Source organism: Methanosphaera sp. WGK6, from assembly GCF_001729965.1.
In the GTDB taxonomy this organism is placed as follows: domain Archaea; phylum Methanobacteriota; class Methanobacteria; order Methanobacteriales; family Methanobacteriaceae; genus Methanosphaera.
In genome coordinates this window covers 1-57671 of sequence record NZ_JRWK01000006.1, presented here as the reverse complement: position 1 = coordinate 57671, position 57671 = coordinate 1, and the positions used below count along the sequence as shown (strand labels likewise).

Below are 57671 nucleotides of genomic sequence, written 5' to 3'. Positions count from 1 at the left end.
GAACTCCTGTATGGGCATCTAAACCTGCACCTGCAATTACTGAATTTATCAAAGTAAATGATTTTAATGGTGTGAATGTTATACTATTTGCCACTATGGGTAGTCAAGGTGGAAATCAAACTATTGAAACTATGGGTAAACTCATTGAAGAAAAAGGTGGAAATGTTATTAGATCTTTTGCAATTGCTGTGAAAAATAATGATCTTAAAAAATTAACTATGGATGCTTTAAATGATTAATTAATCATTTTTTTTACTATTTTTTTATTATTATTCATATGAATTATATTATATGTAATGTAATATTACAATCCCTTTTATTTTAGGCCATCCTAAAAACATATATATATAAATTTAGGCATAACTAAAGATAGAAGAAAAAAATAAAATAAAATATTTTTAATTTTGAAAATAACTTGAAATTTAATTTAAAAATTTTAAATAATATTATTTAAATTGGATAAAACAAATAATAATACTAGATAACTAACAACATTGAAAAAGGAGTTGAAAAAACAGTTAAAATAAAAATTATTAGAAAACATAAAATACATTTTTTAATAGTTTGTTAATACACGAAACAATATGAAAATTAATTCAAAAAAAAAGTAGTGAAATAAAAAATAAAAAATATAATACATTAAACGGGGAGGAGTGATGATGAGAAGTTTAATTATATTTTATTCAAGAACAGGAAAAACCCTAACTGTTGCAAACACAATAAAAGAAGCATTAGGTTCACATGTAAAAGAAATAACTGATTTTACCACAAATCGAAGTGTACTTGACTATATGTTTACTAGTGTAATCGATTCAGCTAGTATAAATCCTAGAAAAGTAGATATTGATTATTATGAAACAATTTTTATAGGAACACCTGTATGGATTGGTGCAATGACTCCTGCTATAAAGAAAATTATAGATAATATAGATTTCAAAAATAAAAATGTAATCTTATTTAATACCTATAAAAAAATAGGTGAAGATATTGCTATGAAACGAATGGCAAAACTAGTAAAAAAACATAATGGTAATGTCATAGGTGGCTTTTCTGTCCCAACAATAGGTACTAATGAAGATATCATTGATTATACTACTTTAGCATTAGAAGAATTTAATCTAGTATAAACTAATAAATGGAGTTAATTAAACATGGCTGTTTTAGTTACATATTCAACAAATAATAAAACCAAAATTGTTTCAGAATTTCTAGCTAATCGTGTGAATGCAGATTGTATTGAAATAAAAGATTTAAATATAAAAAAAGGATTTTTTAATAATATACGAAATAATTATAATGCATTACGATCTAAAAAAACAGACATTAATCCAGAAGTAATAGATTTAGAAAAATATAATCTCATATTAATAGGAACTCCAACAATACTAGGTAATCCTTCCCCTGCAATATTAACCCTTATTGAAAATTGTAATTTTAAAAATAAAGATGTTATCATATTTACTACAACACATACCACTCAGGGTCATAGTGTGTTAAATGAAATGAAAAAAAGTATTGAACTTAAAGGTGGAAGAATAATTAATGCATTTATTATAAGAGTTAATGATAAATCTAAAGAGGATATAATAAAATCTACATTACGGGTAATCTATGAATTAGATTTAGATTTATATCTATGATTAATTATTAAAAAAAATATAAAAAATAGAATTAGAAAAATTTAGTATTTTTCTTTTAACCTATTCTTAATTTGATTCCATACAACTTGTTCTTCACCACAACCAGTGACAATTATATATTTATATTCTGATTTTTCAATTAAATCCATAATTCCTGTAATTCTTTTTTCAAAATTATAGTCTATCGCACTGAATTCTACATTTGTATTTAGTAATTTAATTTGATTAAAATAATTTTCTGCTGCTTTTACTGATACTCTTCCAGGAACTACTGTGATTTTTGATGGATTTAATTGTTTTAATGTATTTAAATGGTCTTCAAAGATTTCTTCTTCATGTTCATCAGGAGTACAATATATAAATTCAAAATTATTTTCTGAAATTATATCTTTCATAAATGTTGAATTTACTTTCAAAGCATCACCATTATCTCCTTGACCAATACCTATTATTTTACCAGGAATTTCAAATATTTCAAAACGTCCTGGAGGTAATATTGTAAAATCCAATGAATTAAAATAATTTTCAACATTTACTTCTATATTTTCAGGTAGTGGTGTAAAACAGGAATATGCCGTTATTGATGCTAATACATTATATACATTATACACACCAAATAAAGGTAATTTAAAACTTACATTAAATGATACATCTTTTTTGACTGTGTAATTGTATACATTACCTTCAACACTTAGATTCATATTATTTTCATCTATTTTAAAGTTAGTTAAACATACATCAGGTTTATTTCGACTAAATCCACAATCACAGAAATATATTCCTCTTTGATTTACATAGTTATGAGTATATTTTAATGTTTTACCACAACTTGGACATTGAATTGTTTCTGGAACAAAAATATCTTTCACATGTTCTGTACAAATACCATAATATATTACATGAAGATCATTTTCTTTATTTTGACCAATATAACAAGTATTTGGATCATCTGCATTTACTACTGCAAGACCATCTTTCATTTCTTGTGATAATAATGTTTTTGCTTTTATATAGTCATTGAATGAATTTTTAACTCCTAATACTTGTGTATGTTCTCTAGAAATATTAGTATAGATTACTCCATTAGGTTTAAGATATTTTTGAACTTTATCTGGTTGTCCATGTTTAATATCTCGTATACCATATTCAAATACACCAATATTTGATTTTTTTGAAAGTAATGATGTTGTTAATGCATAAACTGTGTTATTATCTACGCTTTTTGAAATATTTGTATCATTAGATAGAAGATCAATAATCATTGTTGTGGTTGTTGTTTTACCATTAGTTCCAGTTATTAATATAGAACCGTTTTGTAATTGATCATCTGCTAAATCACTTAAATGATTAATACCAGCATATTTTAGAAAGACATATCCAGGATATGATTTACCACCAGTAGGTAATATTTTAAATAAATTATAAGTAAATTTACCCATTAACTTAGATAATCTATATTTAACAGTTTTACTAATTTCTACCCACCCCTTTTTTATATTATTAAATTAATTTATTAGAGTCATAGTCAAAAGTCCATATGTAATACTATTTCATAATTTTTGAAGATAACTCACAATTAGTTCCACTAGTTTTTTTAATAGTATTTTGTATATTTATTATAATATAAAATATTATAAACTAATATAATTTATTCTAAATATTTATATATTGTTTAATTACGAACTTCATTTTAAGAATTATGAGTCATTTTACATGTTAAATTTTATTTTAAATGTGAACTAACTGAAATAAAGGAGATGCAATGATTTAAATAGAATCAGTATTACTCTTAAAATTCAAAAAGTAGTTTTGACTGACATTCATTATAAGTTTTATAATAAAAAATATATATACTTTAATTTAATCAGTTGAATTTCTACAACAAGATAGATAATAATTAAATAATAACCCTAAAATAAACTATATAACTCCAACAAATAAAATAAGCAGTTAAATATATCTAAAAATGAATTCTATGAATTCAATAGAGTTAACACATTTTATCTAATTTAAAAAAAAACTTAATTAAATAATTCTTTAAAAAAACTATATTTAATTTTATATATCTTTAAAAATATAATTAAAATTATAATAAATTATCCAAAAAACAATAATTTTGGAAACATACAAAATTAAAATCATTAAATGGAGATAAATAATGGTAAATATAGTTAATTATATTACACGCCAATCTCATAAACCACTGATTTTAATTCCAATAATTTTAATGATACTTTCCCTTTTATATCTAGGTGTCTTTGGATTAAATGAAGGCATAGATTTAAAAGGAGGTACCTTAGTCACAGTGGAACTAAAACAACCTATGACTGAAACTGAAATTACAAATACAGTCCAAAATGGATTAGGTGTAACTGATGTTGAAACATCACTTTCAGATAATACTGCAATTATCACAATATCTGGTGATGTTGACCAAGTTAATTTTGAAGAACTATTTAGTACTCAATTTAACATTCTAAGTTTCAGAAGTGTAGGTGCTTTACTTAGTAATGCTGCAATGACTCAAATTATTTATGCATTATTATTTGCATTTATATTTATGGCTGGAACTGTATTCTATGTATTTAGAGATTTAGTTCCATCAGTAGCTATTATATTATCTGCAGTATGTAACTTATCTGTAGCAGTTGGTAGTATGTCATTATTTGGAATACCTTTATCAATTGCAAGTGTAGGTGCATTATTAATGCTTATAGGGTATGGAGTAGATACAGATATTCTTCTAACTACACGTTTACTAAAACGAAGAGAAGGTAGTTTAGAAGATCGTGCAGAAGATGCGTTAAAAACAGGTGTTACATTAACATTTGCAGCTCTAGCTGCAATGATTGTATTATTTGTTGTAGTTAAATTATTTATTCCAACAGCCCAAGTACTTGAAGATATATCTGCAGTACTTATCATGGGATTAATATCAGATTTATTATCCACATGGTTTATGAACCTAGGTATACTTAAATGGCACATGGAACGAGGTGGTCACAATTAAAGAAGCTACTAGACAATTCTTAAAAAGACCACGAACAATAATTTTAATAGTACTTCTTATTGCTAGTGTAGCTGCAGTAGCAGGATTTGGTCTTCAAGAAGGACTAGATCTTGCAGGAGGTTCTATGATACAACTTCACCTAGAAGAACCTGTTGATCAAGATACTATGACCACAGTAACTGCAGTACTTGATAAAAGATTAAATGCATTTGGTATTAGTGATGTTAAAGTAAGACAAAGTGGAGACCAAGATGTTATTGTTGAAATAGCAGGTATTCAACCAGAAGAAGTTAAAAATATTATTAGTACTCCTGGTAAATTTGAAGCAAAAATAAATGGTGAAACAGCCCTTAGTGGTTCAGATATTACTAGTGTATCTGCAGCAGAAGTAACAGGTACACAATGGAAAGTACCATTTACAGTATCTACAGAAGCAGCAAATAAATTCGCAGAAGTAGCTAAAGGACAAGCAGGAGCTTCAGTAGAAATGTACCTTGATGATGAACTTATCTCATCACCACAACTAGATGCTGGATTAGCTAATGGTGTAGGTTCAACAGAAATAGAAGTATCTGGTGGAGAACAATCAAAAGAAGAAGCTCAAGAAAAAGCAACAGATATCCACACTGTTCTTGAATCAGGTGCATTACCAGTGAAACTTTCAATTAGTGGAGTTAATAGTGTATCAGCAGAACTTGGTTCTCAATTTGAAACAGGTGCATTAATTGCAGGTGTACTAGCATTAATTGCTATTGTAATAGTTGTAACTATTAAATATAAATCACCATCCCTTATTGTACCAATCATAGTAACTAGTTTATCAGAATTAGTTATTATTTTAGGATTTGCAGCTGTAACACACTGGAATTTAGATTTAGCAGCAATTGCAGGTATAATTGCATCGATTGGTACTGGTGTAGATGACCAGATTGTTATGACTGATGAAGTACTTGCAAGACAAGATAGAAGTAATAGAAAAAATATTGTTAAAACAAGAATTAAAGATGCATTCTTCATAGTATATGCTTCAGCAGGTACTTTAATTGCTGCAATGTTACCTTTAGCTTATATTGGATTTTCAAGAGGTGCTACAGGTATTGGTATGCTTACTGGTTTTGCAGTAACAACTGTTGTAGGTGTTATTGTAGGTATATTTATAACAAGACCAGTATTTGCAGATTACATGGAAACATTCCTTGTTAAAAGTCCTAAAAAACAAATGATGTCTGGAAAAACAAAGACCAATAAACCTAAGAAAAATAAGAAAAAAGGTAGAAAAACTATTGCAAGAGAAGAAGCTGAAAAAAATAAAAAAAATAGACGATAGCTTCTAATCTACCTTTTCTTTTTTTAAAGAATATACAGAATTTTAAATTAAACTACTTATTTTATAGTTAACTGATTTTATAATACTAACTTCTAAATATTAAGAAAAACTAATTTTATATATATGTTAAATAAAGATCATCCAAGATATCAATCATTAGTATATAGGGATAAAATAGTAAAAGCACACAAACAAGGAATTCTAGCAGATTCAGGTATGATTGCTCATGGTAGAGGTGAAACCTTTGATTATTTAATTGGTGAAAAAACCACCCCTAATTCACAAAATACAATTGATATAGCAGCATGTTATTTTTTAACAAGTAAAAACCCTGTTTTATCAGTGAATGGTAATACTACTGCACTAGTATCTAAAGAAGTAGCAGAATTATCTAAATTATTAGATATTCCTGTTGAAATCAACTTATATTACAGAACACCTGAAAGAATTAGAAATATTGAAAAAGTATACAATAATTTAGGTGTTAAAGAATTACTTGGTACTGACGATGATGATTTTATAGATACACCTAACCTGAATGGTCCAAGATCACCTGTGAGTATAGAAGGAATTAGAAAAGCTGATTTAGTATTCATACCCCTTGAAGATGGTGATAGAGCAGAGAAACTAAGTGCTCTTAATAAGAATATTATTAATATTGATTTAAACCCATTATCTAGAACTGCACAGACCTCTACAGTAACAATAGTAGATAATATTGTACGCGCAATGCCTGCTATAATTACATCAATAAATAAATACATAGATTATGATAAGAAGAATCTTCAAGAAAAAATAGATAACTTTGATAATAAAATAAACTTAAATAATGCAATTCAAGATATAATAAAAAGATTTGAATAAAATATCACGGAGTTAATTAACTTGAAAGTCTATGGAGTAACAGGCCTTCCTGGTTCAGGTAAAAGTATAATATCACGTATTGCTAAAAAAGAAGGCATACATACAATAAGTATGGGTGATGTTATACGCGAAGAAGCGGAGAAAAATAACTGTACAACAGGTGCTGCAGCAATTAATTTAAGAAAAAAATATGGAAACAATGTTGTAGCAGATAGATGTGTTAAAAAAATATTAAATCACTCCAAAAATAGAAATAATAAGAAAACAACTGTTAAAAAAATATATAAAACACATAACAATCATAATAAAAATAAGCCTGTTCCTACAAAATTCAGGAAAATAGAACAAGACATATATATAATTGAAGGAATTAGAAGTTCTTATGAAGTCAAATATTTTAAAAGATATTTTAAGAATTTCAAAATAATTGCAATACATTCTAATCAAGAATCACGATTTAATAGACTCAAACGAAGAAAAAGAAGTGATGATTCTGATGATTATAAAACATTTCTTGAAAGAGATAGACGTGAACTAAAATTTGGTATAGGTAATGTTATCTCACTAGCAGATTATATGCTCATAAATGAAGGACCAATACAAATATTTAAAAATAGTGTGAGAGCTCTGATTATAAATGAAATCAAACCAAAAAATAATTTCAGAAAATCAAACAAAAGTAAGAATAAAAGCAAAGGTAAATCCAACAGAAGACCTAAACAAAGTAAAAAGCAGTATAAAAAATATAACAACCGCAAAAAAAGCAATAGATCTAATAATAACAGACAAAATAAACGATGAATATCTTAGCATTAGTGGTGATATTTATTTACTTAATACAATTAGTTCATTAATTAAATCTAATGAAATCACAGAAGTTGCTAGTAATATACTTAATAAAAACAAGACAGAAAACTCCCTAAAATTCTATGTAAATAAACAAGCAGCATATCATAATAAATTTCATATGAGTGATGAAGATATATCTACTCTTGGAGATATTGAAGTTACAATAAAAACTATGAATCCAGATGATGTAATACATTGGATTATAAACTAATTTTTTCTAAAATAATGAATAAAAAAAAGGTATAGACTTTATTCTATACTATAATCATATTTTTCTTCAAGATGGGCTTCTTTTATAATATATGTTCCACTATCAACATGCCAATCAATTTCTACATCATCAATAACTATCCTTCTATCATACATTGGTGCATCTAAAACTAATGTTTCAGCTTCCCCACCTTCAAAAGCTGGATGAATACCATATTTTTTATTAAGAGTTATTAATTCATCAATAGCCTCTTTTGTTATTTTACGCCCTAACCAATTCTTATCTAACCCATAAGCAGACACGCCAGTTAAAATCACTTCGAAACCTAAATCAACTATTTCATTCATATAATCTATTGGATTTTGATGCCACATTGGTGATATTGATTTTAAAGATAATTTTTCACATATTTTATCAATACGTGACCTTTGATATTCAGATTCAAGAGCTCCAGTATATACTACTTCTATTCCCTTATCTTTTAATCTAGTCAACATATTTTCTAAATCATTTAATTCTTCTTCTTTTATTCCATCAGTTAATACATCAATAACAGGAATTTCCATTGCTGCAGAACAATAATCCACCATATGTATAGCAGGCACATGAAACATGTAAGATTCAGCATTACGAGAAACCATTGTTAATAGTGCATAGATTTCATCACCATTTCTTTGAGCATGGTATACCGCCATTGTACTATCTTTACCTCCTGAAAATAAAACAACTGCTTTAATATAATCACCTTAATATTTTTTCTAATACAAAGATTTGTATTTTTTAAATAATATATATTGGTTAAATATATGAAAAACAGTATTGAAAATAAATATAATTGCATGGATTATCATATATTCTTATATAATAAAATAATAGAATTAAAAATAGTTTTAAAAATTAGATATTTAAAAAAAATTATAAGAAAGTGGATAATAAATCTTAATCTTTTCTTCGTGGACGAACTTTAGGAACTTCTCGTCTATTTTCTGAAGATTTTACATTATCCCTAGTTTTCTTATTTTCTTGTTTTTGTTTAGGTTTTTTAGTTTTATTTGAAGAACGACTTAATAATCGTCCAAATCTACTTTTAGATTTCTTTTCAGATTTTTCTGGTTTTATTTTAGATTTAGGTTCTTCAACCTCATTCATTGGTTTGAATTGTTTATTAGAACCAATAGTCTGTTTTTTACTACCTTCAAATGACTCATCGAAAATATCTATAGAATCTCTTCTTGGCACATTTTTATTAGATCTTTTTCGTTTATCTGTTCCAGGAACTGTTTTTCTTTTAATTCTATCCCTAGATGATTCTTTTCTTGAATTTCGTTTTCTATCTTTTGTAAATGTAAATATTGTATCAATGAAAAATCCTGCAAGTCCCACAATTACTCCAATAACTCCTGCAAATAAAACCACATTTGTTTTATCAGGGATAAATTTATTAATTGAATTAATTTTATCCTCAGTTGGACCAGTTACATTTAAAACTACTGCTCCATTATTTGATATTGTAGACATTATTTTTGTAACATTATTTGCAGCTACTGTTGCATTAGCCTGCATTGAAGTATATCTTAAATGAGTATAAGTATGAGTACTAAATACTGAATAAATACTATTAAGAACTGATTGAGGATCACCACCAGGTGCTATTTTCACAAAGAAAGTATTATTTTCTTTTTCTTCGATACCTGTTATATTTGTATTACTACTAGTTAAAGCATTTACCAATGTAGTTTTTTCAGTATCTGAATCAAATTCTTCATCAATTTTAATATTTATACCATCATAACTTACATTTTGTACACCAGTTATGGATGATATATTTTCAATAATTTGTGTTATATTCCCATTAGTTGATAAATCCATTTCTATAATATCCGATCCATCAGTACTTTCTTCAACAATAGTACGTGTAAAATCTGGTATATCATCTACAATTGGTGAAAGTAAAAATGCTCCACCAACAAGTCCCACAATCAATCCAAGTAGAACTACTGACACTAGATTTCGTTTACCTATATATGGTGTTAAAAGTGCTGTTGAGAATACAAATATCATTGCTATAATAAATAATATCAACATTATGACAATTGTTAATGCATCCATTTTATCCACTCTCTTAAAAAAGAATAATTTTTTATTCTTTCCCAAATTTAAAATATAATCATAAATATTTTTATTAATAATCTTATTAGTATTTTATTATTAATTTTTATAAAAATAATATAATTTAATAATTAAAAGTAATTATATTATTATATATACAAGATAAATTATACAACAAATTAATTAAACATATAAAAATTATAATTTAAGAAAGTGAGGTTAAAAAATGAAAGATTTATTAAAAAAATTATCTGAAGCTTGTGGAATTTCAGGATTTGAAGGAAATATCCGTGAAATATTAAAAGACGAATTAAAAGACCATGTTGATGAAATGGAAACTGATACAATGGGTAATCTTATCACAACCCATAAAGGTAAAGAAGGAAAACCTAGTGTAATGTTAGCTTCACATATGGATGAAATTGGTCTTATGGTAAGTTATATTGATGATAATGGATTTATAAAATTTGTTAAAATTGGTGGAATAAACGACCAAATGTTATTAAATCAAAAAGTTTTCATCCAAACAGAAGATGGAGAAGTTCCTGGAGTAATTGGTTCTAAACCACCACACATTACAAGTGCATCAGAAGCTAAAAAAATCGTACCATATACAGATATGTTCATAGATATTGGAGCAAAAGACAAAGAACAAGCAGAAGAATTAGTTTCCATTGGTGATGCTATTGTATTCCACACAGAATTTGAAGAATACTTAAATGATTTAGTAATGGGTAAAGCTCTTGATAACCGTGTAGGTTGTACTGTAATGGCAGAAGTAATGAAACAAACTGATTGTGATGCAACAGTATATGGTGTAGGAACAGTACAAGAAGAAGTAGGATTAAAAGGAGCAAAAACATCTGCATTTAAATTAAACCCTGATTTAGCAATTGCATTAGACACTACTATTGCTGGAGATCACCCTGGAGTTAAACCAGAAAATGCACCGGCAAAAGCAGGAGAAGGACCTGTAATTGTATTTGCTGATGCTAGTGGTAGAGGATTATTAAGTCATCCAATGATGAAAAAATTATTAATTGAAGCAGCAGAAGCAGCAGAAATTGATTACCAAGTAGAAGTAGGTGATGGTGGAACAACTGATGCTACAGCTATCCATCTTACCCGTGAAGGTATTCCAACAACAACATTATCTGTTGCAACAAGATATATTCACACACCAGTAAGTGTTGTAAGTGTAAAAGATATTGAAGACACTGTAAAACTTATCCTTGAATTCTTAAAAAGATTATAAAGAAGATTTTTTTATCTTCATATATTCTTTTAAATAAACTCCCAATGGAAAAAAAGATTATTTTTAATTAATTTAAAATAAATCTATAAAAAGAAGTTAGTTTTAAAATAAAAATTTAAAAAAATAAATTAATAGGTGTTTATTCTATGTTTAATCCACCTATCTGAATTTTACTAGTAATAGTTATTTTATTTTGAGAATTATCAAAATCAACACCTTTATATTCCATATCAGATATTGTTTGATAACCATCTAAATTACTACCACCTAAATCAGTAGTGGTAAACACATGACCTACTTGACCAATTTTTGCATTAAATCCACCAATAACTATGTTTGAATTAATATTAGTTTCACCAGAAGGTGTTCCTTCAATATTTACTCCACCAGTATTAATTTGATTATTAAAAGTAGTTAAAGAACCACCATTAAACTCAACATTAACACCACCCATAGTAATATTTGTATTAAGTGTATTTATTCTTGCCTTATTATTAACATTAATACTAAATCCACCATAAGTTGATGTTTCATTTATATTATAAACATACTTATTACTTAGTACAATAGTATTTTCATCTTCATCACTATTAATATCAATATTTAATACATCACCATTTTCACTATATGTTACATTAGTTGTTGTATTAAACTGACCATTTGTTGTAATTTTATACACATCATCTGTATCAGCAAATTCTATTTCTGTAGCTCCAGTTTTTTGATGTATATTTAAATTAATAGTTTTTATTGCAGAAGAGGTTGTTTCATTATCAGTAATTTGACTTAATTGACTATCTTCTAGGATAGTTTCTGAAGTATCTCCACTATGTTTATATACATTAATAGTTGCATTATAACCAATTATACCAATAGATAATATTAATACTACAATTATTAGTATACCTACAATTTTTGAGTTTTCCATTATAATAACCCCACAATTATAGTAAATATTAATAAAATAATTCCATATGCTGATAAAAATGATTTACCATATCCTATATCATATTCACTATTAACGGCAGTTATAACAATCACCATTTTCCATAATAATACTAATAAAAGTAATGGAATAATAATTAGTTTACCTAATGTTAAACATGCTATTCCAAGTATTATGAATATGTCAAGAACACTTGAGTAAGAGATTAAATTAAATGTACCTATAAATTCTCCATGCCCACCTAGTAATCTTGCAAATAAATATATAAGTACTGCTTGGATAAGCTTAAAAATTAATGAAAATACTAATAAAACAAAGACCAGTATTCCAGTAACTGTTAAATTACCTATAGCTAAACCTATTATTAATGCTAAGAATATAGAGAAAAATATAAGAGACCATATACCATTATGATCACCATATTGTCTTTTTACATAAAACAAATCCTCAGGAGATGTTATAACTTCACCACAATCAGTGAAAAAATTTGTAATTCTAGACATCATGATTAATAATTTATAATAATACATATAAAATAATTACTTTTATACAAAATAAAACATTCCTAAAAATATATTAAAAAGTTATAACTTCAAGTCTAATTAAATTGAAAAAAAAGAATAGTAACTATTAAAAAAATAATAATATATCTTAAAACAAGATATTTATAGGTGATTATATGAAAGCTATAACAGTAATAGCAAGTCCACATAAAAAAGGAAATTGTAGAACAATAGTAGATGCGATAACTGAAGGAATAAAAGAAAATAATGGAGAAAATACAATATACTATGTAGATGATATGAATATAAAACCATGTCAAGCATGTATGGGTTGTAGAAATCCAGATAAACCTAGTAAATGTGTTATAGAAGATGATTTTAGAAAAATAATGGATGATTTAGAAAAAAAAGATGCACTTATATTTGCAGCACCCAACTATTTTGGAGAAATCAATGCACAAGGCCATATATTTATGGATAGATTCTATTCCATGACTAAAAGCACGCCCAATCAATTTAAAAAAGATAAAAAAGCAGTAGTTATATTTACCTATGGTGCACGTGATGGATATTATGATGAATATATTAATCGTAGAGCACAACTTTTTGAATCAATAGGCTTAACTGTTGATAGTATCATATCAGCAGGTAGTGGAAAACCCAACTCTGGAAATAGTGAAGACATACTTCAAAAAGCTAAAAATATAGGCAATAATTTATAAACAGGATTAAAAAACTTGAAAAATGTACAAAAGATTATTTAATATAATATCAATAATAATAAGTATACTTAAAAATGTATTGAGGTGAAACATTTTGACAAAAGCAGAAGAAGTACTTCAACGTGTTATTGACACTGTAACTCCTCTTAGAGGAATTTTACATGTGGGTGTTGTTAATGATGAAATACGAAAAAATGTAATACGTATTGAAATGGATAAAAGTGGAGAACTAATTCCTGTAATTAATGCAGGAGTTCATGAGTGTTTAAAAAGAGACTTAGCTATTGTAATAATTAAAAATGCATCATTTAGACCACCTCCAACTGCAACTGTACAATTAGTAGACAATAAAGGAAATATTCTTGGAGAAGAAATTGTAAGTAATGAACAAAAAGAAAAATATAGTAAAGATGAAAATGCTAACTATATTAATCCTGATTTTGTTCTTCTAAAAAACCAAAAAGATATAGAAGCAGATTTGAAATCTGAACGTTTAGAAAAAAATCCTACAAAACAAGTATTCCTCCTACCACCAGTTCAATTTATTGAAGTTGAAGAAGTAGAAGGAACAGATGATGTTGTATCCAGTAGCCCTGACCCATTAGCTGATTTATATCTTAAAGAATATTTTGGATTTGAGGATGATCCTAAATTAGCATCATTAATTGTTGGATTTAATGTAGAAGAATAGAAAAAAATAATTACATTAATAAGGAATGCTATCGAGGGTGACATTCTATGAGTGAAGAATATGAAATCGAAGTTATGATGAAAAATGAACCAGGTGTAATTAAAATAGATATTTTATCTGATGAAATTAAAAAAAACATCTTACTTTATGAAATGAAACGTTTAGATGAATTAGTACCCTTTATTAATAAAGGTATGGAAGATGCTTTCGAAGAACAAGAAGCATTATTGATTATTAAAGATAATGATAAAGCAAAACAAAGAGATGTTGAACATAGTGATGAATCAACATTTACTCTTAGAACAGAAAATGGTGACATCATTGGTGAATTAATTTATGATGAAGAAGAACTAGCTGAATTAAGAGAAGATCCTACTGTTCAATTCCTATCAGATAATTTTGTAGCATACAACAATGCAATACCTGGTCAAAAACAATTCTTTGTCATGGAAGGTGAAAAAAGTCAATTCATAACCAACCAAGATATTGATAGTACTGTGAAAAAACTCATAGTAGCTATTCCTTCTACTGAAACAGACCATTATATTAAAGAAATTTATAATATACCCCCAGAAAAACATGTTGGAACGGTAATAATTGGATTTACTCCATTTGATTAAATTCAAATTAGTGATTAATATGCAAATAATGGAATATATTGAATCTTTAACAGATGTATGTGGAATTGCAGATTTAAATAAAGATAACAAAAAATTAATTAAAACTTATGGTAAAGACATTTGCAAGTATCCTTATGCTATTGTTATAGGTCATAAAATGAATGAAGATATCATTGAAACTATACCATTAACATATAATGATGATAAACTAGCAAAGAAATATAATGATGAATATTATAATTCACACAAACGAGCTTCTAATATAGCTAAAAAAATAAATAACTATATTCAAAATGAAGGCTATGATGGAATTATATTAGATGTTTCAGGAAAAAGTGATGAAATTAATCTTAAACAATCATTTAGTAATAAAGCAAGTGCTCATATTGCTGGTGTAGGTTGGCTTGGTAAAAATAATCTTCTGACAACAAAGGAGTTTGGTCCAAGATTAACATGGGTTACTATTCTTACTAATGCACCACTAGGTGAATATACAGGAGTTGAGATGGAATCATTGTGTGATGAGTGTACATTATGTGTTAATGCTTGTCCTGGAAATGCCATTGTTGACTTACCAGATCCTTCTAAATCATATAGTCCTGAAAAGTGTGGAAAGTATATTATGAGTAGAAGAGATGAAGGCCATCCTATGGCTTGTGGTATGTGTCTTTATATTTGCCCATATGGAAATAATAAAAGTAGAAAAATACTTGAAAAATAGAGGAAAATAATATAAGTATTAACTTAACTATTTTCTTTTTTATCTTTTTGTACAACATCATATATTGTTTTAGCTAATTTTTTAGATATTCCTTCAACTTCTTCTATATCACTTAAATTTGCATTATATATTGCATCTAGATTTTCAAAGTGTTTTAATAATAGTTGTTTTCTTTTTTTACCAACACCTGGTATTTCATCCAGTACTGATTTTGTAAAGGCTCTTGCTCTAACATTTCTATGGAATGTTATTGCAAAACGATGTGATTCATCTCGAACATATTGTAATAATTGTAGTGCTGTTGATTTTCTAGGTAGTATTATAGGATCCATTCTGCCTGGAACATATAATTCCTCAAATTTCTTTGCAAGACCTACTAAGGGCACATCAGTTATGTTTAATTCTTTGAATACTTCCACAGCCATCCCTAGTTGTCCTTTACCACCATCTATTAATACTAAATCAGGACGTATGTATATTGAATCATTAGGATTTTTAACATCATCTTGAAAATTTGGAGATATATGTGAGTATCTTCGTGTAATTACTTCTTTCATCATTGCAAAATCATTTGGTCCTGGTGTATTCATCTTAAATTTACGATACATCTTCTTTGCAGGTTTTGCATCTTCAAATACAACCATTGATGCTACTGCATGTATCCCTGATATATTTGATATATCAAAACCTTCAATATGATAAGGTAATTTTGGAAGATTTAGATATTGTTTTAATGTTAATAAGGGATTTTCTTGTTCTTTAGTATTTTCTGTTAAACTAATATGTGCATTTTTCTTAGCTATATTAATAAGTGTAATGTAATGCCCATCCTCTGCTACTTTTAGTTTTACTTTATGATTACATTTATCAGTTAACCATTCACTAATTATTTTTTCATCATCAATTTCATCTTCAAGGATTATATGTTCAGGTATTGGTGCTGTTGAATAGTATTGTTTAATAAATTCAGTTAATATTTCTTTATCTGTAAATCCATCAATACCTTTTAGTATAATATCATCTTTCTTGTTTGTTTTACCATTTCTTACTGATATTATTACTACTGCTGCTTCTGTTTCATTATGGTCAATTCCTATAATATCTTGATCTACATCTTGTGTTGGTTGTATATTTTGTTTTTCTAGGGTTACAGTTATTGTTTCTATTTGGTCTCTTAACATTGCTGCTTTTTCAAATTCCATGTTTTGTGAGTATTTATTCATGTCTCTTTTTAGATTTTTAAGTATTGTTTTATATTTTCCTTGTAGTAGTAATTTTACACGTCTTATGTTTCTATTATAATCTTTTTGTGATATCTTATTTGCACATGGTGCACTACACTGTTTTATTTGATAATTTAGACATGGCCCATCCATATGTTTACATGTTCTTATTTGGAAGTTTTTGTTTAGAAAGTCAATAAATCCCCTTGCATTTGTCACATCAGTATATGGTCCATAGTATGCTGCTCCATCATTACTTAATTTTCTTGTTATGTATATTCTTGGAAATTCTTCATTAGTTATTTTAATGTAAGGATATTGTTTTCCATCTTTTAAACTAATATTATAACGAGGCATGTGTTTTTTTATAAGATTTGCTTCAAGAATTAATGCTTCTTTTTCAGTGTTTGTTATTATGTATTCAAGATAAGAAAAGTGTCTCATTAGTACTTGTGTTTTTGGTCTATCTAATTTATCTTCATCACGAAAATAGCTTTGCACCCTGTTTTTAAGTTTCTTTGCTTTCCCCACATATATTACTTCATCATTTTTATCATGCATAATATATACGCCAGGTTTTTGTGGTAATTCACTTGGATTTGTTATTTTCATAGACATAATTCCATACCAATAGTTTTTCTAATTAATAAAAAAAATTTTTCTTAATATAACATTTATTAAATAGTATAATAATAAATATTGTAATACAGTTAATTATATTTTATAAATATATTAAAACGAGTTTTAAGAGAAATATTATTATGTCAAAATTCAATTTATATTCTGATTATAAACCCTTTGGTGATCAACCAAAAGCTATTAATTCCCTTGTAGAACACTTCAAAAGTGGAGATAAAGAGCAGACACTAGAAGGAGTTACAGGTTCTGGAAAAACATTTACTATGGCAAATGTTATTGAACAATTAGATAAGCCAACACTTGTAATGTCACATAATAAAACATTAGCTTCACAGTTATATGAAGAATTTAAAGAATTTTTCCCAGATAATGCAGTTGAATACTTTGTAAGTTACTATGATTATTATCAACCAGAAGCATATGTGGCTCAAACAGATACATTTATAGATAAAGAATCATCTGTGAATGAGGAAATTGACAGATTACGTCACTCTGCAACACAATCATTATTAACAAGAGATGATGTTATTGTTGTATCTAGTGTTTCTTGCATATATGGTATTGGTTCACCTGAGGACTATGCTGAATTTACATTAACATTAGAAGTAGAACAACAAATAACAAGAGAAGAAATACTTAAATCATTAATAGAAATGCAGTATAGTAGAAATGATGTTGCATTTGAAAGAGGTCAATTTAGAGTTCATGGCGATGTTATTGAAATTTTTCCAATAAATGCTAATTATGCATTACGTGTAGAAATGTGGGGTGATGAAATAGATGTTGTCTATAAAACCAACCCATTAAAAGGAGATATAATTGAAGAACTTCGCAAAGTAATCATATTTCCTGCAAAACACTTCGTTATTGCCCGTGAAAAACAAGATAGAGCAATAGCAAATATTAAAAAAGAAATGAGAGAATGTGTTGAAACATTTAAAGCTACTGGAAAATATGTTGAAGCACAACGTATAGAACAACGAACTAACTTTGACATGGAAATGTTACAAGAAATAGGTTATTGTTCAGGTATAGAAAATTATTCTATGCATATGAATGGACGTACATGGGGAGAAACACCATATTCATTATTAGGTTATTTTCCTGATGATTACTTAACCATTATAGATGAATCACATGTAACTGTTCCACAAATAAGAGGAATGTATGAAGGAGATAGAGCAAGAAAAGAAAATCTTGTACAATATGGTTTTAGATTACCTAGTGCAAAGGAAAATAGACCTTTGAAATTTGATGAATTCCTAAGAGCACAAAATCAGGTATTATATGTTTCAGCTACTCCTGCTGCATTTGAATTAAGTAGAAGTAAAAATAAAGTAGAACAAATTATCAGACCTACAGGACTAGTTGATCCTAAACCTATTATAAGACCAATTAAAAATCAAGTAGATGATTTACTTGGTGAAATAAGAAAAAGAGCCTCAAAAAATCAAAGAGTACTCGTCACATCCCTTACTAAGAAAATGGCAGAAGATTTAACAGATTACTATATAAAAATGGATGTTAAAGCAAGATATCTTCACTCAGAAATTACAACATTAGAAAGAACAGAAATAATTGATGACCTACGAAGAGGAGAATTTGACTGTCTTATAGGAGTAAATCTATTAAGAGAAGGACTTGATTTACCAGAAGTATCATTAGTAGCTATACTCGATGCTGATAAAGAAGGATTTCTACGTTCAAAAACATCACTCATACAAACAATTGGTAGAGCTGCACGTAATGTAGATGGTGAAGTAATATTATATGCTGATAATATGACTGATTCATTGATAAATGCTGTAAACATAACAGAACGTAGAAGAAAAATACAAATGGCATATAATAAAGACCATGATATTATACCTAGAAGTGTTGTACGTAAAATCAAAGAAAAGAAAATAGAAAATACTGTTGAAGATATACAAGAAATTGATAATATCACTGTAGATGAAATAGATGAAATTATAAAAGAACTTGAAAAAGAAATGAAAGAAGCTGCAAAAAATCTTGACTTTGAAAAAGCTGCCAAACTAAGAGATCGAATAACAGAACTAAAAGAGGAATAAAATGGAAATAAAAGATGAAATAAGACAAAAAGCTATTCAAGATAGGAAAATTATAGTTAAAGGAGCTCGTGAACATAATCTTCAAAATATTGATATAACCATTCCTCGTGATGAATTTGTAGTAATTACAGGATTAAGTGGATCTGGAAAATCATCACTTGCATTTGACACAATATATGCTGAAGGACAGAGAAGATATGTAGAATCATTATCAGCATATGCTAGACAATTTCTAGGACAAATGGAAAAACCAGAAGTAGATTATATTGAAGGATTATCTCCAGCAATATCTATCGACCAAAAAACAACACGAGTTAATCCTCGTTCCACTGTAGGTACTGTTACGGAAATCTATGATTATCTTAGATTATTATATGCAAGAATTGGTATAGCTCATTGTTATAATTGTGGAAAAGAAATATCACAGCAAACCCCTGGACAAATAGCTGAAGAAATCATTGAACGAAATAATCAAGAAAAAATATATGTCTTAGCACCTGTTGTAAAAGATAGAAAAGGAATGCATAAGAAAATATTTGAATCATATAAACAAAAAGGATTTGTAAGAGTACGAGTTGATGGTAAAATACGTTCACTTGATGAGGAAATAAATTTAAATAAAAACAATAAGCACGTGATAGAAATTGTTATAGACCGTCTTAAAGTATCAAATAATGAAAACTTCAGAAAAAGACTTGTTGAATCAGTAGAAACAGGACTTAAAATAAGCGAAGGTCTAATAACTATAGCTCATAATGATGAAACTATTCCAGACCAATTCTATAGTGAAGCTCTAGCCTGCCCTGATTGTGGAATAAACTTTATGGAAATAAGTCCACGAATGTTTTCATTCAACAATCCCCAAGCTGCATGTCCAGATTGTAATGGTATAGGAAGTACACTTGAAATAGATCCGGAACTAGTAGTACCTGATAAAACATTAAGCATACATGAAGGAGCTATTAAACCATGGAGTAATTCTCAAAGAACTGAGAACTATTATAATAAAATACTTGCTGGTCTTGCAAACCATTATGGTTTCAAACTAGATGCACCATATCATACACTACCAAAAAAAGTACAAAATGCAATATTATATGGAAGTAAAGGAGAAAAAATTAACTTCACATTTACTCGTGGAGGAAAAATTAGAACCGTGACCAAAGCATTTGAAGGTGTTATTCCTTACATGAAAAATGTTTATCTTGACATGAGTGCTGGTAAATATCGTAGAAAATCATTAAAAGCATACATGACATTACACGACTGTCCAACATGTAATGGAGATAGATTAAAACCTGAAATGTTAGCAGTTACTGTTGGAGACACTAATATAGCTGACTTAACTAAATTATCTCTTGTTGATACAAAAGAATTCTTTGATAACTTGAAACTTACACCACGCCAAGAATTTATAGGTAAAGAAATATTAAAAGAAATAAGAGAACGAATAGAATTTCTTAATGATGTAGGACTTAACTATCTCACACTAGCACGTTCCTCAGGTACATTATCTGGTGGAGAAGCACAACGTATCCGCCTAGCAACACAAATTGGAAGTAGACTTGTAGGAGTATTATATGTACTTGATGAACCAAGTATAGGTCTTCATCAAAGAGATAATATGAAATTAATCACAACACTCAAACATCTAAGAGATATTGGAAATACATTAATTGTAGTAGAACATGATGAAGAAACAATACTAGAAGCAGACCATGTGATAGATATTGGTCCTGGTGCTGGAGAAAATGGGGGAATACTTACAGCACAGGGAACACCAGAAGACATTAAAAATAATCCTAATTCACTGACAGGTCAATATATCTCTGGAAAAAAAGAAATAACCGTACCCCAAAAACGTCACAAGGGTAATGGGAAAATGCTAAAAATAATAGGAGCACAGGAAAATAATCTTAAAAATATTAATGTTAACTTCCCATTAGGTAAATTTATATGTGTAACAGGAGTTTCTGGTTCAGGAAAAAGTACACTTGTAAATGAAATACTATATCATGGAGTTGAAGAAGAACTTACCCATAAACATAAACATAAAATTGGTAAACATAAAGAAATAAGAGGAATAGAGCATATTGATAAAATTATTGTAATTAATCAATCACCTATAGGACGTACTCCTCGATCAAATCCTGCAACTTATATTGGTTTATTCACTGATATTAGAGATTTATTTGCTCAAACACCTGAAGCAAAACAGCATGGCTATAAACCAGGACGTTTTAGTTTCAATGTTAAAGGTGGACGATGTGAAGCATGTAGTGGAGATGGAATTGTTCAAATTGAAATGCACTTCTTAGCTGACGTTTATGTACCATGTGAAGTATGTGATGGAAAACGTTACAATACTGAAACATTAAATGTTAGATACAAAGGTAAAAATATAAATGATGTACTTGAAATGACAAGTGAAGAAGCATTAGAATTCTTTGAAAATATTCCTAAAATAAAAAGAAAATTACAAACATTAGTTGATGTAGGACTAGGATATGTAAAATTAGGTCAACCTGCTACAACACTATCAGGTGGAGAAGCACAACGTGTGAAACTAGCAAAAGAATTAAGTAGACAAAATACATCAAATACACTCTATATATTAGATGAACCTACAACAGGACTCCATTTTGAAGATATTAATAAATTACTCAAAGTATTACTTAAACTAAGAAATCAGGGAAATACTTTAGTTGTTATAGAGCATAATTTAGATGTTATTAAGACAGCAGACCATATTATAGACCTTGGTCCTGAAGGTGGAAAAAATGGTGGTGAATTAATAGCAGAAGGAACTCCCGAAGAAATTGCTGAAATGGATACTTATACTGGAATTTATCTTAAGCCAATGCTTGAAAGAAGTTATAATGATAAGTAAATTAATCTTTGCTTTAAACAGAAATACACTTCCCATCATTTAAAATATATACCCCGTTAAATAACAGATAGATAAATTTATATATAATTTAAAAGTAATTATTAAATAGATATATTATTTCGTTGAAATAATCATAATATAAAACAAAATAGGAGATACATATGAAACTACAATTCCTAGGAACTGGTGGTGGTCGTTTTGCTACTATCAGCCAGAAAAGAATGACTGGTGGTTTCAGAATTGATGGAATTGATGATAAAAACATACATGTGGACCCTGGGCCTGGAGCTTTAGTGCGAAGTCACCAATATGGGCTTAATCCTAGGAAAATTAACCTCATTTTAGTAAGTCATAGCCATACTGACCATTATAATGATGCTGAAGTATTAATTGAAGCTATGACTCAAGGAATGACAAAAAGAACAGGACATGTTGTTGGTAGTGAAAGTGTAATTAATGGAACTGATGAATTAGGTCCAAGTATTTCAAAATATCATCAAACAAAACCCAAGATATCAGTTTTGAATCATGGTGATGAAGTTAAAGAGGATAATCTTATAATAAGAGGTACTAAAACAAATCATGGTGATCCTACATGTGTAGGGTTTAATATAAAATACAATGATTTTTGTATTAGTTATACTGCAGATACAGAATATTTCCCAGAATTAGCAGATGAACATAAAGGTGCTGATATATTAATAGGAAATGTTATTAAAGAAGGTGAACGAAAAATCAAAGGTCATTTAAGAACTGATGATTTCAAACAACTAATAGAAGAAGTACAACCTAAAATAGCTATAATGACTCATTTAGGTGTAAATCTCATAATGAATAATCCATTCCAAAATACAAGAGTTATTACTCAGGAAACGGGTATTAGAACAATTGCAGCTACTGATGGATTAACCATGAATTTAGACCAATATCTTTAAAAAAAAATAATTATCTTTATTTTTTATTTTTTTAAAATGCCCTGATGGCTCAGCCCGGAACAGTACCTGACTCGTAATCAGGGGATCGGGGGTTCAAATCCCCCTCGGGGCTTATTTAAATATATATTTTATTCTAATTTATCAGGATGAATAAATCCTGCTCTTATCATATGATCTGCTATTACCATACTACATGCAGATTCTGCTACTGTTGTTATTCTTGGACATATACATGGATCATGACGTCCTTCAATTTCAATAGTAGTTTCTTTTTTTTCTAGTAAATTAATAGTATTTTGAATGCCATTTACTGATGGTGTTGGTTTAACTGCTATTCTTAGTATTATAGGCATACCATTAGTCATTCCACCTAGTATACCTCCAGCATTATTTGTTTTTGATTGTATTTTATGTTCATCTAAATAGTATTCATCATTCATTTCTTTTCCTGTTAATAATGAACTTTCAAATCCAAGACCTACTTCAACTCCTTTAACTGCACCTAGATTCATTAATGCTTTTGCTAAGTCACCATCTATTTTATCAAATACAGGTTGTCCTAAGCCTAATGGAACATTATCTATAATTATTTCAACAATTCCTCCAACACTATTTCCTTCTTCCTTAAGTTTTAGTATTTCTTCTTCCATTTCTTGTGCTTTATCTAAATCTGCACAGCGTACATTATTTTTTGTAATATTTTCTTTTATTTCATTTAATGATAGTTTTTTTGTTATTTTGATGTTATGTATGGCTGTTACATGTGCTGTGACTGTTATGTTGTTTTGTTCTAATAATTTCTTACTTACTGCGCCTCCTATCACATGCCCAATTGTTACTCTTCCACTACCTCTTCCTCCTCCACGGTAGTCATAGTTTCCAAATTTTTCTTGCCAGCATAAATCTCCATGTCCTGGTCTTGGCTTATTTTTTAAATTATCATAGTTTTTACTTCTTTGATCTTTATTCCTGATTATTGCAGTTATTGGTGTTCCATCTGTTTTTCCATTAAATACTCCTGATAATATTTCTACTTGGTCTTTTTCATCTCGAGCTGTTGTTATTTTACTTGTTCCAGGTCTTCTTTTATTTAATTCTATTTGTATATCTTCTTCAGTTAGAGGTAACCCTGCTGGACATCCATCTATTGTTGCACCTAATGCTATTCCATGACTTAATCCAAAAGTAGTTACTTTTAATATTTCACCTGTTGTGTTTGCTGCCATTTTTTTAATCTCCATTTATTTTTTTTTAATCTATCCTATTTTCATCAAGATATGTTACAGATTGTTTTATTGATTCATTTACATTGGGTATGTGTTTTTCTAGGAAGTTTAATATTCCCTGTACATTTTCATCTGGTTTATAATTGGATGGAGTGTATTTGAGTTTTGTTGATTTTATCCAGTCATTTATCCAATCATAATGTACATGCATTAAGGGATATATTGTATTTTTTTCATAAGTATCAGTTATTTTTCTTCCAGATATCATTAAATTAATATATTCTGATGCAAATTCATCAAGAAACTTGGGATTTGCTATTATTTTACTAGAATCATATGTATCTGTTAGAGTTATTCCATATTTTCTTTGATAAGGTTCTAAGAGTATATGTAATAATATATTTTCAGGAGTTGAATCATTACTAATATATATTTCATCACGTGGATGAATTTGATTTTTTATAGTACGTGAAACTTTAATACATATTTTCTGGAATAACTTTAATCGTATGACTTGTATTTCAGGGTATTCTTCATGAAATTCTTCTTCTCTTTTTCTGGAGAATTTAGAAAATTTTAAATTATTAATATAAATTGTATTCTGATATAAACTAATATATCTTGTATCTACTCCTAGTTTATTTAAAGTCTTAATTACACATCGTTCTTCATTATTCATAGTATCAATTTTTTAATTGTTTTATTATATTTGCTGTTGTTTTAACATCTAATTGTCCTGGAGCAGATTCAACATCAATTGCAGCATATGTTACTGGTGCACCAATTATTGGACCCAATACTCTTGTATAAGAACCTATTTTATCCATAGATATTCCAATCATGTTTTTATTTTCCATCATTAATTTTACTAGAATAAATGTATCTTCAAGTGTTAATGGTTTTACAGCTATTTTTGGTATGTCTCCTATTTTATATGCTTTTGTTATAATGTCTTGTAAATAATTCTGTGATGGTGTAATTTCAAAGTTATGATAGGATATTATTGTTTTATTGGCTGTATCTATCACACTTTGTCTTAATGTTTCATTAGTACTTAGTTCTATATCAGTTATTTCTACTAGTGGTGCATTTTCTTTAAGAATATTAATTCTCTCTTCTTCACTACCCTTAAAAAATCCACCCTCTATTTTTGTTCTATTAGTTAAAATAATAGGCGTATTTGTTATTTCTCTGATTTTATTGATTATATCAGTTGCTTTTTTTGATGTTATATTTTCTATTACATCTAATCGTAGTTCTATATAATCAACATCCTGTTTTATTGCTTTATGAACTAGTTCTATAATACTTTCTTCATCTTTTCCTATTATTGACCCACATACTCCAGTTATAATTTCATATACGCTCCTTTAGATTTGATTTAATACTACATATATTTCTATTTCTTTTAGCATAAAATTTTTAAGATAATACTTTATGATTATTGAAAGATATATTTTAATATAATATAGAATTAACTTGGAGTTTTGAATAAAAATGAAAATGGTTTCTTTTGGTGTAGATATATCAGATAATGATATTTCATGTAGTGATGAATTAATTAACAATGTTGAATGTTGTTTAAGTAAAATTGAAGATTCTGGTGCAATATTTTCTAGACTTAGTAATATAACAGGTGATGATATAGTTATCACTGCAGTTTTAGAAGATGACAACCTTGAAAAAGTAAATAAAGCAATTTTTGAAGTACTTAAAGAAAATGCTCTTGGTTTTGATGATTTAAATGGTGTTGGCTCTACCCCTAAAGATGCGGGTGAAGGTATTTCTTATGCAGTTATTGATTTAAATCCTAATTTTTATCCTGATGCTGTGATAATTGGTTTTGACACATATTGTGGTGAATCTTTCGTTGATAAAGTTGCTAAATCTGCAATGGATGCTGCAAAAGGAATGGATTTTGTAGGAGATGTATGTTGTAGTAGTGTTGCTTCAACAAAACATATACCTGGTGTAGGTTATGTTTCAAGTCAAACAGATGATCCTATAATAATAGCTTCTGTACAAAATGTGGAACAAGTAGGTGTTGTTGCAGGTGCAATGATGGGAGCCATTCTTGGAAATAAAAATACATATCTTGTTAGAAGACACACACCTGCAAATGTTATACCTGGAAGTGTCATATTTAGTATTACAGCTATTATGAATAGTAATCTTATTGACTTATCAGAACCCTTAAGTTATCGTATGAGAATATTAGAAAAGTAGTGAAAAAACAAGATTAGTACCAGAACTTTTATAAAAATTCTCAATTACTTTATATAAACATCATAAAAAATTAATAAGAATATAATAGCTTATAATTTTAAAAAATAAGAGTAACAAACAAACTAAGAAACATTTAATATTAAACAATGACATATAATATAATGATTAAATTAAAGAAAAAATAACTACCTAATATAATATAATTATAGTTATTCATATATAAGATAATAAAAGGCGTTAAAATATGATATTATTAGATGAAAATACACATGCAATTGTTCAAGGAATTACTGGAAAACAAGGAAGATTTCATACAAAAGATATGTTAGCATATGGTACAAACATAGTAGCAGGAACAAGTCCTGGAAAAGCTGGACAAACAGTAGAAGGAGTTCCAGTATATAACTCTATAGAAGAAATCAAAAAACATCACCCTGAAGTTAATGCAAGTATCATCTTCATACCAGCCCCTTATGTTAAAGATGCAGCTTTTGAAGCAATATCTGAATTAGATTTAGTTATTATTATAACAGAACATATTCCAATAAGAGACACTATGGAAATTGTAGAATATGCAAAAGAAAATAATACAATACTAATTGGACCTAATACTCCTGGAATTATAACCCCAGAAATTGGTAAACTAGGAATTATGCCAACCCATATATTCCAAAAAGGAAAAGTAGGATTAGTATCTAGAAGTGGAACATTAACATACGAAGTAGCTAGTCAAATTAGTAATTCCGGAATTGGAATAAGCACTGCAGTAGGTATTGGTGGAGATCCAGTAAATGGACAAAACTTCACAGATATTCTTAAAAAATTCGAAGAAGATTCTGAAACTGAAAAAATAGTAATGCTTGGTGAAATTGGAGGAATTGCAGAAGTTAAAGCAGCAAAATATGCTGAAGAACATTTGACAAAACCAATAGTATCATTTATTGCAGGTGTATCTGCACCACTAGGTAAACGTATGGGACATGCAGGTGCAATTATTGAAGGAACTGATGGAACAGCACAAAACAAAAAAGATTTACTAGCAGGACATGGAGTTCATGTAGCAGATAGACCTGCAGATATTGTAAATATAATAAAAAACTTATAATAACAATACAATAATATTCATTACCAACGCTCAAACAGGAAATTGTATCTATACATAGATACAATCATCTTTTTTTTAGAAAATATATACTTAAAAATATGAAAAACCTCCTAAAAATTGAAAAAAAATAGTTAAATTCATTTTATTTTTAAGTAAAAAAATATTACTATTAATAATATAATAAACAAATAAACAATATAATAATCCTAAAAATGGTGCATTTATATGGACTTAACAGAAAAAGAAATTATTGAAAAATTAGAATCTGGAGAAATAAAAATATTTGAAATAGAGAAATACACCGACACAGCAAATCAAGCAACAGATATACGAAGAAAATTTATTGAAAGACAAACAGGTGTTGAACTTAACCACATTTCAAAATATTCTATTGACATGACAGAAACTGCTAAGAAAAACATTGAAAATCCAATAGGAACAATACAAGTACCAGTAGGTGTAGCAGGACCTATAACCATACATAATGAAGAAGAAACTATTGAAACATATGTTCCTCTTGCCACAACAGAAGGAGCATTACTTGCAAGTGTAAATAGAGGATGTTCTGTTATAAGACGTTCAGATGGATGTAATGTATCTATATTATCTAATCAAATGACAAGATCCCCAGTAATTAAAACAAAAAATACAATAGATGCAAATAAATTAAAAAAATGGATAAATGATAACTTTAATGAGATAAAAAAAGTAGCTGAATCCACAACAAGTCATGGAAAATTATTAAAAATTGATCCAATAGCAATAGTTGGAAGATTTGTATATCCTAGATTTGTTTATGAAACTGGAGATAGTATGGGTATGAACATGGTGACAATTGCTACTGAAGAAGCATTAAAACTAATAGAAAAAGAAAATGATATCCAGGTTTTAGCTTTAAGTGGAAATTTCTGCGTAGATAAAAAAGCAGCTGCAGTAAATCTTATTGAAGGACGAGGAAAAAGTGTTGTAGCAGAAGTAATTGTTCCAAAAGAAGTGGTTGAAAAAACATTGAAAACTACTACTGAAGCAATAGTTGAAGTAAATTATGCTAAAAATCTTGTAGGATCTGCTATATCTGGAAGTTATGGTTATAATGCACATTTTGCAAATATGGTTGCAGCTATATTTTTAGCAACAGGACAAGACCCTGCACATGTAGTTGAAGGAAGTCTTGGAATTACAACTGCTGAAAACGATAATGGGGATTTATATTTCAGTGTAACATTACCTGACTTACCAGTGGCAACAGTAGGTGGAGGTACTCGTCTTGAAACAGCCACAGAATCACTTAATTTACTTGGAGCAAAAGGTTCTAATAAAGTAGAAAGATATGCTTCAATTGTTGGTGGAATTGTATTGGCAGGAGAATTATCATTAATTGGAGCTTTAGCAGCAGGACATTTAGCAAAAGCACATAAACAATTGGGAAGATAGGAGAAAAAGATTTTATATGAATGTTACACTAAAACAAATTATTAAAGATTATATAGAAATGAGCAGATATCTTGCATTAGGTTCACTAGATGGAATATTAACAGTTATGAGTATTTCCCTAACAGCTGCTTTGATGGGAATAGCATCAGGTGGAAATGTAAATCCTACTACTGTGGGTCTTACAGGACTAAGTGGTGGTATTGCTATAGCATTATCTAATGGTTATGGTTCATATGTAGGTGAACATGCAGAAGAAGGAAAATATATACGTGATTTAGAAAGTAAAATGCTTCTTGAAGAACGTAGTCTTGATGATACTATTATTCACCAGGAAGCTAAGTATCGTGTATTTATGAGTATGTTAACTCATGGTAGTGCTAGTTTTATGGGTTCATTCATACCATCAATTCCATTTTTCTTAATTGGTGATATTTACACTGCACTTGCCACTACACTCACAATTTGTTTTGTTATGTTAGCTGTGCTAGGAGCATATCTTGGAAAAATTTCAAAGGAAAGTATGCTGAAAACTGCTGTACAAATTATTTGTGTAGGTATAATTATAGTAGTTATAAGTTTCTTAATAGGTGGAGAATAATCCTATTTTAATTTATTTTTTTATTGAGATGATGTGTAATGATATATAAGTATCATGTAGTGTTAATCAAAGAACAAGTAATTATAAAAGATTTATATTATCAAAGAGATGAAAAACCAAGTGATGAGGAATTTAAGAAATTAGCAAATCAGTATGGTGCTGATGAAGTTATTCTTAATACTATTGATGATGATGTACTAGAATCAATTATTAAAGAACAAATTGATATAAATAATATATAACCCCCTTTTTAATAATATCTATTTTTAAATTAATTAAAATTAAAATATATTACTAAAATTAACTATTTTATCATTAAAACATGTTTTTTAGAAATATAAAGATAGTATAAGAATAAATTTATGAATAAACATGAATTTATTAAATTATATTAAGTTAGAAAAATAAATTAATAAACAAGTTTTAATTAGTTATACTAGGAGGTGAAATAGTTGAAAATAAATTACATATTTGGAATAGTTGGATGTATATTTGCTATTCTTGGAGCTATTTTTACATTTTTTTATAGCAGCATTTAGTTCAGAACTCATAGTCAATGGTATAATAGCTATGCTTGCAGGACTTCTTGGTCTTCTTGGTATGTGGTTATTTGATAAAGATTACCGGGTTGCAGGAATTCAATATATTGTTTCGGGAATTTGTGTATTAATTGGAATAAGTCTTTATGGTATAATGGGATTTGTATTTTATATTATTGCAGGTGTATTTGCATTTATTGAAAAAGACAAATCTGCTCAGCTAAGTACTACTTCATCAATTATAAATAATGTTCACTATTTTGGTGATAATTCTAATATAGATAATGTACCACAAGTTACTATGAAAAATAATAATACTTACTTATGGACAATCCCTTTTATTACAATAGTTCTTATTTTTATAATTAGTTTTGTTGGAAGTAGTGGTTTTGCTTTAGCTTCAGCTCAATCTAGTGATGCCCTTGAAATAAATAATGTTTCAATTCAAAGTGAGGGTTATAGTATGTATACTGTTTCATGTGATATAACACCACATAAAAGTTTTAGTTATTTGAGCATGAAAGTTATATTCTATGATTCTAATAATGCTGTTATTGGAGATAGTTCACTAGTATGGAATACCAATAATCCTACACAAGACCAAATAATTAAAGCATCAGGAACAGCAATGACAAATAATGCAAATTTACGTCCTGCACGTGCTGAAATATATTTATTTGATGATGCTTTAGAAACAGATCCAAACGATGCAATCAAAGTACAAAATGTTACTATTAATTAGTAACAAAACTTATTTTATTTTTTTATAATTTTCAAATTTTATTTTTAAGAATTACTTTAATTTTATTACCAAATAATATGACTTATTCAAGTAACTTGTATTTTTTTATCAAATCACTATAAAAAAACTTATATAATAATAAAAGTAATAAGAATAATAGTATAAGGAAAAGTGTTTAGTTTGTCCAAATTCAAAAAATAAATATCCATAAAACTACTTTATAGCATATACATTGCTTACAGTAATTTATTTTAGAAAAAAAATATCATTATTCACCACTACTTATGATATTAATACTTCACACATCCTTATACCCCACTTATTTCAAAATAACTTTTTTTTATAAGATAATTTTTAATTTAATTTCTAAAAAATTCCCAATATAATAGATAAATAATATTAGATAGAAAATAAATAAAATATAATAATGAAAAAATATTGGGATAATTTATTCAAATTAAACCATTAATAGAATTTAATAGGAGAATTTAAATGATACGATGTATTTCTTGTGGAGAAGAATACGACGATAATGAAATTATATATACATGTAAAAAATGTGGATCAATACTTGAAGTAGAAACCAATGTAGATGGCATCCCACGTGATACCTTTGAAAACAGAAGAGATAATATCTGGAAATACAAAGAATTTTTACCAGTAAATGCTGAAAATAGAGTAAGTCTAGATGAAGGTGGAACACCATTTTGTAAATGTGAAAAAATCGGTGAAGAACTAGGAGTAGATCTCTACGTTAAAGTAGAAGGATCAAACCCTACCGGAAGTTTCAAAGACAGAGGAATGAGTGTAGGAACTACAAAAGCTATTGATTTAGGTGTAGATATGGTTGGATGTGCATCCACAGGTAACACATCAGCATCATTATCAGCATATGCAGCACGTGCAGGACTTAAATGTGCAGTAGTACTACCATCAGGAAAAGTAGCTTTAGGAAAACTAGCACAAGCAATGTTCCATGGAGCAAAAGTATTTGCTATTGATGGAAACTTTGATGATGCTCTTGAAACAATCACCGAATTAGCATTAGATGGTGAATTATATCTCCTAAATTCAATAAACCCATTCCGTCTTGAAGGACAAAAAACTATTGGATTTGAAGTTGTACATGACCTTGGATGGCAATCACCTGATAGAATAATATTACCAGTAGGTAATGCAGGAAACATTTCAGCAATATGGAAAGGTATAACTGAATTCAGAGAAGCAGGATACATTAAAGACACACCAATGATGACTGGTATTCAAGCAGAAAACAGTGCTCCAATAGCAAATGCAGTTAAAACAGGAACAGAAACAGTAACTCCTGTAGAAAATCCTGATACAATTGCAACAGCAATTAGAATAGGAGCACCTGTAAGTTCTGTTAAAGCTATGAGAGCAATTAAAGAATCAAATGGTACTGCAGAAACTGTAAGTGACGATGAAATCCTTGCAGCACAAAAATATCTTGCAAGAACAGAAGGTATTGGTGTAGAACCAGCATCTGCAGCATCTATTGCAGGACTTAAAAAATTAGCTGAAAACGGTGAAATTGATAAAGGAGAACGTGTTGTATGTATTGTAACAGGACACGTATTAAAAGATCCTAACGTAGCAATTGATGCATGTGAAGATCCTACACCAGTATCATCAGACCCTAATGAAATAAGAAATGTTATAAGAACTTTATAAGTTCCTCCTTTCTTAACACTTTTTTTATAAATAAATTTATTTTCACATATTACTTTAATAACAAAAATAATTTTAATGCTGAAAAAGAAAAAATATTCCTTGATTATTATGATAATTATTATTACAGGTACTCCTGGTACTGGAAAGAGTACTGTTTCAAAATTAGTTGCAGAAAAAATGAATGCAAAGCTTATTAGTATTAATAGTTTACTTGAAGAGTATAATTTAAATTTAGGCACTGATGAGCTTCGTGGATATAAGATAGTTGATACTGAAAGTATGATTCCTATTGTGGATAAAATAAAAGAGGACAGTAATGAATTAATTATCTTTGAAGGTCATCTTGCACAGGATTATCCTAATGCTGACATGATTATAGTTCTTAGATGTGATCCATTAGTACTTGAAAAACGTTTGAAGCCTAGAAATTGGCCAGATCGAAAAGTACGAGAAAATATTTCATCAGAGATTCTTGGGATATGTACATCTGAAAGTTATGAAACATATGGTGAGATTGTCCAAGAATTAGATACTACTGATACAAATGCCCTGGAAACTGCAGATATTCTTTCAGAAATTATTAAAGGTGAAAAAGAGTTTCCTTTAGGTAATATTGATTATCTTGAAAAGTATTTTACATATCTTTAATAAATTTCTAATTATTGTTAAAACTATAATATATAGTTTTCCAAAAATTATTTTTCGAGAAAAATTTTAAACTCCATGTAATTTAAAAATTAATAAACAAAACATGTGAATTTTAAATTCATATGTGATTTTCTATTTTTTATAGACAATAGTATCATAAGGTATTTAAATAAAGGTTTACATAAATTATATTATTATTCTTAAGTTTACTATCTAGATTTTATGTATTTTTCATAATTTCATTCCTTGCACTTAAGAAGAATATTCTATATTTTTTAGAGGATTAGATATTTTTGAGTAGAAGAAAACGACCTAATTGGATAAACACTATAGCACTCGAGAGAATGCAAATACTGTTTGAACAAGCAGAGAAGGAATTTTCCAATCACCCAGAACGATCTGATCGTTATGTTAAGTTAACTCGTAATATCTCTACTAAATATAATATACCATTACCTGATTATTGGCGAGGAAGGTTTTGTAAAAATTGTAACAAATTCCTTAAACCAGGAACTAACTTAAGAGTAAGACTTTCTAAAGACACTATAACAAGAAAATGTCTTGAATGTGGTAATTTAGTTAAAGTCCCTTACACTCGTAAGAAAAACTAGGTTAAATAAATTAATGGAGTATGATTTAATTTGAGCAAAGTCCAGAGTAGAAAAGAAATAATGAGAAATTCTTTAAATGCAGTTGAAATTAATGTTGGAAAAAACGGTATTAATGAAAATGTAATTGAAGAAATCAAACGTCAACTAAAAGATGGAGAAATTGTTAAAGTACGATTTTCTAGAACAATCGCATCTAATAAGGATGATTTTTTAGAAGAAATTGTTACTGGTACAAAGTCCAAATTAATTGATGTTAGAGGTAATGTAGCTGTATTATATAAGAGAAAATAATCTCTAAAGATATAGGCAAACTTTAAAATAAAACATTATAATTTAATAGGAGGCAAATTAAACCATGACAACAGCATTCGATGTACCTGCTGACAGTTTAATTAGCGCAGTAAGTAAAGAATTAAAAGAAAATGATAAAATAGACGCACCTGCATGGGCTCAATTTGTTAAAACAGGAGTTCACAAAGAACGCAGACCTGAAGACCCAGATTGGTGGTATGTAAGAACCGCAGCTTTATTAAGAAGAGTATATGTAGATGGTCCTGTAGGAATTAGTAGATTACAAACTAAATACGGTGGCAACAAAGATAGAGGTACCAACCCTGAAAAATTCAGAAGAGGTAGTGGATCTATTATAAGAACTGCATTACAACAATTAGAAGATGCTGGTTACGTACAACAAACAGCAGAAGGAAGAACTGTAACACCTGCAGGTCAATCCTACTTAGATGCAAAAGCTGCTGAAATAGTTAAAGATATTCCTGAATTATCAAAATACTAATTATAATTAGTAAATAAAGTCCAGGATATGAAATAGAAGGAGTTGTATTAAATGAGTGAACTTGACGAAATTAGACGTAAAAGAATGGAAGAACTTCAACAACAACAAATGGCTGCTCAGCAACAACAAGGAGCTAATCTTCAACAAATGCAACAAGAAGAAGCAATGAGACAAAAATACGAAGAAGAGAAGAAAAATGCGTTGAGACAAATATTATCACCAGAAGCACGTCAAAGACTCGCTAACTTAAGATTAACAAAAGCAGAACTTGTAAATGCTATTGAAATGCAATTAATTCAATTAGCACAAGCTGGACGTTTACAAATACCAGTAAGTGATGCTACAGTAAAACAAATCTTAATGGAAACAACTAGCAAAAAGCATGAAATTCATATCACAAGAAAATAACCTTAAAATATAATATTAGTGTATTTAAATGAAAGCAGCTGTATTATATAGTGGTGGAAAAGATAGTTCATTAATGGCAGTTATATTAGATAAACTAGGATATGATGTTGAATTAGTTACTATTAACTTTGGTAAATTTAATTCAAGTATACCTGCAACACAATCAGCTGAAAGTCTGAACTTTAAACATAAAGTCATACAATTAGACCAAGAAATCCTGAATGATGCAGTTAATATGATTATTAAAGATAATTTCCCAAATAATGGTATAAATCATATACATCATACAGTTCTTGAAATTTTATCAGATGAATATAGTATTATTGCTGATGGAACAAGACGAGAAGATAGAATTCCAAAATTAACATTTTCAGAAATTCAAAGTCTAGAAGATCGTAAAAATATCCAGTATCTAAATCTTACAGGAATTGGTTATAAAACCATAAATGATACTTGTGATAGATTATTTAATCTTCAGAAAGCTGAAAGTAATATTCATAATAGTTCAGATTATGAAATGGAAATCAGAGTCTTACTTCAAGAAAAAGGATATAACACAGATGAAATATTCCCACAACATATACAATCAAGAGTTATAGGATGGAAGGAAAATGAGCAAAAATAAAACTTTACCTAAAAAATTAAGATTAGCTAAAAAAACTAAACAAAACAGAAGAGTTCCTATCTTCGCTATGATGAAAACAGCAAGAAAATTAAGAACTCATCCAAAAGCTAGACAATGGAGTAGAAGTAAAATTAAAGTATAAACTCATTAGTAGTTTAAATTTTATATTTTATAAGAATAAACGTATAGGAGTGTATTAGAATGGAAAGAATTTACACAATTCCACTAAGAGATGTAAAAAGAGTACCTAGACAAAAAAGGGCATCAAAAGCAATGAGATACATCAGAGAATTCATTCAAAAACATGTGAAAGCTGAAGACGTTATCATTGATCAAGCTGTTAACGAAAAAATATGGGAAAGAGGACGAGAAAAAATCCCATCAAAAATTAAAGTTAAAGCTACTGAAGAAGATGGAACTGTAGAAGTAACATTAGTAGATGAATAAATAATTTTTACTAAATGCTAACTATGAGATTATTATGTTATCTAACTCTTTAACATAGATACGAGTTACTAAAGATTTAGATAATAATGTATACATGTAACAGAGAACTTAATCACCTCTCTACCTACTTAAATATAATTTAGATGTTTAAGAGATGTACATCATAAATTATATTGATACATATTTAATAGGAAAAAATAGTTCACAGATGGAGTGAGAAATATGATACAAAGATTTGATATTGATGGAAACCCAAATTTAGGTGTTTCAATCTTAGCAAAGGATAATGTTGCTATAGTTTCACCGGGACTTCAAGAATCATACTTAAAAAGTATTAAAGAAACATTAAATGTACCAATAATTAAAACACCAATCTGTGGTAGTAACCTAGCAGGAGCATTAATGGCTGGAAATTCTAACGGTCTACTTGTATCACCATATATCTTCGCACATGAAGTAGATATTATTCGTGAACATGATATTAATGTTGAAATTATGCCTGATAAATTAACTGCAATAGGAAATATTATTGTAGCTAATGATAATGGAGCTTTAGTAAATCCTGACTTATCTAACAAAGCTAAAAAAATTATTAGAAGTACATTAGATGTTGAAGTTGTTGAATGTACTATAGCTGGATTAGATATAATAGGTTCTACAATAGTTGCAACAAATAAAGGCGCTTTAGTACATCCTGATGCATCAGAAGAGGAATTAGATTTAGTAGAAGATGTATTAGGTGTACCTGCAGAAATTGGTACGGTTAACCGTGGAGTTAAACTCGTAGGAGCATGTATCATTGCAAATTCCAATGGTGTTATTGTAGGAAATAAAACTACAGGACCCGAACTAGCAAGGATTGACCAAGTATTCAACTTATTTGAGGGATCATTATGAAAACAAAAATATTTAGAGTAAAAGGAAAATTATTAGACGTGGATAAAGTTAAACCATTTACAAGAGAATTAAAAGGAATAAAAGAAGAAGATGTTCAAGAAAAATTATATTCTGAATTTGGTAGTAAACACAGATTAAACAGAGACTCTATCATCTTCGAAGATATTTCTGAAATTACAGCAGATGAAGTAACTGATCCAGTAGTAAAAGATTTAATTTAAATGTGCAACACTGCACCATTAGCATATGGAGTGTAATCTTATGGATGACAGAAAAAGATTAGAACAAATGGTTAATGAAATAAATCAATTACAACAACAAGGAGAAACAATTACTAAACAATTAGAGCAACTAAATATATCATTAAATGATATAAAATCTGCTGAAGAAGCTGTTAAAGGTATTAAAGGAACAGCTGGAAAAGAAACATTAGTACCTATTGGTGCAGGATGTTTCATTACTACAGAACTTAAATCCGAAGACATCATCATGGGTGTAGGTGCTGAAGTAGCTATCAAAAAAAGTAGAGAAGAAGCAGAAAAAACTCTAAAACAAGACAAAGAAGAAGTAGAAAAATTAGTTAAAGCTTTAACTGAACAATTACAACAAATTAATGAATACATTGCAAAACAAAGACCAGAAGCAGAAAGACTAATGAAAGAAACTGGAGTACAATAAGTACTTTTAGTTATCTCTACTCTTTTTTTTATCAACTCCCATAAAACTAATTCTAAAAAAAAAATATTTTCTAATTTTAAATATTTAATTAATTCTAAAATTAACTAATATAACAAGATATGTTAAATTATAATCATTATAATATTTCTTTATTTAAAAATTTATTAAACAATTCTTTAAAACATATGAAAATCATTACATTTTTTATTGAGTAAAAACATAATTATAAAACAATACACATAGCCACCTAAAAAAAATATAATAAGGATTGTGAAAACTTGTTTGATTTCATACGTAAACGAATAAATAAAACAATAAAAGATTCAGAAAAAGCAGTACCTGAAGATGAAATAACTGAACAAGAATCTATTGAAGAACCTGTTGAAGAAGAAATAGAAGAAACTAGTGAAACAGAAGAAGTAGAATCTAACGAAGAAGAGGAAAAATCAGCTGATGAAACTGAAGAAAAATCCCATGAACCTCTGGAAGAAGAAACAATAGATGAAACTGAAGAAGAATCTGACTCTGAAGAAGAAAAAGAAGATAAAAAAGGATTTTTTGGATTCTTACGAAGAAATAAAAATAAAAAAGAAGATGAAGAGGAAAAAGAACCAGAACAAGAAGAACTTGAAAAACAATCAAACGATACTAGTGAAGAAAAACTAGAAGATTCCCTCTCTGAAGAAGACGAAACTATTAACGAACCATCAGAAATTAAAGAAGAATCTGAAGAAAAATCAGATGCTGAAAAAGAAACAAAATATGATGGAGAAGAAAAAGGTAGTAGATTTGGATTTATTACTAAAAAAACAATTAAAGAAGAAGATATTGAAGAAATTCTTGAAGAATTAGAATTTTCCCTCATTGAAGGTGATGTTGCATTTGATGTTGCTGACAGAATAGTTGAAGCAGTAAAAGAAGATCTTATAGGACGTAAAATTAAACGTCGAGGAGATATGGAATTATTTACAACAAATGCACTTAAAAAAGCTATAACTGAGATTATAGATAATGGATATTATGATTTATTAGGTGATATTGAAGCAGCTAAATCAAAAGGAGAACCTTATAAAATAATGTTTGTAGGTATTAATGGTACTGGTAAAACAACAACTATTGCTAAAATAGCAAAATATCTTGAAAAACATAATTACTCATCAGTACTTGGTGCATCAGATACATTTAGAGCGGGAGCTATTGAACAACTAGAATATCATGCTAAAAACTTAAATCTTAAAATAATAAAACATGAACGTAACTCTGATCCTGCAGCTGTTGCATATGATACTGTTGAACATGCAAAAGCAACAGGTAAAGATGTTGTATTGATTGATACATCAGGTCGTATGCAAACAAATGCTAACCTTATGGATGAAATGAAAAAAATTAAAAGAGTATCACAACCAGATATTGTGCTTTATGTTGGAGATGCATTAATGGGAAATGATGCTACTGAACAAGCAACTAAATTCAATGAAGTCATAGATATTGATGGTATTATTTTAACTAAAGCTGATGCAGATGCTAAGGGTGGAGCAGCTATATCTATAGGACATGTAATTAATAAACCAATATTATTTATAGGTACAGGTCAATCTTATGATGATTTAATGGAATTTGAACCTTCATGGATGATTAATCAAATATTTGGTGAAGAAGAAGCTTAGAATTAGGTTTCTTACCAAATAACTCTTTTTATTTAAATTTATTTTCTTAAAAATAGTATTTCTCTTTTTTAATATTATAAAAGAGGAAGTTATAGTATAGTGGAATTATAATCTTGTTCCACCATATACTGCATTTGCATAATATTTCCAAATTACATCAATTTCTTTAAATCCTACTTCTTCAAGTAGTTTCAGATGTGCTATAAGGGTTATAGGAATATCATTATTTTCTCGTTTTTGTTTATGATTATCTTGAGTATCTTTAGATACTCCATTGTCTTGCATATATTTATCATTCATACGTTCATTTAATTTTGCATTATATTTACTATTTGGTTTTATTACATCTGCATTATAGAATACTCCACCTTCATTTAATGCATTATATATATGTTGATACATCTTCTTTTTACCTTCATCAGTAGGTATATGATGTAATGCTAATGAAGATATTATTGCATCATATTTATCAATTATATCAATTATTGTGAAGTCTCCCAATACATATTCTACATTATCATAGCCTGCTAGTTTTTCTTTTGCAAGTTTTATCATTTTATCTGATAAATCAAGACATGTTATTTTTGCATTTGGAAATCGTTCTAGTACTTTTTGTGTTATGTTTCCTGTTCCACAGCCAAGATCTAATATTCTTGGTTCTTCATTATCAGGTATTGCATTTATTAGTGCAGTTATCATTTCATCATAATTTATTAATGTTTTATTTATTAAATTATCATAGTCTTCTGCTGCTTTATTAAAATGTTCTTTTAAGTCAGACATAGTTCATCTCCTTTTTTTTATAGTTTTGTTCCGCCAAGAACCCCATTTGAATAATATTTCCATATTAAATCAATTTCTTTAAATCCAATTGAATCAAGTAATTTTATTATTCCTAATACTGTGAATGATGAAGTATATTTCTTTGTTTTTTCATTGTCTGTTGCATTTTGTATTAATATATCTTTTTCTTTAAGATATTCTTCAAATTTTCTTTGATTTAGTATATCATTATATTTACTATTTGGCATTAAAAAGTCAGCATTGTAAAATACACCACCTTTATTTAATGCATCATATACTTTTTCAAGTAATTTCTTTTTAGATTCATATGAAAGATAATTTAGTGTTACTGAGGATATTACTGCATCATAATTACTAGTAAATTTCATTTTTGTAAAATCATCTTGTATGAATTCAACATTATCATAGTCTGATAGGTTTTCCTTTGCTATTTCAATCATTACATTAGATATATCTACACATACTACATGAGCTTTAGGAAATCTTTTAAATATTTTTGTTACAAGTCCACCAGTTCCACAACCTAAATCTAATATTCTAGGATTTGATTTGTTATCTGGAATTGCATTTATTAATGCATCAGTCATTTCATCATAATATATTATTGTTTTGTTTATATTTGGATTATAATTGTTTTCATACAAAGTATATATCTCCATTATATTAATTCATAGTTTGATTTTAATTCAATTACTAAAACTATTGCCATTCCTATTATTCCAATTATGATACATATAGGTAGTGCAGTTGTTTGCACTCCAACTATTTGTTGTAGAGGTATTCTCATAGATCCTATCATTATACCTATAAGACCAGCAACTGTTGTTTGTTTATGATTTTCAAGTAAGTATTTTATTACTCTGGACATTCCCATAAATCCTATTGCTGCACCTAATACAAATATTATTAGTTTCACTAGTTCTAAATTATGAAGTGCTTCAATTATATATTCATATTGTCCTAATAATAGTAATAATGATGAACCAGATATTCCCGGTAATAACATTGCACATATTGCTATAAATCCAGATATAAATAATACAGGTAGTGAGTGTGTTGCTTGTATAGGATTTAAACCTACAAATATATAACCTAGTATTGTAAATATTACTGAGATTAATATTGATTTAATATTAAATGCATCTAATTGTTTATATAATATATAGATGGATGCTAATATTAATCCTGCAAAGAATGAATATGTGAAACCAGCATAATCAGTTAATAAAAAGTTAATTATACCTGCCATTACAATCATTGCAATTATAATACCTAATCCTAGAGGTATGAAAAATTTAAAATCTATTTCTTCCAATAATTGATTCTTAAAACCATTTAAATCTCCTTTAAATAGTGGTTTTAAAAATAATAGTTTAATATTACTTATAGAACTAATTAGTTTATCATATATTCCTGTGATTAAAGCTATCGTTCCACCAGAAATACCAGGCATTATGTCTGATGTTCCCATGAGTAATCCTCTTAGAAATATTTTCACTAAATCCATAAATTCAGCCAATTTTACTCCTCCTATTATTTAGTTTCATGTTTTCATGATATTTATGATTTATATATTTGTTTTATAAACATTATAAGATTAACATTAAATAACTGTAATAAGAATAAATATTATTAAAGGAGACCTTAATCATGTTAGGAGAAAAAGAATTATTAAAATTATTTCCAGAATACAAGGATTCAATACAACCATCAGGCATAGATCTTAAACTAGACAAAATTTATAGACAAGTAGGACCAGGTTCATTAATTAATAATGAGAAAAACTTACCTGAACTTGAAGAGATTAACTGTGAAGACAATATTTACACATTAGAACCAAAAACAGCATATAGTGTTACAATAGAGGGTAAAACTAACATTCCAAAAGGATATACTATGTTATATCTCCCCAGATCTACTTTACTACGTTCTTTTATATCAGTGCATACAGCTGTAGGTGATCCAGGATTTTATGGAACTCTCCAGTTTATGGTAGTTAATAATGGAGAATACTCATATAAAATTAAAAAAGGTGAAAGAATAGCTCAAGCAGTTGTATTCCCAGTTAGTGGTTCTGGTGAATATAATGGTAGTTATCAAGAGAAAAAATAGGGAGGTAATTCATGAAAATAAACAAGAATATTGCACAGTATTTAGTAGATAAACTAGAATCATATGGGGTTGAATATGTTTTTGGTTATCCTGGAGAACAAATAATTCCAATATATGAAGCACTTCGTAAATCTAATATTAAACATATACTTATGAGACATGAACAAGGTGCTGTACATGCAGCTGATGCATATGCACGTATAACAGGCAAGTATGGTGTTTGTTTAGCTACTGCGGGTCCTGGTGCTATGAATTTAGTAATGGGTGTATCCACAGCATATAAGGATAATGTTCCTCTTATTGTTATAACAGGAGATGTTTCAAAGAAAGATAAGGGAACTGATTCATTCCAAGATTTAGATATTAATACTGTATTTAAACCAATTACTTTAAAATCATTTTATTCATCTACTCCTGAAAAATTAGAGAATAACATTGAAGAAATTTTTAATAATAATGAACAAGGAATAACAGGCCCCTTTCACATAAACATACCTAAAGATATACAAATTAAACCAATGAATGTAGACCACAAAGTAATAAAAGGAAATAAAATAAAAGCACCACTCGAATCTGATATTAAAGAAGTAATTAAATTAATAGAAGATGCTGAAAAACCATTAATTATTGTAGGTTCTGGAGTTAATTATGCAGGAGCAACAAATGAATTAATCAAATTTATTGAAAAAACAAAAATACCTATGACTACAACATACCATGCACGAGGAATACTATCTGAAGAAAATAAAAGAAATCTTGGATTAATTGGAAACAGAGGAACTAAGAAAGCAAACTATGCTTCAGAACATGCAGATTTAATACTAGCTTTTGGTTCTAGATTAAGTGACAGAACAACAAGTCACATAAACACTGAAAACATAGTACAAATTAATACAAAAAAAGAACAAAACCATGCAAAATACTTCTATAACAATAACATAAAAGAATTTTTAATCAAACTAAATGAAAATAAACTTCCAGTAAATAATAATAAATGGAAAATTAGAATAAATAACCAAGAAGATATACAAAATAAAGTATACTGTGAAACAAAAAAACTACATCCAGAAAAAGTTATAGAAACCATACTTAATGAAGTAACAGATAACATAACTATGACAATTGATGCTGGAACAACACCAACATACCTAACAATAGATTCCACAATTACCAAACAATCCCAAATGTTATTCCCTGGAGGTTTTGGTCCAATGGGTTATTCAATACCTGCAAGTATTGGAGCATCTTTTGCAAGACCAGACGATATAATCTTTGCCACAACAGGTGATGGATCTATACAAATGACAATACAAGAATTAGGTGTAATAAGTACATACAAACTACCAATTATCATATTCATCATTAACAACAATCTTCTAGGAATCATAAAACAATGGCAGGATATGGCCAATTTACCACAATACCAGGTAACATTAAATAACCCTGATTTTATAAAAATAGCTGAAGCTTATGATATAGAATCAGATAATATAACATCCCTTGAAGAGCTAACAACAAAAATAAGAGAAGCTAAAAAGAATAAAAAACCACATTTATTCAATATTAATGTAGATGATGTACATATACCTCTACCATAATGGTTTAAAAACCATTGTATTTCTTTTTAAAAAAAAAGAGTGTTGAATCAGTATTTATAGAAATCTTAATAATAAAAAAAAATAAGTATGGAATATAACTTAATTCCACAATATTAAAAAAAATAGAAATTATTTCATTGCAATATCCATTACAGTAAACTTTTTACCTGTGTTATTTTCCTGATTTTCAAAGCCAACATTTAATGTGAAATTAAAATCTTTTTCAACAACATCATTTAATTCATCAAAGGCTATGTTTAATTTTTGATTTAAAGCTTCATCAATTTCATCATAAATCATTTTATATGCTTTACAATGAGGGTCAACACAGTTAACTTCATGATTACTTATTGTAAGAGCATTATATGGACAACCACCCCTACAATAATCAATATGCTTACAATTTTTACAATCTTCATCCACAAAGTCTTTATATTCAAGCAATAATTTTTCAGCTTTACTATCCATCAATTCATCATATGTTGGTTTATCAGATACATGACCAATAACATAATCAGGCATATCTACAAAACGATAACATGGATAAATACTACCATCAGGTCCTACTGCAAAGGTACTTCCCATACAATCAACATAAGTACATACTAATCCTTTACGTACAAATGCACCTTTACATAAATGATCTATATTTTTTAATTCAATTCTATCTGCTAAGTCAAGATATTGATCTAACAAATATAATAATAATTCACCATAATCTTCAGGTTCAAGTGTAAAATTATCACTTTTATGACTTTTGATTGAGGGTAGCGCTGGATGTATTTTCAGATTAAATCCATTATCTTTAAAGAAATTAAAGATTTCTTCCTTACGTTTAATAGAATAATTTGTGAAAGTACTAATAAAACTTACCCTAAGACCATGTTTTTTAGCAATTTCATAACCTTTAATTGTTTTTTCATAGTAACCTACTCCTCGTTGAATATCATTTAATTCTTTTGGACCATCCAGACTACTACCTATAGGTACTTCATAATTCTTAAATAATTCTGCTAAATGATCATCCATTAACCATAAATTTGTTTGTATGGCAAATGCAGGATATAAGAAATCTAATTCAGTAGCAATTTTATTTAATGCATATTCATAGAAATCATAACCTGCTAATAATGGTTCACCACCATGGAATGTGAATGTTACAGGTTCTTTTTTAAAATTTTTTAACCATTCTACTGTATCATCCATTGTTTCTTTTGACATTACAAGTGATGTTGTTTCTGAACTCCAACAATAACTACAGTTTGCTGGACATCCCATTGTTGGTATTATCATTATATGCATTATTTCACCTTCATTTGAAGTTTTTTATTCTTCAAGATAGTAATATTCACCTTTTTCTTTTTGTTCACGGTCAAGATAACTTTCTAGTTTATTTACTCTTGGCCTGTTTGTTTCTTTATCTCGCCTAAATGTTATTTTCACATCAGATAAAAATTTATTCATCGCATCCCTTAAGTTTATTGGAGCTGTTGCATGACCAGAAGAACCTGATTTTCCATAAAATACCATTGCTCTATCTGATATGTAGTCAATAAATACTATATCGTGATCTATAATTATTGCTGATGTATCATCTCTTGTAATTAAATGTTTTATTGCTTTTGCTATTTTGAGTCTTTGTTCTACATCAAGAAATGCAGTAGGTTCATCTAGTAAATAAACATCTGCATCTTGAGATAGTGTTACTGCTGTTGCTAATCTTTGTAATTCCCCACCAGATAATTTACTTACTTGTTTATCTAAAATTTTATCTAAGTCAAATGGTTTTGAAATATCAGTCTTAAATACATTTGTTCCATAACCTCTTGCATGCATATATAAAAAGTCTTGTACAGATCCTTCAAAATCAGATAATATATATTGTGGTTTATATGCAATTTTTATTTCTTCTTCAACATCCCCTGAATCTGGTTCTGTTACACCAGCTAATATTTTTGCATATGTTGTTTTACCTATACCATTTGGTCCAAATGCTGTTATTACTTGACTTTGATTTATTTCTCCTTCATCTACTTTTAATTCAAAGTTATCATATTTTTTATGGAAATTTGTGTATTTTGTTATTGTTTCTGATTCTATTAAATCACTTGGTGGTCTTATTTCAAATTCTATTGGTTGTTTTCGTATTCTTATGTTTTCTTCAGTTAAAAATCCATTTATATATGCATTAATTCCTACTCTTACTCCTCTTAATTTTGAGACTACACCATATGCTCCTTCTTCACCATACATTACATGTACATAGTCACTCATTGCATCAAGTGTTGCTAAATCGTGTTCAATTACTAGTACATTACGATTTTCTTCAGTTAGATCTCGTATTACTTCTACTGTGTTTAATCTTTGTTTTACATCTAACCATGATGTTGGTTCATCTATGTAGTAGAAATTTGCATCTCTTAATACTGTTGCAGCTATTGCTATTCTCTGTAATTCTCCACCAGATAGCTTATCTAGTTTTCTATTTAAAGTAGTTTTTAGTTCTAGTTTTTCAACTACTTCATCTAATTTATTTCTTTCATCTACACTTTCTAGTAGTTCTGATACTTTTCCTTTTACTACTTTTGGTAATTGATCTACCATTTGTGGTTTGTATGCTAGTTTTATTTCATTATTACTTAGTTTTTTAAAGTAATTTTGTAGTTGTGAACCTTTGAAATATTCTATTACATTATCCCATGAACCTTCTTCTTCATAATTTCCGAAGTTAGGTATGATTTGTCCTGATAGTATATTTAGTATTGTTGATTTTCCAATACCATTTGGTCCTAGTAATCCTACAACAGATCCTTCTTCTATTGTTGGCATTCCAAATAACTCAAAGCTATTTTGTCCATATCTATGTATTGGTTGTTCTGTTAATACTTCAGGTAAGTTTATAATACTAATTGCATTAAATACACACCTATTTACACAGATTCCACACCCAGAACATAGTTCTTCTGATATTAATGGTTTTTTATCATCTTCACTAATTATAATTGTATCTTCTTCCATTCTTACTCCTGGACAGTATTCAATACAAGCATAATTACATTTTTTTGGTTGACATTTATCCCTTTCTAATATAGCAATTCGACTCAAAAAATATACTCCCTATAGTATTTAGTTCTAAAAATTCAATTAATGTGATTATAAAAATTTAAATCATTTTCTTTTGATTTTTTATGAAATAATTAGTATTTTTTAATGATTTAACATTAAATAATATTTATGTTAATAATTATATATAATTATTCTATTACTTGAAAAAGATAATGATAATCCCTTATTTAAAGTCCCATATAGTCAAAAAATAATATTTTTAAAAAAAAGAATTAAAATAGTTTAATTTATAAAATTAAAATATATTACTATTTTATTTTATTTTAAATAATAAAAATTAGTTAAACATGATATTAATAATAGTATATTTAAAATAATATAATATAATTAATAATAAACAATTATTTTATAAAATTATACGTAAAATAATATTTATTTACTAAATTAACTAATATAAGTAAGTATTAAACTCTTTTTTTATTTTTTATTATTTATAAAACAGCTTATTTTAATGTATGATTAAAGCTATCATTTTATTTTAATCTATGATTAAAGAAATAAATGTTTTTTTTAAAGTACCTAATACTTAATAAACTTATACTTAAAATTAAGTAAATACTGACAATAAAAAGATATAATTTAAAAATACTTACTAATTATAGAATATACATTATAAATCCAATTAATTAAACCCATATTATACATCAAAGAGATAATATAAATAGAAATTAAAAAACAATACATATAAATACTACAAAAATAGATTATTAAATATAGAGGTGATAATGTGGAAACTTTACCAATTGCACCAATAGGTAGAATTTTATCTAACGCAGGTGCACCAAGAGCAACAAAAAACGCAAAAATTGAATTATCAAAAGTATTAACAGAACTCGGAAATGATATAGCTGCAGAAGCTGTTAAAATAGCAAAACACTCAGGAAGAAAAACAGTAAAAGCATCTGATATTGAATTAGTAGTTAAACTTAAATTTTAGACTATTAACATTAATTTAAATAGAATATTCTTATAAAAAAAATAATATTTACCTTAAACTTCAGCCACTGGTTAAATAATTAATGTTTAACTAGTATTTCTTTTTTTAAATAATTAAAGGATAATATGTTAAAAATATAATTCTAATTAAAAACATACAATCTTATAATAAAAAAAATATCTTCAATAATTTAATGATATTTTTTGGAGTTTAGAAATGATAAATAAGATTCATAAAATTATCCAAGATAATAAGATAGAATTATATTACATACTATTTATAATAGGTATATTACTAATTATTAGTATTCCAAAGTTATTAAATCAATATACTCTTGGAATTAGTAATTGGGATACTTATTTATATTTAGAAAATGCACGTACATTCTCTAAAATGGGATGGGGTGATGTGCAAAGTATAGCCCCTGTTCTTCCTATGATAATATCTAAATTCTTCTTAATAGCTGGACATCCATATGAAGAAATTATATTTAATTTAGATGTATTTTTTTATATTTTAGGCGTTGTTAGTTTATATTTGATACTACGATTTAAATTTGATAGAAATACTAGTCTTGTTGGAAGTTTAATTTATGCTACATTTACTTTACTTTATTCATGGGTTGCTATTGGTGGAAATGATATTATTGGTGTAACTGGAACATTACTTACAGTATACTTAGTACTAGTTGCACATAAATATAATACTAAATTTTATTATTTAGCCATACCTATTGCAGCATATGCTTTTTTATCAAGATATACTGCAGGTGTCATGATTTTTCCATTGATATTCTATATTATCATAAATAGAGTAAATTTAAATGAGATAAAGGACATTATTCTTGGAGGAACACTAGGGATTCTAAGTATTTCTTGGTTTTTAAATCAATTTAATAAAGTATTAGGAACACCATTTCCATTTTTAGATCAATTTAGTGGAACTGTATCAAATGTTCAAGTTATAGATTCAGGATACTTGCCAGATACATGGTATTATATTACACATATACCTAATTATTTATCAAGTATAGTACCACCTAATAGTACATTTAATGCTATTGTTAATCCAATGGGCAATATACCAACAATACTTGCATATATTTATATTATTTTAATGATATCTGGAATTATATTAATATTTCATAATATGTATCATACAATTAAAACAAGTGATATTAAATTTAAAAATAAGAAAAATAAGATATTTATCACTATTGGAATAATTTTAAGTATTATTTGTTTATTAACTATGAATCAAATATCATATATAGTAACAATTATATTATTTTTAATAGTTATGGGAATTATATGGTTACTTGGAAATAAATATAATATTAAATATTTAGAATATGATTTACTGATGATTTCATTATTTGTAGTTTATTTAGTATTCCAGTCAATATTATCTACAAAAAAATGATAGGTATTTTATCACAGTACTTCCATTTATAGCTTATTTCATAACATGCACAATTAGTAGCATTTATAAGTATATTGATTCACGATTTACATTTAAAAATATTAAAGTATCATCTATTGTATCAGTGATTTTAGTGATATTTATTATATTAAATAGTTTAGTATTTTTAAGTCAAATTCCACAAGCTAATCATTATAGGGATGTTGAAGATTCTTGTGAATGGATTATTGAAAATTATCCTGAAATAGATAATACCACAATTATTTATTCTGATAATTGGCCAGCAGTTACATGGTATACTAATATTTATGTTCAAAGAGGAGTTCCTGATTTATATTCAGAGAATGGTTCACAACTATTTTCCAAAGAAATATTATCTCAAAATAATACACATCATGCAGCTTCATTGTATGTTGATACAAATAGTTTTAAGAAATTAGATTTTCCAGGTTTAACTATTGTGAAAGAAATTGGTGATGTTACAATATATGAAAATAGTTATCAGTTAGGAAGTCATACCAAAAATTTTGATTCGGAACATTATAAAAATTATATTAATGAAACACTGAAATTTGAAAGGGGATTATAATGGTACATTTAAACATGAAATCATTGAAAAATAAATTATTTATAGTATTAACCATATTTATGGTTTTTTATACAAGTATTCTTGTTTATTGTCAGAGTATTCGTGGTATTAGCTACTGGGATATTTTTGTTTATTTACAAAATGCAATGTTATTTGCTCATATAAATATTGGTAGTCAATTAAGTGTACCACCAGTATTATCTCTTTTAGTATCAATTCCTTTCCAATTAGGATTTATATCTGAGACAACAATGTTTGCAGTTTCTGGTGTGTTATTTATTATATTAATTCTTGGAATTTATCAAATATTTAATGAGAAATTTAGTCCAGAAATATCTTTTGTTGGTAGTATCTTTTTCTCAATGTTATCTCTTGTTGTAACATGGGCTGTTACTGGTTCTAATGATCTTCCATCTCTTGCTTTTAGTGTATGGGCGGTTTATTTTACAATAAAAGGTCTTAATGATAATTTTAATTATTATTATGTTGCATTTTTATGTTTTGTTGTTGCATTCTTCACAAGATTTACTGGCGGATTTATTCTTTTGGTAATGATTAGTTATCTTGCATTAAATTTCAATAAATTAAAAAAACAATTAAATGAGAATAATTTTAAAAAGTTATTTTTATTTATAATTATTATCAGTGTTATTATTGGAGGAGTTTATCTTATAAAACAGGGCACTATTCCCTTTTTAAGTCAATTTATAGAAGTATCAAGTAGTAGTCAGGTATCTTCAATTAATATTGGCTATGAATTAAATCCATGGTATTATATTCAAAATATGCCTGAATTTTTAACTAGTTTACATGTGAGTACTGATTACAATGCTATCTTATCAACAGTACATAATATTCCTAGTATTTTATCATTTGTTATTTTATTTTTTATGATTATTGGGCTGTTAAAGTTATTGTTTGGTTGTTTTAGAAATTATGAAAATAAGGATATGAAAACTAAAATTTCGTTAGGTGTAATTATTATTTTATCAATTATTATGATAATTAGTTATACTCATATATCTTATATTATCACAGAAGTACTTTTTGTAGGTATACTTTTATTATTATACAAAACACTTCCCGAAAACTTTGAACAACTTGATATGATTATGTTTATATGGATGGGAATTTTCATTATAATGCATTCATATCACCCCGTGAAAGTTGATAGATATATTTTACCAATATTCATACCAGTAATTTACTTCATGATACAGGGAATAGAATATGTGACATCAATAATTAATACAAAAAATAAGAAAACAACACTCACTATACTAGTAATACTACTCATAATACTAATACCAATTAATATTAGTTACATGACATCACTAACACACGAAAACCCTCATACAAATGAAGAAAAAGAAGCAGCAACCTGGTTGAACAACTATAATCATCAATTAGTGAATGAAAACATATCTTCAGATAGAGGAGTAGTATTTAGTTGGTATCTTAAAAAATACACCTACACTACAATTCCAAGAGTACTTGAAGCAAATAATGAAACATTAGAAAATAAATTAAATTCTATAAATGCGAAGTATTATATTGATTCAACAAGTAATACTACAAATATAGAAGGTTATCATACAATCTATGACAATAACAATACATCTTACAGAATAAAAATATATGAAAAAAATTAGGGTATTATATGTATACAAAAGAAGAAATAATCAATAAAATAATTAAAATAAGAGAAGATATAGGTCATGATTATGTAGAACCAGAAATAAAGGATTTATATTATGAAAATGATGAATTAACTATCATAACACCCGATAGACCAGAAAAATCAATCATTATTGGAAAAGGTGGTTGGGTTGTTGGAAAACTTAGAGAAGAACTAAAAGTTAACTCAATCCATGTAATTTCTTATACAGACATTGTTTTAAAAGAATATCAACTAGAACTATCTGTAAAACATACAAAAAAATTAATAGATAATAATGTAATTCCCGATAAATATCAAGATATATTCAATAATTTATACAAATTACTATCTCAAAAACAGAAAGCTCCCTATGACAATACTATTGTTGCTAATTATATTAGAGAAAATATAGATAGAACACCTCTTGTTGATACAAAAGTAGCAGTAGCATTATCCGGTGGTGTAGATAGTAGTTTTTCAACAATACTTGCTAAAGCATTAGGATTTAATGTAATTGCACTTACTGTAAATCCAGGTACAATAGTATTACCAAAACAATTTAGATATAATATTGATAATTTAACATCCCAAATAAATGTTCCACATGAATATATAAAAACAGACATGAGTGAAATAATTAATGATGCACTAACAGGAAAAATACATCCTTGTGGAAGATGTTCTAGCCATATAGAAGGGGAAGTATCTAGAAAAGTTAAAGAAATAGGTTGTCATATGATGATTTATGGAGATTTATTATCAACAGGATCACAATCAATTGTAGAAAAAGAGGATATTATTAGAATAAACCTACCTGCATTATTTAGAATGGAAAAATCAGAAATTAAAAATGTAGTCACAAATTATTCAGTGAAAAAAATAAAAGGGTATGGATGTCCATTAGTAGTCCAAGTTCATAAAAAATATCCTCAGTACAGACCATTTTCCATACAAAGAGTTTTAAGAGAAACACGTGCAGGCATACTAGAACCTGGTGAAGCTCTTGATTTAATTAGAACTATTTAATTATTTGAAGTACACCATATGCTATCATAAATAAACCTATTATGTATGCTACTAATGGTGGATAAATAAGTAATAGAAAACCAACAATTATTGCTGCAACATACCAGTAAATATTAATATCATCCATTAAAATCATCTTCATTAAAAATTTTTATTAAAGTAATATAATTTTATATATTACTTATTACTCTTATTCTTTAAGAAATTTTTCCATATTTTGAATAGATTCTTCTACTGCTCCAGGTGCACATCCACCTTTAACAGTTCTTGACTTAACATTTTTAAGAGGATCTAATGCTTGATTAACTAATTCTTCACCTAAATCTAATGGTTCACCAGTTACTTCTTTTGCAACTTTATTTACATAATCATTATCTATGTCATTTGTAGTTACACCTTCTTCAATAGCATCAGACACTATTCTTCCAACAATCCTATGTGCTGTTCTAAATGGAAGTTCTTTTTCTCTTACTATTACATCAGCAAGTTCTGTTGCTGTTGCAAAATTTGCTCCTGCTAATTCTTCAGTTCTTTCTTTATTAATTGTTAAAGTACTAAGCATACCATGCACTATACCTAGAATATCATTAGTATTATCAATTGCATTCCATAAATGAGGAGTTACTTCTTGTAAATCCCTATTATAACTATGAGGTATTCCTTTAATCATTGCAAGTACTGTCATTAATTCACCATAAGCTATTGTACTTTTTCCACGTGAAAGTTCAGCTATATCAGGGTTTTTCTTTTGAGGCATTATGGATGATGTTGAGGAATACTGGTTAGAACATTCAACCATTCTAAATTCATAACTACTCCAAATTACTATTTCATCAGAAATTTTACCAAGAGTTGTAGATAACATTGCATAATCAAAAATTGCTTCTGCAGCAAAATCCCTACTACTTACACCATCAATGGAATTATCCATAACTTGACTAAATCCCAATAATTCTGCAGTTCTATCTCTGTTAATTGGAAAACCAGTTGTTGTTAATGCTGCTGAACCTAATGGACTCATATCTACTCTTTTATAAGTATCTATTAATCTTTCACAATCACGTCTTAATTCATTTGCATAAGCCATTAAATGATGAGCAAAAGTTGTTGGCTGTGCATGTTGTAAGTGAGTATATGCTATAAATAGGGTATGTGTATTCTCTTTAGCCATTTCCACAATTGTATTAATAAATGATTTAATATTAATTATCGTGTTTTCAATTTCATTTTTTAAGGTTAGTCTTATATCAGTGCATACTTGGTCATTTCTACTTTTAGCTGTATGCATGAAACCTGCTTCAGGACCAATTTCTTTTGTTACATAATCCTCTAAAGCCATGTGAATATCTTCAAATGAAGGGTCAAGATTTAAAGCACTTAATCCTTCTTTTTCTAATTTATCTAATGTTTTTAATATTTTTTCACCAGATTCTTTAGGAATTATCTCTTCTTCTATAAGCATTGTAGTGTGTGCCCTATTACAGTTTATATCAGCTTCAAATATTCTTTTATCAAATTCTATTGATGATGAAAAAGCTGCTGCATCATCAGTCATCTGTCCATCAAATCTTCCTGCTCTAAGATCCATAATATTCCTCCAATCTATTTTAATTCATTTTATACATTAATCTATTATTTGTTAAATCTCATTAATTTATGTTATGTTATTAGTTAAAAAAGAGTTTAAAACTATGCTAAAAAAAGAGTATTATGTTTAAGATTAATTGTTTTCAATAGGGTATTAGCCAATATATCTAAAAATAAAAAATGATTTTATAATATGTGCAAAAATAAGAATTTATAAAAATTGTTATAAAAAAAATAGTATGTAGAAGGAAATCTTCCTTTTTTATACTATTGTTAGTTGTGTTGTTGTATTTCGTCCTGCATTGTATGCTTGTCTTTCACCAGTTACTATTGTTATATTATTGAATGATTTTATGCCTGTTGTATTTATATTTGTTAGGTTTATGTTTCCATTTGTTACTGTGAAGTACATTGTATCATTATTATTATCTCTGAGTGTTTTTCCATTTACTTTAACACATACTTTATTTGTTCCAACCACTAAATTTCCATTATAATCTGTTATATTTCCAGATATAGTTGTTATTGTTTTGGTTGTGTTATTTATTAATATGTTATCTATATTTAAAGTTATATTAGATTTTTCAACATGGAATGTTGTAGTATTTCTTGCATCAGGATAGAATATATCACTTTGATATACTGTTTCTACAGTATAGTTTCTAAGATTTCCTTGTCCATCTACACTAGCCATTCCTGCAGATACATGGTATATGTATTTTGCAGTGTTATTTTCTACTTTAACACGTATTGTGTTTCCATCCATATCTTTTAAGGAAATTCCATTTACTTTAAATACTACATATCCTTCATTTATTGCAGTTATATTTGTTCCATTTCTTGTAGTATCAGTTAATGTTGCTGTTAATTCTATATCATTATCTTGTTTTGTGGTATTTATTGTTGTTACTGTGATATCTGCTGTTCTTTTAGCAATTTGTACTGTTGTTACTTGAGATATATTTTCAGTATATTTTTTTGATCCACTGTATGATGCAGATAAATTTTTAGCATTTCTTAAATATAAATCAGCAGTTAAAGTATATGTTACAGTTCCATTAACAACACTAAATTTAAGTGGTGCTGCTGTACTGTTAAATGATCCATCAATTCTAAGTGTTTTACCATTTAATTTAAATACTAAATTACCACCAGTAATTGGATTACCATATTCATCAGTTACATAAGCTATTAATGTGATATTTTCACCAATAACTCCTATTACTGAGTCAACTACAATTATACTATGAATTTTAGTTACATTAACATTCACAGTAGTACTAGTTTCATCATATGTTTCATTACCCACATATGTTACTGTTATATTATTATCCCCAACAGGAACATCTATCGGAATTATTACACTACCATTTTCATCGGTTTTACCAGTGATGTTTGTTCCATTAGGAAGAGTTACAATAACATCAGCATTAGGAATAGTTTCATTAGTTTCACTATCAATTACAGTTACATTAATAGTAGTGTTTCCAACAGTATTATTAGTAATAACCACATCAATATTGGTGTCTCTACCAATAACATTTACGTCATCAAGAATAGTACTACTACCAGTGTATTCCTCATTTCCACTATAACTTACATTTAATGTATAATCACCAGTTTGAATTATGTTAGTAATAATTACAGCATTACCATCGACAATAGAACCAGTGCCAATAATAGAACCTGTATCATCACGAATAGTTATATCACCACTACTAATCATGTTACCATTTATAGCATCAGTTACAACTACGTTAACAGTTACATTACCAGCAGTGTTGTTAACTACACTAGCACTAGTAGAACTGTTACGTTTACCAACGTTTACATTTACAGTAGTGTTAGTTCCATTGTATGTTTCATCACCAGGATAAGTTACATTTAAGTCATTATTTCCAACAGGAAGATCAACAGAAATACTTAGATTACCATTTTCATCAGTTTTACCTGTGATATTTGTTCCATTAGGAAGAGTTACAATAACATCAGCATTAGGAATTGTTTTATTAGTTTCACTGTCAATTACAGTTACGTTAATAGTAGTGTTCCCAACAGTATTATTAGTAATAACCACGTCAATATTGGTGTCTCTACCAATAACATTTACATCATTAAGAATAGTACTACTACCCATGTATTCCTCATTTCCATTATAACTTACATTTAATGTATAATCACCAGTTTGAGTAATATTAGTAACAATAATAGCATTACCATCGACAATAGAACCATTACCTATAATATTTCCATTATTATCTATTACAGATACATTACCACTGACAATCATCTCACCTGTTATAGCATCAACTACAGTAACATTAACAGTTACATTGCCAGCAGTGTTGTTAACTATATTAGCACTAGTAGAACTATCACGTTTAACACTACTGATATCAACGGTTGTACTAGATGCATTATAAGTTTCATCACCATTGAATTTAACAATAATTGTGTTCTCTCCAACAGAAAGATTCATAGTTACATTAACTTTACCATCAGTACCAGTAATAGCTACAATCTCAGTTCCATTAGGAAGAGTTATAGTAACATCAGCATTATATATAGGTTCACCAGTTACAAAGTCATGTAAATTAATTTCAATAGTTGTGTTACCAACAGTGTTATTAAGAACACTAGCAATAACTTCAGATTCTCTACCAACAACACTTACATCATTAACTAGAGTACTGCTTTCAGTATAGTTTTCATTACCTTCATATGTGATAATTAAATCATAAACCCCACTATTGGTTATGTTAGTTATAATAGTAGCGTCACCATCAGTATCTACACTACCTTTACCAACAATAGTACCATTTTCTGTGGTAATTATGATATTTCCACTAGTTATTGGAGTACCATTAACCAGATCAGTAACAGTGACATCAATAGTTACATTACCCGCAGTATTATTAGATACAGCAGCATTTATATCACTTTCACGTTTTTCTACATTAACTGTTACAGTTGTATTAGTACTTTTATAAGTGTCATCTCCATTATATATTACTGTTATATTGTTTTCACCTACAGGTATGTCCACAGGTACATTTACATTACCATTTTCATCGGTTTTACCTGTGATGTTTGTTCCATTAGGAAGAGTTACAATGACATCAGCGTTAGGAATTGTTTTATTAGTTTCACTGTCAATTACAGTTACATTAATAGTAGTGTTTCCAATAGTGTTATTAGTAATGACAACATCTAATGTTGAGTTTCTTCCATAGATTGTTACATCATC

The 57671-nt window shown here is 27.9% G+C and carries 59 protein-coding genes and 1 tRNA gene (1 of these 60 running past the window's edge); 43 read left to right on the top strand and 17 right to left on the bottom strand.

Annotated features, from left to right (window positions below; all coding sequences use genetic code 11):
• The 3 genes from NL43_RS04400 to NL43_RS04390 form a co-directional block, all read left to right on the top strand.
• On the top strand, positions 1-239 hold the 3' portion of the coding sequence (locus NL43_RS04400; RefSeq protein ID WP_069592833.1) for a flavodoxin. 223 nt of this gene lie to the left of the window's left edge; only the last 239 of its 462 coding nucleotides appear in the window; its start codon lies beyond the left edge, outside the window; its stop codon occupies positions 237-239.
• A gap of 417 nt (positions 240-656) precedes the next feature.
• Positions 657-1127 carry a flavodoxin gene (locus tag NL43_RS04395; protein ID WP_084790405.1) on the top strand — a complete coding sequence of 157 codons (471 nt, stop codon included), beginning with the start codon at positions 657-659 and terminating at the stop codon, positions 1125-1127.
• 24 nt (positions 1128-1151) lie between these two features.
• On the top strand, positions 1152-1640 hold the full coding sequence (locus tag NL43_RS04390; protein ID WP_069592831.1) for a flavodoxin: 489 nt from the start codon (positions 1152-1154) through the stop codon (positions 1638-1640).
• Between the two features lie 41 nt (positions 1641-1681).
• Here the strand turns inward: NL43_RS04390 and NL43_RS04385 are convergent, their stop codons facing one another.
• Positions 1682-3079 carry a Mur ligase family protein gene (locus NL43_RS04385; RefSeq protein ID WP_069592830.1) on the bottom strand — a complete coding sequence of 466 codons (1398 nt, stop codon included), beginning with the start codon at positions 3077-3079 and terminating at the stop codon, positions 1682-1684.
• A 719-nt stretch (positions 3080-3798) separates the two neighbouring features.
• On the opposite strand from NL43_RS04385, the gene NL43_RS04380 reads away from it, so the two are divergent.
• From NL43_RS04380 to NL43_RS08435, 5 genes are all read left to right on the top strand, one after another.
• Positions 3799-4650, top strand: coding sequence for a protein translocase subunit SecF (locus NL43_RS04380; protein ID WP_069592829.1), 852 nt, complete (start codon positions 3799-3801; stop codon positions 4648-4650).
• Positions 4637-5977, top strand: a complete 1341-nt coding sequence (locus NL43_RS04375; RefSeq protein ID WP_069592828.1) for a preprotein translocase subunit SecD — start codon at positions 4637-4639, stop codon at positions 5975-5977. The genes NL43_RS04380 and NL43_RS04375 overlap by 14 nt, the downstream gene beginning before the upstream one ends.
• Before the next feature lie 123 nt (positions 5978-6100).
• On the top strand, positions 6101-6841 hold the full coding sequence (locus tag NL43_RS04370) for a phosphopantothenate/pantothenate synthetase (protein WP_069592827.1): 741 nt from the start codon (positions 6101-6103) through the stop codon (positions 6839-6841).
• Between the two features lie 21 nt (positions 6842-6862).
• Positions 6863-7642, top strand: a complete 780-nt coding sequence (locus NL43_RS04365; RefSeq protein ID WP_069592826.1) for an AAA family ATPase — start codon at positions 6863-6865, stop codon at positions 7640-7642.
• Positions 7527-7901 (top strand): RNA-binding domain-containing protein, encoded by a 375-nt coding sequence (locus tag NL43_RS08435; protein WP_241776219.1) that lies wholly within the window; start codon positions 7527-7529, stop codon positions 7899-7901. The genes NL43_RS04365 and NL43_RS08435 overlap by 116 nt, the downstream gene beginning before the upstream one ends.
• Before the next feature lie 38 nt (positions 7902-7939).
• Here the strand turns inward: NL43_RS08435 and NL43_RS04360 are convergent, their stop codons facing one another.
• Positions 7940-8638: a diphthine--ammonia ligase gene (locus tag NL43_RS04360; RefSeq protein WP_069592825.1), complete on the bottom strand. Its 699-nt coding sequence runs from the start codon at positions 8636-8638 to the stop codon at positions 7940-7942.
• 202 nt (positions 8639-8840) lie between these two features.
• Entirely contained in the window at positions 8841-10010 is a 1170-nt protein-coding gene (locus NL43_RS04355) for a hypothetical protein (protein WP_069592824.1), read from the bottom strand.
• Between the two features lie 226 nt (positions 10011-10236).
• On the opposite strand from NL43_RS04355, the gene NL43_RS04350 reads away from it, so the two are divergent.
• On the top strand, positions 10237-11265 hold the full coding sequence (locus NL43_RS04350; protein ID WP_069592823.1) for a M42 family metallopeptidase: 1029 nt from the start codon (positions 10237-10239) through the stop codon (positions 11263-11265).
• A gap of 139 nt (positions 11266-11404) precedes the next feature.
• On the opposite strand, the gene NL43_RS04345 is transcribed toward NL43_RS04350, so the two are convergent.
• Positions 11405-12193, bottom strand: a complete 789-nt coding sequence (locus tag NL43_RS04345) for a hypothetical protein (RefSeq protein WP_069592822.1) — start codon at positions 12191-12193, stop codon at positions 11405-11407.
• Positions 12193-12741 carry a YIP1 family protein gene (locus NL43_RS04340; protein ID WP_069592821.1) on the bottom strand — a complete coding sequence of 183 codons (549 nt, stop codon included), beginning with the start codon at positions 12739-12741 and terminating at the stop codon, positions 12193-12195. Before NL43_RS04340 ends, NL43_RS04345 begins: the two co-directional genes overlap by 1 nt.
• A gap of 149 nt (positions 12742-12890) precedes the next feature.
• Here NL43_RS04340 and NL43_RS04335 point away from each other — a divergent pair, with 149 nt between their 5' ends.
• From NL43_RS04335 to NL43_RS04320, 4 genes are all read left to right on the top strand, one after another.
• The gene (locus NL43_RS04335; RefSeq protein WP_069592820.1) at positions 12891-13436 is read left to right on the top strand and encodes a flavodoxin family protein; all 546 of its coding nucleotides are present in this window, start codon (positions 12891-12893) and stop codon (positions 13434-13436) included.
• A 94-nt stretch (positions 13437-13530) separates the two neighbouring features.
• Complete coding sequence (locus NL43_RS04330; RefSeq protein ID WP_069592819.1) at positions 13531-14127, top strand: hypothetical protein; 597 nt, start codon at positions 13531-13533, stop codon at positions 14125-14127.
• A gap of 47 nt (positions 14128-14174) precedes the next feature.
• Positions 14175-14747 carry a hypothetical protein gene (locus NL43_RS04325; RefSeq protein WP_069592818.1) on the top strand — a complete coding sequence of 191 codons (573 nt, stop codon included), beginning with the start codon at positions 14175-14177 and terminating at the stop codon, positions 14745-14747.
• 19 nt (positions 14748-14766) lie between these two features.
• On the top strand, positions 14767-15468 hold the full coding sequence (locus NL43_RS04320) for a 4Fe-4S binding protein (RefSeq protein ID WP_143741318.1): 702 nt from the start codon (positions 14767-14769) through the stop codon (positions 15466-15468).
• Positions 15469-15491: 23 nt separating this feature from the next.
• Here NL43_RS04320 and uvrC read toward each other — a convergent pair whose 3' ends face one another.
• On the bottom strand, positions 15492-17309 hold the full coding sequence (gene uvrC, locus NL43_RS04315) for an excinuclease ABC subunit UvrC (RefSeq protein ID WP_069592816.1): 1818 nt from the start codon (positions 17307-17309) through the stop codon (positions 15492-15494).
• Between the two features lie 143 nt (positions 17310-17452).
• Between uvrC and uvrB the strand changes: the two genes are divergently transcribed.
• The 4 genes from uvrB to NL43_RS04295 all read left to right on the top strand — a co-directional run bounded on the left by uvrB (position 17453) and on the right by NL43_RS04295 (position 23339).
• Positions 17453-19402, top strand: a complete 1950-nt coding sequence (gene uvrB, locus NL43_RS04310) for an excinuclease ABC subunit UvrB (protein ID WP_069592815.1) — start codon at positions 17453-17455, stop codon at positions 19400-19402.
• Position 19403: 1 nt separating this feature from the next.
• The gene (uvrA, locus tag NL43_RS04305) at positions 19404-22292 is read left to right on the top strand and encodes an excinuclease ABC subunit UvrA (protein WP_069592814.1); all 2889 of its coding nucleotides are present in this window, start codon (positions 19404-19406) and stop codon (positions 22290-22292) included.
• Positions 22293-22453: 161 nt separating this feature from the next.
• Positions 22454-23227 carry an MBL fold metallo-hydrolase gene (locus NL43_RS04300; protein ID WP_069592813.1) on the top strand — a complete coding sequence of 258 codons (774 nt, stop codon included), beginning with the start codon at positions 22454-22456 and terminating at the stop codon, positions 23225-23227.
• A 38-nt stretch (positions 23228-23265) separates the two neighbouring features.
• A tRNA-Thr gene (locus NL43_RS04295) sits at positions 23266-23339 on the top strand.
• A gap of 16 nt (positions 23340-23355) precedes the next feature.
• On the opposite strand, the gene aroC is transcribed toward NL43_RS04295, so the two are convergent.
• From aroC to aroD, 3 genes are read right to left on the bottom strand one after another with little or no spacing between them, the layout of a single operon-like run.
• Positions 23356-24453 carry a chorismate synthase gene (gene aroC, locus NL43_RS04290; protein ID WP_069592812.1) on the bottom strand — a complete coding sequence of 366 codons (1098 nt, stop codon included), beginning with the start codon at positions 24451-24453 and terminating at the stop codon, positions 23356-23358.
• Positions 24454-24478: 25 nt separating this feature from the next.
• Positions 24479-25132 carry a hypothetical protein gene (locus NL43_RS04285; protein ID WP_069592811.1) on the bottom strand — a complete coding sequence of 218 codons (654 nt, stop codon included), beginning with the start codon at positions 25130-25132 and terminating at the stop codon, positions 24479-24481.
• Between the two features lie 4 nt (positions 25133-25136).
• Positions 25137-25781, bottom strand: coding sequence for a type I 3-dehydroquinate dehydratase (aroD, locus tag NL43_RS04280; protein WP_256365391.1), 645 nt, complete (start codon positions 25779-25781; stop codon positions 25137-25139).
• A gap of 169 nt (positions 25782-25950) precedes the next feature.
• On the opposite strand from aroD, the gene NL43_RS04275 reads away from it, so the two are divergent.
• The 19 genes from NL43_RS04275 to ftsY all read left to right on the top strand — a co-directional run bounded on the left by NL43_RS04275 (position 25951) and on the right by ftsY (position 39563).
• Complete coding sequence (locus NL43_RS04275; RefSeq protein ID WP_069592809.1) at positions 25951-26679, top strand: hypothetical protein; 729 nt, start codon at positions 25951-25953, stop codon at positions 26677-26679.
• 244 nt (positions 26680-26923) lie between these two features.
• Positions 26924-27784 carry a succinate--CoA ligase subunit alpha gene (gene sucD, locus NL43_RS04270; RefSeq protein WP_069592808.1) on the top strand — a complete coding sequence of 287 codons (861 nt, stop codon included), beginning with the start codon at positions 26924-26926 and terminating at the stop codon, positions 27782-27784.
• A gap of 225 nt (positions 27785-28009) precedes the next feature.
• Positions 28010-29218, top strand: a complete 1209-nt coding sequence (gene hmgA, locus NL43_RS04265) for a hydroxymethylglutaryl-CoA reductase (NADPH) (protein WP_069592807.1) — start codon at positions 28010-28012, stop codon at positions 29216-29218.
• 16 nt (positions 29219-29234) lie between these two features.
• A complete protein-coding gene (locus NL43_RS04260) occupies positions 29235-29816 on the top strand; it encodes a TIGR00267 family protein (protein WP_069592806.1) in 582 nt (193 codons plus the stop codon).
• Positions 29817-29854: 38 nt separating this feature from the next.
• Entirely contained in the window at positions 29855-30058 is a 204-nt protein-coding gene (locus tag NL43_RS04255; RefSeq protein ID WP_069592805.1) for a hypothetical protein, read from the top strand.
• Positions 30059-30308: 250 nt separating this feature from the next.
• Positions 30309-31097, top strand: a complete 789-nt coding sequence (locus NL43_RS04250) for a hypothetical protein (RefSeq protein ID WP_158005552.1) — start codon at positions 30309-30311, stop codon at positions 31095-31097.
• Positions 31098-31589: 492 nt separating this feature from the next.
• Positions 31590-32789, top strand: coding sequence for a threonine synthase (gene thrC, locus NL43_RS04245; RefSeq protein WP_069592803.1), 1200 nt, complete (start codon positions 31590-31592; stop codon positions 32787-32789).
• Positions 32790-32897: 108 nt separating this feature from the next.
• Complete coding sequence (locus NL43_RS04240; RefSeq protein WP_069592883.1) at positions 32898-33437, top strand: adenylate kinase family protein; 540 nt, start codon at positions 32898-32900, stop codon at positions 33435-33437.
• Between the two features lie 344 nt (positions 33438-33781).
• Entirely contained in the window at positions 33782-34048 is a 267-nt protein-coding gene (locus tag NL43_RS04235) for a ribonuclease P protein component 4 (RefSeq protein WP_241776216.1), read from the top strand.
• A 60-nt stretch (positions 34049-34108) separates the two neighbouring features.
• The gene (locus tag NL43_RS04230) at positions 34109-34339 is read left to right on the top strand and encodes a YhbY family RNA-binding protein (protein WP_069592801.1); all 231 of its coding nucleotides are present in this window, start codon (positions 34109-34111) and stop codon (positions 34337-34339) included.
• Positions 34340-34403: 64 nt separating this feature from the next.
• Positions 34404-34841, top strand: coding sequence for a 30S ribosomal protein S19e (locus NL43_RS04225; RefSeq protein WP_069592800.1), 438 nt, complete (start codon positions 34404-34406; stop codon positions 34839-34841).
• Positions 34842-34892: 51 nt separating this feature from the next.
• Positions 34893-35249, top strand: a complete 357-nt coding sequence (locus NL43_RS04220) for a DNA-binding protein (RefSeq protein ID WP_069592799.1) — start codon at positions 34893-34895, stop codon at positions 35247-35249.
• 28 nt (positions 35250-35277) lie between these two features.
• Positions 35278-35874 carry a 7-cyano-7-deazaguanine synthase gene (locus NL43_RS04215; protein ID WP_069592798.1) on the top strand — a complete coding sequence of 199 codons (597 nt, stop codon included), beginning with the start codon at positions 35278-35280 and terminating at the stop codon, positions 35872-35874.
• Positions 35861-36016, top strand: a complete 156-nt coding sequence (locus NL43_RS04210; RefSeq protein ID WP_069592797.1) for a 50S ribosomal protein L39e — start codon at positions 35861-35863, stop codon at positions 36014-36016. Before NL43_RS04215 ends, NL43_RS04210 begins: the two co-directional genes overlap by 14 nt.
• Before the next feature lie 59 nt (positions 36017-36075).
• Complete coding sequence (locus NL43_RS04205; protein ID WP_069592796.1) at positions 36076-36321, top strand: 50S ribosomal protein L31e; 246 nt, start codon at positions 36076-36078, stop codon at positions 36319-36321.
• Between the two features lie 222 nt (positions 36322-36543).
• Complete coding sequence (locus NL43_RS04200) at positions 36544-37218, top strand: translation initiation factor IF-6 (RefSeq protein ID WP_069592795.1); 675 nt, start codon at positions 36544-36546, stop codon at positions 37216-37218.
• Positions 37215-37439: a 50S ribosomal protein L18Ae gene (rpl18a, locus tag NL43_RS04195; RefSeq protein WP_069592794.1), complete on the top strand. Its 225-nt coding sequence runs from the start codon at positions 37215-37217 to the stop codon at positions 37437-37439. Before NL43_RS04200 ends, rpl18a begins: the two co-directional genes overlap by 4 nt.
• 40 nt (positions 37440-37479) lie before the next feature.
• Positions 37480-37896, top strand: coding sequence for a prefoldin subunit alpha (pfdA, locus tag NL43_RS04190; RefSeq protein WP_069592793.1), 417 nt, complete (start codon positions 37480-37482; stop codon positions 37894-37896).
• Positions 37897-38174: 278 nt separating this feature from the next.
• On the top strand, positions 38175-39563 hold the full coding sequence (gene ftsY, locus NL43_RS04185) for a signal recognition particle-docking protein FtsY (protein WP_069592792.1): 1389 nt from the start codon (positions 38175-38177) through the stop codon (positions 39561-39563).
• A 105-nt stretch (positions 39564-39668) separates the two neighbouring features.
• Here the strand turns inward: ftsY and NL43_RS04180 are convergent, their stop codons facing one another.
• Genes NL43_RS04180 through NL43_RS04170 form a run of 3 tightly spaced genes read right to left on the bottom strand, consistent with a single transcriptional unit; the run spans position 39669 to position 41838 of the window.
• Complete coding sequence (locus NL43_RS04180; RefSeq protein ID WP_069592791.1) at positions 39669-40346, bottom strand: trans-aconitate 2-methyltransferase; 678 nt, start codon at positions 40344-40346, stop codon at positions 39669-39671.
• Between the two features lie 17 nt (positions 40347-40363).
• Positions 40364-41011 (bottom strand): trans-aconitate 2-methyltransferase, encoded by a 648-nt coding sequence (locus NL43_RS04175; protein WP_069592790.1) that lies wholly within the window; start codon positions 41009-41011, stop codon positions 40364-40366.
• Between the two features lie 14 nt (positions 41012-41025).
• Positions 41026-41838 (bottom strand): DUF368 domain-containing protein, encoded by an 813-nt coding sequence (locus tag NL43_RS04170; RefSeq protein WP_069592882.1) that lies wholly within the window; start codon positions 41836-41838, stop codon positions 41026-41028.
• Between the two features lie 179 nt (positions 41839-42017).
• On the opposite strand from NL43_RS04170, the gene NL43_RS04165 reads away from it, so the two are divergent.
• Together NL43_RS04165 and NL43_RS04160 are read left to right on the top strand one after the other, a co-directional pair.
• A complete protein-coding gene (locus tag NL43_RS04165; protein ID WP_069592789.1) occupies positions 42018-42479 on the top strand; it encodes a deoxyuridine 5'-triphosphate nucleotidohydrolase in 462 nt (153 codons plus the stop codon).
• Positions 42480-42490: 11 nt separating this feature from the next.
• A complete protein-coding gene (locus NL43_RS04160; protein WP_069592788.1) occupies positions 42491-44077 on the top strand; it encodes a thiamine pyrophosphate-binding protein in 1587 nt (528 codons plus the stop codon).
• A gap of 129 nt (positions 44078-44206) precedes the next feature.
• Here NL43_RS04160 and NL43_RS04155 read toward each other — a convergent pair whose 3' ends face one another.
• Complete coding sequence (locus NL43_RS04155) at positions 44207-45379, bottom strand: TIGR04083 family peptide-modifying radical SAM enzyme (RefSeq protein WP_069592787.1); 1173 nt, start codon at positions 45377-45379, stop codon at positions 44207-44209.
• 24 nt (positions 45380-45403) lie between these two features.
• On the bottom strand, positions 45404-47182 hold the full coding sequence (locus NL43_RS04150; RefSeq protein WP_069592786.1) for a ribosome biogenesis/translation initiation ATPase RLI: 1779 nt from the start codon (positions 47180-47182) through the stop codon (positions 45404-45406).
• 748 nt (positions 47183-47930) lie between these two features.
• On the opposite strand from NL43_RS04150, the gene NL43_RS04145 reads away from it, so the two are divergent.
• The 5 genes from NL43_RS04145 (at position 47931) to NL43_RS04125 (ending at position 52837) form a co-directional block, all read left to right on the top strand.
• Positions 47931-48140 (top strand): histone family protein, encoded by a 210-nt coding sequence (locus tag NL43_RS04145; RefSeq protein WP_069592785.1) that lies wholly within the window; start codon positions 47931-47933, stop codon positions 48138-48140.
• Between the two features lie 216 nt (positions 48141-48356).
• Positions 48357-49562 carry a glycosyltransferase family 39 protein gene (locus tag NL43_RS04140; protein WP_069592784.1) on the top strand — a complete coding sequence of 402 codons (1206 nt, stop codon included), beginning with the start codon at positions 48357-48359 and terminating at the stop codon, positions 49560-49562.
• 133 nt (positions 49563-49695) lie between these two features.
• A complete protein-coding gene (locus tag NL43_RS04135; protein ID WP_069592783.1) occupies positions 49696-50151 on the top strand; it encodes a hypothetical protein in 456 nt (151 codons plus the stop codon).
• Positions 50151-51803 carry a glycosyltransferase family 39 protein gene (locus NL43_RS04130; protein ID WP_069592782.1) on the top strand — a complete coding sequence of 551 codons (1653 nt, stop codon included), beginning with the start codon at positions 50151-50153 and terminating at the stop codon, positions 51801-51803. Before NL43_RS04135 ends, NL43_RS04130 begins: the two co-directional genes overlap by 1 nt.
• An 8-nt stretch (positions 51804-51811) precedes the next feature.
• Positions 51812-52837, top strand: a complete 1026-nt coding sequence (locus NL43_RS04125; protein WP_069592781.1) for a 7-cyano-7-deazaguanine synthase — start codon at positions 51812-51814, stop codon at positions 52835-52837.
• Here the strand turns inward: NL43_RS04125 and NL43_RS08490 are convergent.
• From NL43_RS08490 to NL43_RS08290, 3 genes are all read right to left on the bottom strand, one after another.
• On the bottom strand, positions 52830-52964 hold the full coding sequence (locus NL43_RS08490) for a hypothetical protein (protein WP_256365390.1): 135 nt from the start codon (positions 52962-52964) through the stop codon (positions 52830-52832). The genes NL43_RS04125 and NL43_RS08490 overlap by 8 nt on opposite strands.
• Before the next feature lie 63 nt (positions 52965-53027).
• The gene (gene argH, locus NL43_RS04120; protein ID WP_069592780.1) at positions 53028-54425 is read right to left on the bottom strand and encodes an argininosuccinate lyase; all 1398 of its coding nucleotides are present in this window, start codon (positions 54423-54425) and stop codon (positions 53028-53030) included.
• Positions 54426-54686: 261 nt separating this feature from the next.
• A partial coding sequence (locus NL43_RS08290; protein ID WP_084790399.1) for an S-layer family protein occupies positions 54687-57671 on the bottom strand: 2985 nt, incomplete at its 5' end.

Coding starts and splice junctions, on each gene's coding strand:
- NL43_RS04345 (WP_069592822.1), bottom strand. CDS start 12,193: ATGGAAAACTCAAAAATTGTAGGTATACTAATAATTGTAGTATTAATA.
- NL43_RS04350 (WP_069592823.1), top strand. CDS start 10,237: ATGAAAGATTTATTAAAAAAATTATCTGAAGCTTGTGGAATTTCAGGA.
- NL43_RS04210 (WP_069592797.1), top strand. CDS start 35,861: ATGAGCAAAAATAAAACTTTACCTAAAAAATTAAGATTAGCTAAAAAA.
- NL43_RS04340 (WP_069592821.1), bottom strand. CDS start 12,741: ATGTATTATTATAAATTATTAATCATGATGTCTAGAATTACAAATTTT.
- NL43_RS04335 (WP_069592820.1), top strand. CDS start 12,891: ATGAAAGCTATAACAGTAATAGCAAGTCCACATAAAAAAGGAAATTGT.
- NL43_RS04355 (WP_069592824.1), bottom strand. CDS start 10,010: ATGGATGCATTAACAATTGTCATAATGTTGATATTATTTATTATAGCA.
- NL43_RS04285 (WP_069592811.1), bottom strand. CDS start 25,132: ATGAATAATGAAGAACGATGTGTAATTAAGACTTTAAATAAACTAGGA.
- NL43_RS04235 (WP_241776216.1), top strand. CDS start 33,782: ATGCAAATACTGTTTGAACAAGCAGAGAAGGAATTTTCCAATCACCCA.
- uvrA (WP_069592814.1), top strand. CDS start 19,404: ATGGAAATAAAAGATGAAATAAGACAAAAAGCTATTCAAGATAGGAAA.
- NL43_RS04370 (WP_069592827.1), top strand. CDS start 6,101: ATGTTAAATAAAGATCATCCAAGATATCAATCATTAGTATATAGGGAT.
- NL43_RS04385 (WP_069592830.1), bottom strand. CDS start 3,079: ATGGGTAAATTTACTTATAATTTATTTAAAATATTACCTACTGGTGGT.
- NL43_RS04130 (WP_069592782.1), top strand. CDS start 50,151: ATGGTACATTTAAACATGAAATCATTGAAAAATAAATTATTTATAGTA.
- NL43_RS04230 (WP_069592801.1), top strand. CDS start 34,109: ATGAGAAATTCTTTAAATGCAGTTGAAATTAATGTTGGAAAAAACGGT.
- NL43_RS04320 (WP_143741318.1), top strand. CDS start 14,767: ATGCAAATAATGGAATATATTGAATCTTTAACAGATGTATGTGGAATT.
- NL43_RS04155 (WP_069592787.1), bottom strand. CDS start 45,379: ATGCATATAATGATAATACCAACAATGGGATGTCCAGCAAACTGTAGT.
- NL43_RS04325 (WP_069592818.1), top strand. CDS start 14,175: ATGAGTGAAGAATATGAAATCGAAGTTATGATGAAAAATGAACCAGGT.
- NL43_RS04260 (WP_069592806.1), top strand. CDS start 29,235: ATGAATGTTACACTAAAACAAATTATTAAAGATTATATAGAAATGAGC.
- NL43_RS04380 (WP_069592829.1), top strand. CDS start 3,799: ATGGTAAATATAGTTAATTATATTACACGCCAATCTCATAAACCACTG.
- NL43_RS04390 (WP_069592831.1), top strand. CDS start 1,152: ATGGCTGTTTTAGTTACATATTCAACAAATAATAAAACCAAAATTGTT.
- NL43_RS04125 (WP_069592781.1), top strand. CDS start 51,812: ATGTATACAAAAGAAGAAATAATCAATAAAATAATTAAAATAAGAGAA.
- uvrC (WP_069592816.1), bottom strand. CDS start 17,309: ATGTCTATGAAAATAACAAATCCAAGTGAATTACCACAAAAACCTGGC.
- NL43_RS04275 (WP_069592809.1), top strand. CDS start 25,951: ATGAAAATGGTTTCTTTTGGTGTAGATATATCAGATAATGATATTTCA.
- NL43_RS04225 (WP_069592800.1), top strand. CDS start 34,404: ATGACAACAGCATTCGATGTACCTGCTGACAGTTTAATTAGCGCAGTA.
- uvrB (WP_069592815.1), top strand. CDS start 17,453: ATGTCAAAATTCAATTTATATTCTGATTATAAACCCTTTGGTGATCAA.
- pfdA (WP_069592793.1), top strand. CDS start 37,480: ATGGATGACAGAAAAAGATTAGAACAAATGGTTAATGAAATAAATCAA.
- argH (WP_069592780.1), bottom strand. CDS start 54,425: ATGGATCTTAGAGCAGGAAGATTTGATGGACAGATGACTGATGATGCA.
- thrC (WP_069592803.1), top strand. CDS start 31,590: ATGATACGATGTATTTCTTGTGGAGAAGAATACGACGATAATGAAATT.
- hmgA (WP_069592807.1), top strand. CDS start 28,010: ATGGACTTAACAGAAAAAGAAATTATTGAAAAATTAGAATCTGGAGAA.
- NL43_RS04205 (WP_069592796.1), top strand. CDS start 36,076: ATGGAAAGAATTTACACAATTCCACTAAGAGATGTAAAAAGAGTACCT.
- NL43_RS04180 (WP_069592791.1), bottom strand. CDS start 40,346: ATGTCTGACTTAAAAGAACATTTTAATAAAGCAGCAGAAGACTATGAT.
- sucD (WP_069592808.1), top strand. CDS start 26,924: ATGATATTATTAGATGAAAATACACATGCAATTGTTCAAGGAATTACT.
- NL43_RS04300 (WP_069592813.1), top strand. CDS start 22,454: ATGAAACTACAATTCCTAGGAACTGGTGGTGGTCGTTTTGCTACTATC.
- NL43_RS04395 (WP_084790405.1), top strand. CDS start 657: ATGATGAGAAGTTTAATTATATTTTATTCAAGAACAGGAAAAACCCTA.
- NL43_RS04160 (WP_069592788.1), top strand. CDS start 42,491: ATGAAAATAAACAAGAATATTGCACAGTATTTAGTAGATAAACTAGAA.
- NL43_RS04255 (WP_069592805.1), top strand. CDS start 29,855: ATGATATATAAGTATCATGTAGTGTTAATCAAAGAACAAGTAATTATA.
- NL43_RS04165 (WP_069592789.1), top strand. CDS start 42,018: ATGTTAGGAGAAAAAGAATTATTAAAATTATTTCCAGAATACAAGGAT.
- aroC (WP_069592812.1), bottom strand. CDS start 24,453: ATGGCAGCAAACACAACAGGTGAAATATTAAAAGTAACTACTTTTGGA.
- NL43_RS04170 (WP_069592882.1), bottom strand. CDS start 41,838: ATGGGAACATCAGACATAATGCCTGGTATTTCTGGTGGAACGATAGCT.
- rpl18a (WP_069592794.1), top strand. CDS start 37,215: ATGAAAACAAAAATATTTAGAGTAAAAGGAAAATTATTAGACGTGGAT.
- NL43_RS04215 (WP_069592798.1), top strand. CDS start 35,278: ATGAAAGCAGCTGTATTATATAGTGGTGGAAAAGATAGTTCATTAATG.
- NL43_RS04220 (WP_069592799.1), top strand. CDS start 34,893: ATGAGTGAACTTGACGAAATTAGACGTAAAAGAATGGAAGAACTTCAA.
- NL43_RS04140 (WP_069592784.1), top strand. CDS start 48,357: ATGATAAATAAGATTCATAAAATTATCCAAGATAATAAGATAGAATTA.
- NL43_RS04200 (WP_069592795.1), top strand. CDS start 36,544: ATGATACAAAGATTTGATATTGATGGAAACCCAAATTTAGGTGTTTCA.
- NL43_RS08490 (WP_256365390.1), bottom strand. CDS start 52,964: ATGGATGATATTAATATTTACTGGTATGTTGCAGCAATAATTGTTGGT.
- NL43_RS04240 (WP_069592883.1), top strand. CDS start 32,898: ATGATAATTATTATTACAGGTACTCCTGGTACTGGAAAGAGTACTGTT.